Origin of the sequence: Noviherbaspirillum sp. (genome assembly GCF_036563305.1) — a bacterium.
Lineage (GTDB): Bacteria > Pseudomonadota > Gammaproteobacteria > Burkholderiales > Burkholderiaceae_D > Noviherbaspirillum.
Window position 1 is genome coordinate 225,704 of record NZ_DATCMQ010000016.1, and the last position, 55,382, is coordinate 281,085.

Annotated in this window: 55 protein-coding genes and 1 tRNA gene (2 of these 56 running past the window's edge); 26 read left to right on the top strand and 30 right to left on the bottom strand. The window is 66.4% G+C overall.

The features are described from left to right. On the top strand, positions 1-2,349 hold the 3' portion of the coding sequence (gene dnaE / locus VIM12_RS17475) for a DNA polymerase III subunit alpha (protein ID WP_331943042.1). The gene continues 1,104 nt to the left of window position 1, outside the view; 2,349 of the gene's 3,453 nt are visible here — the last part of the coding sequence; its start codon lies beyond the left edge, outside the window; its stop codon occupies positions 2,347-2,349. A gap of 121 nt (positions 2,350-2,470) precedes the next feature. Further along, the gene (locus VIM12_RS17480; RefSeq protein ID WP_331943044.1) at positions 2,471-3,049 is read left to right on the top strand and encodes an NUDIX domain-containing protein; all 579 of its coding nucleotides are present in this window, start codon (positions 2,471-2,473) and stop codon (positions 3,047-3,049) included. A gap of 4 nt (positions 3,050-3,053) precedes the next feature. On the opposite strand, the gene VIM12_RS17485 is transcribed toward VIM12_RS17480, so the two are convergent. Beyond that, positions 3,054-3,677, bottom strand: a complete 624-nt coding sequence (locus VIM12_RS17485; protein ID WP_331943046.1) for a GNAT family N-acetyltransferase — start codon at positions 3,675-3,677, stop codon at positions 3,054-3,056. A 13-nt stretch (positions 3,678-3,690) separates the two neighbouring features. Next, on the bottom strand, positions 3,691-4,035 hold the full coding sequence (locus VIM12_RS17490) for a DUF2917 domain-containing protein (protein WP_331943048.1): 345 nt from the start codon (positions 4,033-4,035) through the stop codon (positions 3,691-3,693). Positions 4,036-4,169: 134 nt separating this feature from the next. Here VIM12_RS17490 and VIM12_RS17495 point away from each other — a divergent pair, with 134 nt between their 5' ends. The 3 genes from VIM12_RS17495 to VIM12_RS17505 all read left to right on the top strand — a co-directional run bounded on the left by VIM12_RS17495 (position 4,170) and on the right by VIM12_RS17505 (position 7,494). Further along, positions 4,170-5,078, top strand: coding sequence for a LysR family transcriptional regulator (locus VIM12_RS17495; protein WP_331943050.1), 909 nt, complete (start codon positions 4,170-4,172; stop codon positions 5,076-5,078). A 98-nt stretch (positions 5,079-5,176) separates the two neighbouring features. Further along, complete coding sequence (msbA, locus tag VIM12_RS17500; protein ID WP_331943052.1) at positions 5,177-6,916, top strand: lipid A export permease/ATP-binding protein MsbA; 1,740 nt, start codon at positions 5,177-5,179, stop codon at positions 6,914-6,916. Continuing rightward, positions 6,913-7,494 carry a peroxidase-related enzyme gene (locus VIM12_RS17505; RefSeq protein ID WP_331943054.1) on the top strand — a complete coding sequence of 194 codons (582 nt, stop codon included), beginning with the start codon at positions 6,913-6,915 and terminating at the stop codon, positions 7,492-7,494. Before msbA ends, VIM12_RS17505 begins: the two co-directional genes overlap by 4 nt. Positions 7,495-7,498: 4 nt before the next feature. Here the strand turns inward: VIM12_RS17505 and hutI are convergent, their stop codons facing one another. From hutI to hutU, 4 genes are read right to left on the bottom strand one after another with little or no spacing between them, the layout of a single operon-like run. After that, complete coding sequence (gene hutI, locus VIM12_RS17510; protein WP_331943056.1) at positions 7,499-8,728, bottom strand: imidazolonepropionase; 1,230 nt, start codon at positions 8,726-8,728, stop codon at positions 7,499-7,501. Continuing rightward, positions 8,721-9,698: a formimidoylglutamase gene (gene hutG / locus VIM12_RS17515; RefSeq protein ID WP_331943058.1), complete on the bottom strand. Its 978-nt coding sequence runs from the start codon at positions 9,696-9,698 to the stop codon at positions 8,721-8,723. The genes hutI and hutG overlap by 8 nt, the downstream gene beginning before the upstream one ends. Positions 9,699-9,706: 8 nt before the next feature. After that, positions 9,707-11,260 (bottom strand): histidine ammonia-lyase, encoded by a 1,554-nt coding sequence (hutH, locus tag VIM12_RS17520; protein ID WP_331943060.1) that lies wholly within the window; start codon positions 11,258-11,260, stop codon positions 9,707-9,709. Continuing rightward, complete coding sequence (gene hutU / locus VIM12_RS17525) at positions 11,257-12,975, bottom strand: urocanate hydratase (RefSeq protein WP_414691803.1); 1,719 nt, start codon at positions 12,973-12,975, stop codon at positions 11,257-11,259. Before hutU ends, hutH begins: the two co-directional genes overlap by 4 nt. Positions 12,976-13,060: 85 nt before the next feature. On the opposite strand from hutU, the gene hutC reads away from it, so the two are divergent. The 5 genes from hutC (at position 13,061) to VIM12_RS17550 (ending at position 17,404) form a co-directional block, all read left to right on the top strand. Next, positions 13,061-13,798: a histidine utilization repressor gene (gene hutC, locus VIM12_RS17530; protein WP_331943062.1), complete on the top strand. Its 738-nt coding sequence runs from the start codon at positions 13,061-13,063 to the stop codon at positions 13,796-13,798. 162 nt (positions 13,799-13,960) lie between these two features. Then, a complete protein-coding gene (modA, locus tag VIM12_RS17535) occupies positions 13,961-14,695 on the top strand; it encodes a molybdate ABC transporter substrate-binding protein (protein WP_331943064.1) in 735 nt (244 codons plus the stop codon). Then, complete coding sequence (gene modB / locus VIM12_RS17540) at positions 14,695-15,369, top strand: molybdate ABC transporter permease subunit (protein ID WP_414691804.1); 675 nt, start codon at positions 14,695-14,697, stop codon at positions 15,367-15,369. Before modA ends, modB begins: the two co-directional genes overlap by 1 nt. Further along, entirely contained in the window at positions 15,366-16,445 is a 1,080-nt protein-coding gene (modC, locus tag VIM12_RS17545) for a molybdenum ABC transporter ATP-binding protein (RefSeq protein WP_331943066.1), read from the top strand. The genes modB and modC overlap by 4 nt, the downstream gene beginning before the upstream one ends. A gap of 65 nt (positions 16,446-16,510) precedes the next feature. Next, positions 16,511-17,404 carry a hypothetical protein gene (locus tag VIM12_RS17550; protein ID WP_331943068.1) on the top strand — a complete coding sequence of 298 codons (894 nt, stop codon included), beginning with the start codon at positions 16,511-16,513 and terminating at the stop codon, positions 17,402-17,404. 30 nt (positions 17,405-17,434) lie between these two features. Here VIM12_RS17550 and rng read toward each other — a convergent pair whose 3' ends face one another. The 8 genes from rng to VIM12_RS17590 all read right to left on the bottom strand — a co-directional run bounded on the left by rng (position 17,435) and on the right by VIM12_RS17590 (position 24,358). Next, on the bottom strand, positions 17,435-18,898 hold the full coding sequence (rng, locus tag VIM12_RS17555) for a ribonuclease G (RefSeq protein WP_331943070.1): 1,464 nt from the start codon (positions 18,896-18,898) through the stop codon (positions 17,435-17,437). Next, complete coding sequence (locus tag VIM12_RS17560) at positions 18,895-19,518, bottom strand: Maf family protein (RefSeq protein ID WP_331943072.1); 624 nt, start codon at positions 19,516-19,518, stop codon at positions 18,895-18,897. The genes rng and VIM12_RS17560 overlap by 4 nt, the downstream gene beginning before the upstream one ends. A 10-nt stretch (positions 19,519-19,528) precedes the next feature. Continuing rightward, positions 19,529-19,999, bottom strand: a complete 471-nt coding sequence (gene rlmH, locus VIM12_RS17565; protein WP_331943074.1) for a 23S rRNA (pseudouridine(1915)-N(3))-methyltransferase RlmH — start codon at positions 19,997-19,999, stop codon at positions 19,529-19,531. A gap of 9 nt (positions 20,000-20,008) precedes the next feature. Then, complete coding sequence (gene rsfS, locus VIM12_RS17570) at positions 20,009-20,632, bottom strand: ribosome silencing factor (RefSeq protein WP_331943075.1); 624 nt, start codon at positions 20,630-20,632, stop codon at positions 20,009-20,011. Then, entirely contained in the window at positions 20,632-21,291 is a 660-nt protein-coding gene (locus VIM12_RS17575) for a nicotinate-nucleotide adenylyltransferase (RefSeq protein ID WP_331943076.1), read from the bottom strand. The genes rsfS and VIM12_RS17575 overlap by 1 nt, the downstream gene beginning before the upstream one ends. After that, entirely contained in the window at positions 21,282-22,238 is a 957-nt protein-coding gene (gene hemF / locus VIM12_RS17580) for an oxygen-dependent coproporphyrinogen oxidase (protein WP_331943077.1), read from the bottom strand. Before hemF ends, VIM12_RS17575 begins: the two co-directional genes overlap by 10 nt. A gap of 52 nt (positions 22,239-22,290) precedes the next feature. Next, positions 22,291-23,565, bottom strand: coding sequence for a phosphoribosylamine--glycine ligase (gene purD / locus VIM12_RS17585; RefSeq protein WP_331943078.1), 1,275 nt, complete (start codon positions 23,563-23,565; stop codon positions 22,291-22,293). A gap of 67 nt (positions 23,566-23,632) precedes the next feature. Continuing rightward, complete coding sequence (locus VIM12_RS17590) at positions 23,633-24,358, bottom strand: YebC/PmpR family DNA-binding transcriptional regulator (RefSeq protein WP_331943079.1); 726 nt, start codon at positions 24,356-24,358, stop codon at positions 23,633-23,635. Between the two features lie 130 nt (positions 24,359-24,488). On the opposite strand from VIM12_RS17590, the gene VIM12_RS17595 reads away from it, so the two are divergent. The 7 genes from VIM12_RS17595 (at position 24,489) to VIM12_RS17625 (ending at position 31,331) form a co-directional block, all read left to right on the top strand. After that, complete coding sequence (locus VIM12_RS17595; RefSeq protein ID WP_331943080.1) at positions 24,489-26,015, top strand: helicase HerA-like domain-containing protein; 1,527 nt, start codon at positions 24,489-24,491, stop codon at positions 26,013-26,015. Positions 26,016-26,085: 70 nt separating this feature from the next. Continuing rightward, positions 26,086-27,021 carry a DMT family transporter gene (locus tag VIM12_RS17600; protein ID WP_331943081.1) on the top strand — a complete coding sequence of 312 codons (936 nt, stop codon included), beginning with the start codon at positions 26,086-26,088 and terminating at the stop codon, positions 27,019-27,021. Between the two features lie 8 nt (positions 27,022-27,029). Continuing rightward, positions 27,030-27,809, top strand: a complete 780-nt coding sequence (locus VIM12_RS17605; protein ID WP_331943082.1) for an SDR family oxidoreductase — start codon at positions 27,030-27,032, stop codon at positions 27,807-27,809. 30 nt (positions 27,810-27,839) lie between these two features. Further along, positions 27,840-28,232, top strand: a complete 393-nt coding sequence (locus VIM12_RS17610) for a methylglyoxal synthase (RefSeq protein WP_331943083.1) — start codon at positions 27,840-27,842, stop codon at positions 28,230-28,232. 15 nt (positions 28,233-28,247) lie between these two features. Then, entirely contained in the window at positions 28,248-29,222 is a 975-nt protein-coding gene (locus VIM12_RS17615) for a quinone oxidoreductase (protein WP_331943084.1), read from the top strand. Between the two features lie 89 nt (positions 29,223-29,311). Continuing rightward, positions 29,312-29,467, top strand: a complete 156-nt coding sequence (locus tag VIM12_RS17620) for a hypothetical protein (protein WP_331943085.1) — start codon at positions 29,312-29,314, stop codon at positions 29,465-29,467. A gap of 7 nt (positions 29,468-29,474) precedes the next feature. Then, entirely contained in the window at positions 29,475-31,331 is a 1,857-nt protein-coding gene (locus tag VIM12_RS17625; RefSeq protein WP_331943086.1) for a DUF1631 family protein, read from the top strand. A 19-nt stretch (positions 31,332-31,350) separates the two neighbouring features. Here VIM12_RS17625 and VIM12_RS17630 read toward each other — a convergent pair whose 3' ends face one another. Together VIM12_RS17630 and VIM12_RS17635 are read right to left on the bottom strand one after the other, a co-directional pair. After that, the gene (locus VIM12_RS17630) at positions 31,351-31,998 is read right to left on the bottom strand and encodes a DUF4136 domain-containing protein (protein ID WP_331943087.1); all 648 of its coding nucleotides are present in this window, start codon (positions 31,996-31,998) and stop codon (positions 31,351-31,353) included. Positions 31,999-32,094: 96 nt separating this feature from the next. Then, positions 32,095-32,445: a hypothetical protein gene (locus tag VIM12_RS17635; RefSeq protein WP_331943088.1), complete on the bottom strand. Its 351-nt coding sequence runs from the start codon at positions 32,443-32,445 to the stop codon at positions 32,095-32,097. Between the two features lie 71 nt (positions 32,446-32,516). Here VIM12_RS17635 and pepN point away from each other — a divergent pair, with 71 nt between their 5' ends. The 3 genes from pepN to VIM12_RS17650 all read left to right on the top strand — a co-directional run bounded on the left by pepN (position 32,517) and on the right by VIM12_RS17650 (position 36,353). Continuing rightward, positions 32,517-35,180 carry an aminopeptidase N gene (gene pepN / locus VIM12_RS17640; protein ID WP_331943090.1) on the top strand — a complete coding sequence of 888 codons (2,664 nt, stop codon included), beginning with the start codon at positions 32,517-32,519 and terminating at the stop codon, positions 35,178-35,180. A gap of 22 nt (positions 35,181-35,202) precedes the next feature. Beyond that, positions 35,203-36,204, top strand: coding sequence for a class 1 fructose-bisphosphatase (locus VIM12_RS17645; protein WP_331943092.1), 1,002 nt, complete (start codon positions 35,203-35,205; stop codon positions 36,202-36,204). Positions 36,205-36,277: 73 nt separating this feature from the next. Then, positions 36,278-36,353, top strand: a tRNA-Thr gene (locus tag VIM12_RS17650). Between the two features lie 96 nt (positions 36,354-36,449). Here the strand turns inward: VIM12_RS17650 and VIM12_RS17655 are convergent. Next, positions 36,450-37,487, bottom strand: a complete 1,038-nt coding sequence (locus VIM12_RS17655; RefSeq protein WP_331943094.1) for a nuclease-related domain-containing protein — start codon at positions 37,485-37,487, stop codon at positions 36,450-36,452. A gap of 259 nt (positions 37,488-37,746) precedes the next feature. After that, complete coding sequence (locus VIM12_RS17660) at positions 37,747-37,947, bottom strand: hypothetical protein (RefSeq protein ID WP_331943096.1); 201 nt, start codon at positions 37,945-37,947, stop codon at positions 37,747-37,749. 300 nt (positions 37,948-38,247) lie between these two features. Between VIM12_RS17660 and VIM12_RS17665 the strand changes: the two genes are divergently transcribed. From VIM12_RS17665 to VIM12_RS17675, 3 genes are all read left to right on the top strand, one after another. Next, a complete protein-coding gene (locus VIM12_RS17665; protein WP_331943098.1) occupies positions 38,248-39,000 on the top strand; it encodes a peptidylprolyl isomerase in 753 nt (250 codons plus the stop codon). Between the two features lie 79 nt (positions 39,001-39,079). Beyond that, positions 39,080-42,139, top strand: coding sequence for a peptidase domain-containing ABC transporter (locus VIM12_RS17670; protein ID WP_331943100.1), 3,060 nt, complete (start codon positions 39,080-39,082; stop codon positions 42,137-42,139). Beyond that, positions 42,136-43,437 carry a sigma-54 interaction domain-containing protein gene (locus VIM12_RS17675; protein WP_331943102.1) on the top strand — a complete coding sequence of 434 codons (1,302 nt, stop codon included), beginning with the start codon at positions 42,136-42,138 and terminating at the stop codon, positions 43,435-43,437. The genes VIM12_RS17670 and VIM12_RS17675 overlap by 4 nt, the downstream gene beginning before the upstream one ends. Before the next feature lie 4 nt (positions 43,438-43,441). Here VIM12_RS17675 and VIM12_RS17680 read toward each other — a convergent pair whose 3' ends face one another. The 9 genes from VIM12_RS17680 to VIM12_RS17720 form a co-directional block, all read right to left on the bottom strand. After that, a complete protein-coding gene (locus VIM12_RS17680; RefSeq protein ID WP_331943104.1) occupies positions 43,442-46,111 on the bottom strand; it encodes a protein kinase domain-containing protein in 2,670 nt (889 codons plus the stop codon). Positions 46,112-46,282: 171 nt separating this feature from the next. Beyond that, the gene (locus tag VIM12_RS17685; protein WP_331943106.1) at positions 46,283-47,074 is read right to left on the bottom strand and encodes a PP2C family protein-serine/threonine phosphatase; all 792 of its coding nucleotides are present in this window, start codon (positions 47,072-47,074) and stop codon (positions 46,283-46,285) included. Positions 47,075-47,171: 97 nt separating this feature from the next. Beyond that, positions 47,172-47,447 (bottom strand): hypothetical protein, encoded by a 276-nt coding sequence (locus VIM12_RS17690; protein WP_331943108.1) that lies wholly within the window; start codon positions 47,445-47,447, stop codon positions 47,172-47,174. A gap of 22 nt (positions 47,448-47,469) precedes the next feature. Beyond that, a complete protein-coding gene (locus VIM12_RS17695) occupies positions 47,470-47,733 on the bottom strand; it encodes a hypothetical protein (RefSeq protein ID WP_331943110.1) in 264 nt (87 codons plus the stop codon). Positions 47,734-48,007: 274 nt separating this feature from the next. After that, on the bottom strand, positions 48,008-48,229 hold the full coding sequence (locus tag VIM12_RS17700; RefSeq protein ID WP_331943112.1) for a hypothetical protein: 222 nt from the start codon (positions 48,227-48,229) through the stop codon (positions 48,008-48,010). Positions 48,230-48,412: 183 nt separating this feature from the next. Then, positions 48,413-48,676: a hypothetical protein gene (locus VIM12_RS17705; RefSeq protein ID WP_331943114.1), complete on the bottom strand. Its 264-nt coding sequence runs from the start codon at positions 48,674-48,676 to the stop codon at positions 48,413-48,415. A 54-nt stretch (positions 48,677-48,730) separates the two neighbouring features. Then, positions 48,731-49,009, bottom strand: a complete 279-nt coding sequence (locus VIM12_RS17710) for a hypothetical protein (RefSeq protein ID WP_331943116.1) — start codon at positions 49,007-49,009, stop codon at positions 48,731-48,733. A 32-nt stretch (positions 49,010-49,041) separates the two neighbouring features. Next, positions 49,042-49,335 (bottom strand): hypothetical protein, encoded by a 294-nt coding sequence (locus tag VIM12_RS17715; RefSeq protein WP_331943118.1) that lies wholly within the window; start codon positions 49,333-49,335, stop codon positions 49,042-49,044. 50 nt (positions 49,336-49,385) lie between these two features. Then, positions 49,386-49,679, bottom strand: a complete 294-nt coding sequence (locus VIM12_RS17720) for a hypothetical protein (RefSeq protein WP_331943120.1) — start codon at positions 49,677-49,679, stop codon at positions 49,386-49,388. A gap of 550 nt (positions 49,680-50,229) precedes the next feature. Here VIM12_RS17720 and VIM12_RS17725 point away from each other — a divergent pair. Both VIM12_RS17725 and VIM12_RS17730 read left to right on the top strand, forming a co-directional pair. Then, a complete protein-coding gene (locus tag VIM12_RS17725; protein ID WP_331943122.1) occupies positions 50,230-50,457 on the top strand; it encodes a hypothetical protein in 228 nt (75 codons plus the stop codon). A 363-nt stretch (positions 50,458-50,820) separates the two neighbouring features. Next, complete coding sequence (locus tag VIM12_RS17730) at positions 50,821-51,108, top strand: DUF4148 domain-containing protein (protein ID WP_331943124.1); 288 nt, start codon at positions 50,821-50,823, stop codon at positions 51,106-51,108. A gap of 425 nt (positions 51,109-51,533) precedes the next feature. On the opposite strand, the gene VIM12_RS17735 is transcribed toward VIM12_RS17730, so the two are convergent. Both VIM12_RS17735 and VIM12_RS17740 read right to left on the bottom strand, forming a co-directional pair. Next, positions 51,534-51,815, bottom strand: a complete 282-nt coding sequence (locus VIM12_RS17735) for a hypothetical protein (RefSeq protein WP_331943126.1) — start codon at positions 51,813-51,815, stop codon at positions 51,534-51,536. 31 nt (positions 51,816-51,846) lie between these two features. Then, positions 51,847-52,137 (bottom strand): hypothetical protein, encoded by a 291-nt coding sequence (locus VIM12_RS17740; RefSeq protein ID WP_331943128.1) that lies wholly within the window; start codon positions 52,135-52,137, stop codon positions 51,847-51,849. Positions 52,138-52,573: 436 nt separating this feature from the next. Between VIM12_RS17740 and VIM12_RS17745 the strand changes: the two genes are divergently transcribed. Next, entirely contained in the window at positions 52,574-54,565 is a 1,992-nt protein-coding gene (locus VIM12_RS17745; RefSeq protein ID WP_331943129.1) for a serine/threonine-protein kinase, read from the top strand. Between the two features lie 8 nt (positions 54,566-54,573). Here VIM12_RS17745 and VIM12_RS17750 read toward each other — a convergent pair whose 3' ends face one another. Continuing rightward, a protein-coding gene (locus VIM12_RS17750) for a formylglycine-generating enzyme family protein (protein WP_331943131.1) crosses the window boundary here: on the bottom strand, positions 54,574-55,382 show its 3' portion. The gene runs 403 nt beyond the window's last position; 809 of the gene's 1,212 nt are visible here — the last part of the coding sequence; its start codon lies beyond the right edge, outside the window — the gene reads right to left on this strand; its stop codon occupies positions 54,574-54,576.

Consider the following 55,382-nt stretch of genomic DNA (forward strand, 5'->3'; position numbering starts at 1 on the left):
GGCTCGCTGGTGGCCTACGCACTGAAGATCACCGACCTCGATCCGCTCGAATACAACCTGCTGTTCGAACGCTTCCTCAATCCGGAACGGGTCTCGATGCCCGACTTCGACATCGACTTCTGCCAGGAGAACCGCGACCGCGTCATCCAGTACGTGAAGGACCGCTACGGGCGCGATGCGGTGTCGCAGATCGCCACCTTCGGCACCATGGCGGCCAAGGGCGCGGTGCGCGACGTCGGCCGGGTGCTGGACATGGGCTACAACTTCTGCGACGGCATTTCCAAGCTGATCCCGTTCAAGCCCGGCAAGCTGGTGACGATCGCCGACGCCATCGAGGAAGAGCCGCTGCTGAAGGAGCGGATGGAGAAGGAGGAAGAGGTCCGGCAGGTGCTGGAGCTGGCGCAGCAGGTCGAAGGCATCACCCGCAGCGTCGGCATGCATGCCGGCGGCGTGCTGATCGCGCCCGGCAAGCTGACCGACTTCTGCCCGTTGTACACCCAGGGCGGCGACGCCGGCGTGGTGTCGCAGTACGACAAGGACGACGTGGAGGCGGTCGGCCTGGTGAAGTTCGACTTCCTTGGCCTGACCACGCTGACCATCCTGGACCGCGCGGTGCGCTACATCAAGCAGCTCGACCCGGCGATGATGGCGTTCGACCTCGCCAAGCTGCCGCTGAACGACAAGGCATCCTACGAGCTGCTGACCAAGGCCAGGACGGTCGCGGTGTTCCAGCTCGAAAGCCGCGGCATGCAGGGCATGCTGAAGGACGCGCGCCCCGACCGCTTCGAGGACATCATCGCACTGGTCGCCCTGTACCGTCCGGGCCCGATGGACCTGATCCCGGATTTCTGCCGCCGCAAGCACGGCGAGAAGTTCGACTACCCCGATCCCCGCACCGAGGGCATCCTGTCCGAGACCTACGGCATCATGGTCTACCAGGAGCAGGTGATGCAGATGGCGCAGGTGATCGGGGGCTATTCGCTCGGCGGCGCCGACCTGCTGCGCCGCGCGATGGGCAAGAAGAAGCCGGAGGAGATGGCCCAGCACCGCCTGCTGTTCCGGGAGGGCGCGGCGAAGAACGGCCTGTCCGAGGAAAAGGCGGACGAGATCTTCGACCTGATGGAGAAGTTTGCCGGCTACGGCTTCAACAAGTCGCACGCCGCCGCCTACGCGCTGCTGTCCTACCACACCGCCTACCTGAAGGCGCACCACCCGGCGGCCTTCATGGCGGCCAACATGTCGCTGGCGATGGACGACACCGACAAGGTGAAGATCCTGGTCGAGGACGCCCTGGATGTCTGCAAGCTGCAGCTGCTGCCGCCGGACATCAACCAGTCGGACTACCGCTTCATGCCGGTCGGCGTGCCGGGCAAGAAGGCCACGCAGATCCGCTATGGCCTCGGGGCCGTCAAGGGGTCGGGGCAGGGCGCGATCGAGGCCATCATTGCCGCGCGCAACAGCGGCGGGCCGTTCCGCGACCTGTTCGATTTCGTTCGGCGGGTCGACAAGAAGCAGATCAACCGGCGCACCATCGAGGCGCTGATCCGCGCCGGCGCCATGGACTGCTTTGGCGTCGACCGCGGCGTCCTGATCGCCTCGGTCAACCTGGCGATGGAGTATGCGGAGCAGGCCGAAGCCTCGGCCAACCAGGTCAGCCTGTTCGGCGGCGACGACGGCGGCATGGAAGCGCCGCAGGAATACGTGAAGGCCGCGCCGTGGAGCGAAAAGCAGCGGCTGACCGAAGAAAAATCGGCCCTCGGCTTCTACCTGTCCGGCCACCTGTTCAATGCCTACGCCGACGAGGTCCGCAAGTTCGTCAAGACCAGGCTGTCCAGCCTGGAGCCGTCGCGCGAGCCGCGGCTGATGGCGGGCGTGATCACCGGGGTGCGGGTGCAGATGACCCAGCGCGGCAAGATGGTGATCGTCGCGCTGGATGACGGCACGGATACGGTCGACGTGACCGTCTACAACGAGCTGTACGATCCCAACCGCCACCTGTTCAAGGAAGATGAATTCCTGGCGGTGCTCGGCAAGGTATCGGAGGACCGCTTTGCCGGCGGACTGCGCGTCACCGCCGAGAAAGTCATGGATATCGCGATGGCGCGGGTGCAGTTCGGCAAGCAGTTCTCGTTCTCGCTGTCGTCGCCGCCGGATGCGGTGCAGATGAAGAAGATTCTTGCGCCCTACCGCTCAGAAGGCGGGCTGCCGCTGACCATGCGTTACGTACGCGACGGCATCGGCAGCTGCGAAATCCGGCTGGCGGACGACTGGCGGGTGGCGCCGGCGGATGGCCTGAAGCAGTCGCTGGCGGATGCGCTCGGGGTGAAGGGGGCAACGGTCGAATACTGATCGTGTCGGGAATCAAGGACAAATCCGGGGCAGGCGTGTAGTCTCGACGGAGATCAACAGCAACAGGGCGACCAGGCCGCTGACCGACCGGATGAACACGGAGGGCAGGCGGCAGCACATCATGCACGACAAGAACTGCATTCCCAATCCGGTATTTCTTTCCGAAGCCGACTTCAGGCAGGCCGTCGCGGCCTTGCCATTGATCTCGATCGACCTGTGCATCACCGATCCGGCGCAGCGGCTGCTGGTCGGCCTGCGCACCAACGCGCCGGCAAAAGACTGGTGGTTCACGCCGGGCGGCCGCATCCGCAAAAACGAGGCGCTGGAACAGGCGATGCTGCGGGTGGCCTGCGGCGAACTCGGGCTGGCGGAGGCGGCGTTCGCCCAGTTGCGCGGGAAGATGCAGCTGATGGGCGCGTGGGACCACTTCTATCCGGACAGCGCATTCAGCCCCGACATCTCCACCCATTACGTCAACATGCCGTACTGGCTCCCGCTGTCGTGGTCGGAGCTCGACCAGCTCGCCCTGCCTGCCGGGGACGGCGATGCGCAGCATGCGCAATGGCAGTGGATGCCGCTCGAGGAGGCCGTGGAACATCCCCGGCTGCACCAGTTCGCCCGGCCGTATGCGCAATGGCTGCGGGACAAGCTGCAGGTGCCGATGCCAGCGCCGAAGGCAAGCCTGGCCGCCGGCATGTAGTGCGTCAGGCGGCAGTTGCCGCGCCGGCTCTACGGTTGGGCATCGACAGCTGCTTCCAGGCCTTGCGCAGGTAGGCGCCGTCGGGATGCCGCTCCAGCCGGAATCCCATCCCCAGCATCAGCCGCCGCATCGGTTCGTTCTCGGCCAGCACGTCGCCTTCCATCCGTTCTATCCCCGCACTGCGCGCCACCCGGATCAGTGCCCGCAGCATGCGCGTCGCCAGCCCGTTGCGCTGGCGCGCATCCGTTACCACGACCGCGAAATCGCAGTACGCGGGGCAGCCCTCGGCCACATACTGCGCCATTGCCACCGCCGTTTCCCGGCCATCCTCGGTGACCGTCGCCAGTAGCGTCATCGCCTGTGCCGGCTCGGCCAGGGTGAAGCGCGCCAGCAGGTCGGGCGGGACTTCATGCAGCGGATAGAAGAAGCGGTGGTAGCGGCTTTCCGCGGATAACCCGCGCACCATGTCCTGGATCAGGGCGGCGTCGGTCGCCCGTGCAGGCCGCAAGGTGACGGTCGCACCGTCGCGCAGGCGCCAGTTGTCGTGCACCAGTCCGGCGTGGCGCGCATCCGGCCAGAACGGCAGGAACTGCTTCCAGGTCCGGCGGCAAGGCAGAAGCTTGACCATGGCGAGCTCCGGTTCAGGCGAAGGCGGGGCGACCCAGCGGCAGCGCGGCAGGACGGGCGCGCGGCGCAGGATCGCGCGGCGTCAGCGACAGGCAGGCGCCGCCGTCCCCCAGCGACCACAGCAGCGCCGGTCCGTCGCGGTCAAGGACATGGCTTTCGCCGGGTTCGAGCACGACGTCGCGGATGTCGCCGTCCTGCGTGATCCACACGCTTCCGCTCAACGCGCGTACCGTCCAGCCGCGCGCGCCGCGTACGCTTGCGCCGCTGGTACGACTCAGCTGTACGGTGGCGCCGTTGGGGGGCAGGACGCCGGCGGCGGATGTGGCGGCATCGTCAGTCTTTCTCAGGGTCGCTTTCATGACAGGCTCCTTGGCTGTGGGCGGCGCATGTTGCACCGCAACCATGGAGTCATTATGGTTTGTCTCTTTGTATTTACAATCCATAAAAACGGAATAAGATTGTTTCCATCCATGGACAATGAGGAGAGGGGCGAATGGAACACCTGGCACAGATGATGACCTTTGCAAAAGTGGTCGAAACACGCAGTTTTTCCGCCGCCGCGCAGGCGCTCGCCACCTCCAAGTCCCTGGTCAGCAAGCAGGTCAGCAGCCTCGAGAGCGCCCTTGGCGTCCGGCTCCTGAACCGCACCACGCGCAGCATGAGCCTGACGGAAATCGGCGCCGCCTATTACGAGCACTGCCTGCGCATCGCCCAGGAGCTCGACGCCGCGGCGCAGACGGTCACCCAGCTGCAGGCCGAGCCCCGCGGCGTGCTGCGGCTGACCTCGCCGGTGATTTTTGCCTCGCTGCACCTGGCGCCGGCGCTCGAAACCTTCTGCCGGCGGCATGAGAAGGTGGAGATCGAACTGATTGCGAGCGACCGCGTGGTGGACCTGGTGGAGGAGGGATACGACCTGGCGATCCGAATCACCGACAGTCCGCCGCCGAACATGGTGGCGCGGCCGCTGGCGCCGGTCAGGTGGGTGACCTGCGCATCTCCGGCCTATCTCGAACGCCACGGCGTGCCGCTGACGCCGCAGGACCTGACACGGCACCAGTGCCTGACCTACCACGGCGCGCCCGTGCAGGGCAGCTGGCGTTACGTGGCGGGCGGCAGGGAGGTCACGCCCCAGATCAACGGCCGTTTCCGCGTCAACAATTCCGAGGTGCTGCTGCAGCTTGCGCTGGACGGGATGGGGATCGTGATGAATCCGACCTACGTGCTCGGTCCGCACCTGAAAAGCGGGCGCTTGCGCCAGCTGCTACCCGAATATGTTGCCAACCCCGGCATGTCGCTGCAGATGCTCTACCTGCCGAACCGCTACATGCAGCCCAAGGTGCGCGCCTTCATCGACCACCTGATCGCGCATTTCGGTCCCGAGCCGCCGTGGGACCGGTTCTGAGCCGGCACGGCACGGACCATCCTCTATAATCCCCAGACCGCCCGCGCGCCCGGCGCCGCGCGGACTCCGTTGCAACGAAACATGGTCCTATCGAATCTATGAAACTGCCGCCGAACTTCCGCCGCACGCTGCGCATGGCGCAGCCTTACAGGGGGCGGCTGGCGCTGGCCTTCCTCGGCATGATCCTGACCGCCGCGACCGAACCGACGCTGGCCTGGATGATGCGCCTGCTGCTCGACCATGGTTTCAAGGGCCCGCTGGATTTCCCGCTGTGGCTGGTGCCGGCGTGCGTGATCGGCATCTTCGCGGTGCGCGGCGCTTCCACCTTCCTGACCACCTACATGATGGCCTGGGTCTCCACCCGCCTGCTCAATACGCTGCGGCAGCAGATGTTCGAGCGGCTGCTCGACGTACCGGTCGGCTTCTATGCGGGCACCTCGGTCGGCCGGGTGATCAACTCGATGATGTTCGAGGCGCAGCAGATCATCGACATGCTCAAGAATGTCTTCACGCCGATGGTGCGCGACTCGCTGACGGTCGTCGGGCTGCTCGGCTACCTGATCTACCTGAACCCGGCGCTCACGCTGATCACCCTGGTGCTGCTGCCGGTCATCGCGCTGGTGGTGCGGGCGACCGGCAAGCGGCTGCGCCGCCTCACCGAGCAGTTCCTGACCATCAATGCCGAGATGACGCAGGTGATCGAGGAGACCACCCGCGCGCAGCAGGTGATCAAGATCTTCGGCGGCCATGCGTACGAGCGCAAGCGCTTCGACCAGCGCGCGAACAAGCTGAGGGCCTACGCGATGCGCATGGCGGCCACCTTTGCGGCCACCGTGCCGGTCACGCAGCTGCTGACCGCCTTCGCGGTCTCGCTGGTGATCGTGATCGCCCTCGTGCAGGCGCATGACGGCCGCACCACGGTCGGCAGCTTTGCCTCGTTCATCACCGCCATGCTGATGCTGCTCACGCCGCTCAAGCACCTTGCCAATGTCAACGGTCCGCTGCAGCGCGGCCTGTCCGCGGCCGACGCGGTGTACAAGCTGATCGACGCGCAACCGGAGCGGACCGACGGCAGGGTGCTCCCGGAGCGGGCCCGCGGCCAGCTCGAATTCATCGACGTCAGCTTCAGCTACCCCGGCCAGACCCAGCCTGCGCTGTCCCGCATCAACCTCGCGATCGAGCCCGGCGAGACGGTCGCCTTCGTCGGCATGTCCGGCGGCGGCAAGACCACGCTGGTCAACCTGGTGCCGGGCTTCTTCCCGGTCGACAGCGGGCAGATCAGGCTCGACGGCCAGCCGATCGAGTCGCTGGCCTTGTCCAGCCTGCGCGCGCAGATGGCGATGGTGAGCCAGAACGTGGTGCTGTTCGACGACACGGTGGCCGCCAATATCGCCTACGGCGACCCGCAACCGGACCGGTCGCGGATCGAGGCGGCGGTGAAGGCGGCGCACCTGACCGAGGTGGTCGCGGCGCTGCCCGAGGGCCTCGATACCCTGGTCGGCGACAACGGCAACCGGCTGTCCGGCGGGCAGCGGCAGCGCCTGGCGATCGCACGCGCGATCTACAAGGATGCGCCGATCCTGATCCTCGACGAAGCGACTTCGGCACTGGATACCGAATCGGAACGCGCGGTGCAGGCGGCGCTCGATGAACTGATGCGCTCCCGCACCACGCTGGTCATCGCGCACAGGTTGTCGACCATCGAGCGTGCCGACCGCATCGTGGTGCTGGTCGGCGGCAGCATCGTCGAAACCGGCACCCATGCCGAGCTGCTGGACAAGAACGGCGTGTACGCCAACCTCTACCACCTGCAGTTCAACAAGGAGACAGAAGCATGAGCGCACCGATTTCCCGCTTTCCGGTACCCGACATCAACGCGGTGCCCGACGATATCCGCCAGATGATGCTGGCGGTACAGGAAAAGGCCGGCTTCATCCCGAACGTGTTCCTCGCGCTCGCGCACCGGCCGGCCGAGTTCCGCGCCTTCTTCGCCTACCACGACGCCCTGATGCTCAAGGAAACCGGCAGCCTGACCAAGGCCGACCGCGAGATGATCGTCACCGCCACCAGTGCGAAGAATGGCTGCCTCTACTGCGTGGTCGCCCACGGCGCGCTGCTGCGCATCTATGCCAAGCAGCCGCTGGTGGCCGACCAGGTCGCGGTCAACCACCTGAAGGCCGACATCACGCCGCGCCAGAAGGCGATGCTGGATTTCGCGGTCAAGGTCTGCCTGCGCTCGCAGGATGTCGGCGACGCCGATTATGCGGCGCTGCGGATGCACGGCTTCGACGACGAGGACATCTGGGACATTGCCGCAATCACCGCCTTCTTCGGGCTGTCGAACCGCATGGCGAACGTGGTCTCGATGCGGCCGAACGACGAGTTCTTCCTGATGGGTCGCGTGCCGCGGAAATAGGCGTTCAGCAGTCGCTGCGGGGCATGCCGTCCTTGACGGACCCGGCGCAGGGATTGGCCCCGATCGCATAGGCCAGCTCAGCCGGGCGCTCGACCCGCCACAGCGCGAAGTCGGCCCGCTTGCCCGGCGCCAGGGTGCCGGCCTCATGACCGACGCCGAGGGCGGCCGCTGCATTGCGGGTGACGCCGGCGAGCGCTTCCAGCGGCGTCATGCGGAACAGCGTGCACCCCATGTTCATCGCCAGCAGCAGCGAAGTCATCGGCGAGGTGCCGGGATTGCAGTCGGTGGCGAGCGCCAGCGGCACGCCCGCATCGCGCAGCGCCTCAAGCGGGGGCAGCCGGGTCTCGCGCAGGAAGTAGTAGGCCCCCGGCAGCAGCACGGCCGCGGTGCCGGCCGCCGCCATCGCCGCCACACCCGACGCCGACAGGTGCTCGAGGTGATCGGCCGACAGGCCGCCATAGCGGGCGGCAAGCGCCGCGCCGTCCTGGTCGGACAACTGCTCCGCATGCAGCTTGACCGGCAGGCCGCGCGCGCGCGCCGCGCGGAACACCCGCTCGGTCTGGGCGGCGGTGAAGCCGACGCGGTCGCAGTAGGCGTCCACCGCGTCCACCAGGCCGGCGGCATGCAGCGCCGGCAGCATCTCCCCGCACAGCATGTCGATGTAGTCGTCGGCGCGTCCCGCGTATTCCGGCGGCAGCGCATGGGCGCCGAGGAAGGTGGTCTTCACGCGCAGCGGCAAGGCCTCGCCGAAGCGTCGCGCCACGCGCAGCATCTTCGCTTCGCTTTCCGGGTCGAGTCCGTAGCCGGACTTGACCTCCAGCGTCGTCACGCCTTCCGCCATCAGCGCCTTCACCCTTGGCAGGCTGGCGTCGAACAGGGCCTGCTCCGACGCCGCACGCGTCGCGCGAACCGTCGACAGGATGCCGCCGCCCCGTTGCGCAATCTCTTCGTAGCTCGCGCCGTTGAGGCGCGCCTCGAATTCCTCGCTGCGGTTGCCGGCGTAGACGATGTGGGTATGGCAGTCGATCAGTCCGGGGGTGAGCAGGCAGCCGCCGCCGTCGTGGACGATGGCGGCGCAGGCGGGCAGGGCAGCCCGCGGCCCGACCCAGGCGATGCGTCCGTTGCGTACCGCGACCGCGCCATCGGGAATCTCGCCGTAGGCGCCCGGCTCGGCCATCGTCGCCAGCCGGACGTTGACCCAGACCGCATCCCAGGCAGGAACCGGATCAGCCATGCGTGCTCCTCGCCGCCACCCAGCGGCTGGCGATGCGCGCGGCGAGCCTGGCCGCCACGCGGCTGGTGCGCTGGTCGATGTCATGGCGCGGGTTCAGCTCGGCGATGTCGGCGACCCGCAGCTTGCCGCTTGCCGCCAGCAGATCCGTCACCTGTTCCACCACGTCCAGTCCGACGCCGCGCGCGGCCGGTGCGCTGACACCGGGCGCCACGGCCGCCGGCAGCACGTCGAGGCAGGTGGTGAAATAGAGATGGTCGACGTCCGACAGGAAGTCGACCAGCAGGGCGCGCACCGTCTCGAACCTGTGTGCCTGCATCTCCTCGTCCAGCATCCAGCGCGCGCCGAGCGACTGCGCGCGACGGAACAGGGCGTCGGTGTTGGCGAATTCGCTCACGCCGAGACAGCAGTAGCGGAATTGCCAGCCGCGGGCAGCGCAATCCTCCGCGATCTGGCGGAACGGCGTCCCGGAACTTGCGGCGTCGGCCAGCCGCAGGTCGAAATGGGCATCGAGGTTGACGATGCCGATGCGCGGCGCGGTTGCCGCGGCGGCCAGATGGCGGGCCAGACCGCCGAAGCTGCCGAACGCCATCTCATGGCCGCCACCCAGCACCAGCGGCGCCAGCCCGCGGCCGAGCAGTCCCGCCAGCGTTTCCGACAGCAGGCGCTGGGCTGCCTCCAGCCCGTCGCCCTGCGCGTCCGGCCGGCACACGATGTCGCCGGCGTCGTGGATGGCAAGGCGGTGATGCACCGGCATGTTGCCGAGCGCCGCGCGCAATGCCGTCGGTCCTTCCGCCGCACCGGTGCGCCCGTGGTTGCGCCCGACCCCGGCATCGCAGGCAAATCCGAGCAGCGCGAGCCCCGCGGCGTCCGCCGCCAGGGGCCGCACGACCTGGTGCCAGCGCAGGCCGGCGCCGCCCTCGGCGCTGTCGATGCGTCCGCTCCAGCGGTGCATGTCGGGTGGCAGCAGCATGGTCTTCCTCAGTTGGCGTACAGGCCGGAGAACAGGTCGGCGCAGCAGGCGGCAAGGTCGCCCCGCAGCGTCATCTGCCTGGCCGTCTCGATGTCCGGTGCAAACAGCCGGTCCTTGTCATAGAACGGCACCCGCTCGCGCAGCCGGCGGAGAACTTGCGCCAGCAGCGGCGAGGTCTCCAGCGGACGATGGAAGTCCACGCCCTGCGCCGCCGCCAGCAGTTCGATGCCGACAATAGTGGCGGTGTTGTACGCCATCTCGTGCAGCCGCCGGCCGGCAAAGGTGGCCATGCTCACATGGTCTTCCTGGTTGGCGGAAGTCGGCAGGCTGTCGACGCTGGCCGGATGGGCCAGCGACTTGTTCTCGGATGCCAGCGCGGCAGCCGTCACATGCGCAATCATGAAACCGGAATTGAGGCCGGAGGAGGCCACCAGGAACGGCGGCAGGCCGGACAGTGTGGAATCGATCAGCAGCGCGATGCGGCGTTCCGACAGCGCGCCGATCTCCGCGATGGCGAGCGCCAGCGTGTCGGCGGCAAACGCAACCGGCTCCGCATGGAAGTTGCCGCCGGAGATGACGTCGCCTTCGTCCGCATAGACCAGTGGATTGTCGGTCACCGCGTTCGCTTCCACCAGCAGGGTGCGCGAGGCATTGCCGATCAGGTCGAGGCAGGCGCCCATCACCTGCGGCTGGCAGCGCAGGCTGTACGGGTCCTGCACCCGGTCGTCGTTCTCCAGGTGGGAGCGGCGGATGCCGCTGCCGGACAGGAGCTGGCGGTAGATGCCTGCCAGCGCGATCTGGCCCGGCTGCCCGCGCACGAGGTGGATGCGATGGTCGAAAGGCGCGTCGCTCCCCTTGGCGGCATCCACCGACAGCGCGCCCGCGACGATGGCGGCTTCCAGCATGCGCTCCGCCAGGAACAGGCCGTGCAGCGTCAGCGCGGTCGAGACCTGGGTGCCGTTGATCAGCGCCAGGCCCTCCTTCGCGGCGAGGTTGACGGGACTGATGCCGGCGGCCGCCAGGGCTTCCCGCGCCGGCATGATCCTGCCGTCCACCCGCACCTCGCCTTCGCCCATCAGCGCCAGCGTCATGTGCGACAGCGGCGCCAGGTCGCCGGAAGCGCCGACCGATCCCTTGCTCGGGATGCAGGGCATGATGCCGGCGTTGTACAGCGCGATCATGGTATCGATCACCGACGCGCGGATGCCGGAATAGCCGCGCGCCAGGCTGCCGATCTTGGTGGCCAGCACCAGCCGCACCGTCTGGTCGGACATCAGCTCGCCGGTGCCGACCGAGTGCGAGAGGATCAAATTGCGCTGCAGTTCTTCCAGCTGTTCGTTCGGTATGTGCGTCTTCGCCAGCTTGCCGAATCCGGTGTTGATGCCGTAGGCCGGCGCGCCGCGCTCGACGATCTTGCTGATCGTCGCGGCCGAGGCATGGATGGCGTCGTAGGCCGACGGCGCCAGCTGCAGCGGCACGGCATCCTGCCAGATGCGACGCAGCTGTGCCAGGGTGAGGCGGCCGGGGACCAGGGTGAGGGTGTCCTTCTTCATCGTCTTCATTTCATCATGGGCAGGTTCAGGCCATTGCGGGCGGCGCAGGCGGCCGCGCTCTCGTAGCCGGCGTCGGCATGGCGCATGACGCCCGAGCCGGCGTCGTTCACCAGCACCCGTGCCAGCCGTTTCGCCGCGGCGTCGCTGCCGTCGGCAACGATCACCATGCCCGCATGCTGCGAGTATCCCATTCCGACGCCGCCGCCATGATGCAGCGAGACCCAGGTCGCGCCGCCGGCGGTATTGAGCAGGGCGTTCAGCAGCGGCCAGTCGGAAACCGCATCGCTGCCGTCTTTCATCGCCTCGGTCTCGCGGTTGGGACTGGCGACCGAGCCGGTGTCGAGGTGGTCGCGGCCGATCACCACCGGCGCCTTCAGTTCGCCATTTTTCACCATCTCGTTGAAGGCGAGGCCGGCACGATGGCGTTCGCCCAGTCCCAGCCAGCAGATCCGCGCGGGCAGCCCCTGGAAGGCGATGCGCTCGCGCGCCATGTCGAGCCAGCGGTGCACATGGCGGTTTTCCGGGAAGAGCGCCTTGATCTTTGCGTCGGTCTTGTAGATGTCCTCGGGATCGCCGGACAGCGCCACCCAGCGGAACGGTCCCTTGCCTTCGCAGAACATCGGCCGGATGTAGGCTGGCACGAAGCCTGGGAAGGCAAACGCGTCGGCCTCGCCGGCATCCTGCGCGACCTGCCGGATATTGTTGCCATAGTCGACGGTCGGAATCCCCATCGCATGGAAATCCAGCATCGCCCGCACATGGGCGGCGCAGGATTGCCGGGCCGCCGCCTGCAGGCGCGGGTGTTGCGATGCATCCTGCTGCGCCGCCTTCCACTCGGCCACGCTCCAACCGGCCGGCAGGTAGCCGTTGACCAGGTCGTGCGCCGAAGTCTGGTCGGTCACCAGGTCGGGACGGATGCCGCCCGCATGGGCGTGCCGCGCCAGCGCAGGCAGGATTTCGGCCGCATTGCCGAGCAGGCCGATCGAGACCGCCTCGCCCCGTTCGCAATGGTGCTTCACCATTGCCAGCGCCTCGTCGAGGCTGGCGGCCTGCTTGTCGAGATAGCGGGTGCGCAGCCGGAAATCGATACTGCTTTGCTGGCATTCGATGGTGAGCGACACTGCGCCTGCCAGCGTTGCCGCCAGCGGCTGCGCGCCGCCCATGCCGCCCAGGCCGGCGGTCAGGATCCAGCGCCCGCGCCAGTCCCCGCCGTAGTGCTGGCGGCCGGCCTCGACGAAGGTCTCGTAGGTGCCCTGCACGATCCCCTGGCTGCCGATGTAGATCCAGCTTCCGGCCGTCATCTGCCCGTACATGAACAAGCCCTTGCGGTCGAGTTCATTGAAGTGCTCCCAGTTCGCCCATTTCGGCACGAGGTTGCTGTTGGCCAGCAGCACCCGCGGCGCGTCGGGATGGGTGCGGAACACGCCGACCGGCTTGCCCGACTGCACCAGCAGCGTTTCGTCGTCGTCCAGGTCGCGCAGCGTTTCCAGGATCCGGTCGTAGCATGCCCAGTCGCGCGCGGCGCGGCCGATGCCGCCGTACACCACCAGGTGCTGCGGATTCTCGGCGACCTCGGGATCGAGATTGTTCTGCATCATCCGGTACGCGGCTTCGGTCAGCCAGCTCTTGCAGTTGAGCGCGCTGCCGCGCGGCGCGCGCACTACGCGGCCGGGGGCGAGGCGCGGGTCTTTTTCGATCTGCATCTGTTCGGTCGGGGCATTCATCGCATTCTCCTTGTCGATGAAGTAAGCTTAAGTTGTCTATACAACTTAAGCAAGTGGATTTTTAGTTGTCCGGACGAGTGCTACCATGCGCGCAAGGAAACAGGAGAAGACATTGCAAGCAGGCGACATCGAGGTGCCGGCGTTCCAGCGGATCAAGGATTACCTGCTGGGCGAAATCCAGGCCGGCCGCTGGAAGGAGGGCGACGCGATCCCGTCGGAGCCGGAACTCGCCAGGCAGTTCGGCGTGTCGCGGATGACCGTCAACCGGGCGGTGCGGGAGCTGAGCGCGGACCAGATCCTGACCCGGGTCCAGGGCTCGGGCACTTATGTCGCGCAGCACAAATACCAGTCTACCCTGGTCGAGATCAAGAGCATCGCCGAGGAAGTGCGCGCGCGCGGTCACACCCACCGAAGCGAGCTGCAACTGCTGGAGCGCGGCAAGGCAAGCGAGGCGATGGCCCTGCCCTTCGGCATGAAGCCGGGGTCCCCGCTGTTCCACTCGGTGATCGTGCATTTCGAGAACGAGGTGCCGATCCAGGTCGAGGACCGCTGGGTCAATCCCGCCATTGCGCCCGGCTACATGGAGCAGGACTTTTCCGCGCTGACCCCGAATGAATACCTGATGGCGGTCGCGCCGCTGCAAGCGGTCCAATACAGCATCGAGGCGCTCAACCCGCCGCGCGAGATCGCCGCGATGCTGCGCATGCAGGCGAAGGACGCCTGCCTGGTGCTCAAGCGTCGCACCCTGTCGCAGGGGCAGGCGGCGACGGTGGTGACGATGTGGCACCCGGGCAGCCGCTACCAGTTCGCCGGCAGTTTCTAGCCGCAGTCCTGCCCCCCGCATGCCCCTGGCTGTCCGCTCCGACGCTGGCGTGGCGAGGGCCTCCGCTCGCTTGTGTCTGTGGCAAGATGAGGGCTTTTACAGGTCTGCCCATCCCGACGCCTGCGCATGTACCGTCAACTTCCCTCCATGGCAATCGCCTGCATGGCCTCCTTTTTCGTGGCCTCCTTCGCGGCCGGCACCGCCGCGGCTGGCGAGGTGCGGGTCGCCGTCGCCGCGAATTTCGCCGGCCCGATGCGACAGATTGCCGGGCAGTTCGAGCGGGAGAGCGGGCACACGGTGCACATTTCGCTCGGCGCAACCGGCGCCTTCTACGCCCAGATACGCCATGGCGCGCCCTATGATGTCCTGCTTGCAGCCGACGACGACGTCCCGGCGCGGCTGGAGCGGGAAGGGGCTGCCGTGGCCGGCAGCCGCTTCACCTACGCGGTCGGCAGGCTGGTGCTGTGGAGCGCGAAGGCCGGCATCGCCGATGCCGGTCCCGAGGCGTTGCGCAAGGCTGCGTTCTCCCATCTCGCCATCGCCAATCCACGGCTGGCGCCGTACGGCCGGGCGGCGGCCGAGGCACTGGCTGCGCTCGGACTCGCCGACGCGATGGCGGCGCGGCTGGTGCAGGCCGAAAACATCGGGCAGGCCTACCAGTTCGTTGCCAGCGGCAATGCACAGCTTGGCTTCGTCGCCATGTCCCAGGTGTATGAAGACGGGCGGCTGCGGTCGGGCTCGGCCTGGATCGTCCCCGAAAACCTGCATGCACCGATCCGGCAGGACGCGGTGCTACTCGAAAAGGGCAGGGAACAGCAGGCGGCCCAGGCACTGATGCGCTACCTGCGGGGCGAATCCTCCCGGCGGACGATGCGCCGCTACGGGTACGCGCACTGATGCTTGCTCCGGAAGACTGGAGCGCGATCCTCCTCACGCTGAAGCTCGCCGCCGTGGTCACCGTCCTGCTGCTGCTGATCGGCACCCCGTTGGCCTGGTGGCTCGCGCATACCCGCTCCCGCCTGCGCGCGCCCGTCGCCGCCGTCGTCGCGCTGCCCCTGGTGCTGCCGCCGACCGTGCTCGGCTTCTACCTGCTGGTCGCCATGGGGCCGCAAGGCCCGGTGGGCAGGCTCACGGAAGCGCTTGGCGTCGGCTTGCTGCCGTTCAGCTTCCCCGGGCTCGTGATCGGCTCGCTGTTCTACTCGCTGCCGTTCGCGGTGCAACCGCTGCAGAATGCCTTCGAGGCGATCGGCAGCCGGCCGATGGAAGTGGCGGCCACACTGCGCGCGCGCCCGCTCGATGCCTTCCTCACGGTGGCGCTGCCGCTGGCAAGGCCGGGCTACCTGACCGCGGCCATCCTCGTCTTCGCGCATACCCTCGGCGAGTTCGGCGTGGTGCTGATGATCGGCGGGAACATCCCCGGCGAGACCAGGGTCGTCTCGATGCAGGTGTACGACCATGTGGAGGCGCTGGAATATGCGCGGGCACACTGGCTGGCGGCCGGCATGCTGGTGTTCAGCTTTTGCGTGCTGCTCGGGCTGTACACGCTCAACCGCGGGAAGCAGGCACGATGAACAGCGGCGTGCATGCGCGCTTCGACCTGCGGCGCGGAAGCTTCTCGCTCGCGGTCGACCTCCGCCTGCCCGGCCGGGGCGTCAGCGCGATCGTCGGCCCCTCGGGCGCCGGCAAGACCACGCTGCTGCGCGCCATCGCCGGCCTCGACCGGCATCCCGGCTATCTCGAGGTCAACGGCGAGGTCTGGCAGGACGACGGGCGCCGCCTCCGCACGCCGGTGCACAAGCGTCCGCTCGGCTACGTTTTCCAGGAAGCCAGCCTGCTGCCGCACCTCGACGTGCGGGGCAACCTGGAGTATGGGTGGAAGCGCGCGTCACGGTCGCATGCCTGTCCGGAACCCGCGGAGGTGCTGCGCCTGCTGGGAATCGCGCAGCTGCTCGGGCGCCGGCCGGATACCCTGTCCGGCGGCGAGCGCCAGCGCGTCGCGATTGCCCGCGCGCTGCTTGCCGGCCCCAAGCTCCTGCTGATGGACGAGCCGCTCGCTTCCCTCGATCGCGCGCGCAAGCAGGAGGTCCTGCCGTGGCTGGAGCGCCTGCATGAGGAGCTGGCGATTCCCATCCTGTACGTGAGCCATGCGCCCGATGAAGTGGCGCGTCTGGCCGACCATGTCGTGCTGCTGGAGCAGGGCGGAGTACGGGCGGCGGGATCGGTCACCGAGATGACGGCGCAATTGGACCTGCCAATGGCAATGGACGAGGACGCCGGTGTCGTCGTTGACGCCGTTGTCGTGAGCTACGATGTGCATTACCGGCTCGCGACCCTGGTCGTCGAGGGCAACTATATGGTGGTGCCACATGCGCCGGTCCTCGCCGGCCAGCACCTACGCATGCGCGTGCGCGCACGCGATGTCGTACTCGCCCTTGATCGCCGGGACGATATGACAGCGCTGAACCAAGTGGCGGCAGTAGTCGTCGCCCAGGTCCCGCTTCCTGACGATACCCACCTTCTCCTGCGATTGGACGCGGGGGGCATGCCCTTGATGGCACGCATTACGTGCCTATCCCGCGACCGCCTCCAACTCGGGCCAGGCATGCGGATCTGGGCTCAGTTCAAAGCGAGTGCGCTGCTTGCATGAGCTCAGCTCGGTTTTGCCGTATTGCAAAGTATATGATGCCTTGTTTCTAAACCTGCCACTGACCCATGCCAAAGCCTTCGCCAACCAAATTCGACCCTAAATTCCTGCCTTTTGATACGACACTGGCCCGTCAGATTGTGCGCCAGCACCTTTCGCACTTGAATAACGTGTTCTGGTTCGGGCAATCTTCCAAAGGGGTTGCCACAGGTGCGTACGCTACCGTACTGGCGACGGTACCTGGGGCGGCCGATCGCTTCAAGGATAATGCCGCATGGGGTACTGCCGCTAACGATTTCGACATCTGGCTGCGCCAGAATGCCGTGATCTCCACTGCTTCGATGTTGGAAGTCTATGTCGTGTCCGCGGGCCTGACCGTCTTTCAGGCAATGCCGGAGCTGATCGACCGCAGCCTTCTTGACAAGGACAGTGTCCATCTTCTCAAGAACCCCGCACTGCTGACAAAGCCCTTCCGCAAGCACATGAAGGACCGCGCCGAATCCTTCACGAAAGGGCGATGGAGTGATCGCCTGCAAAGACTGGAAATGGCTTTCGGGACTGTGCCCGCAAACGTAAAAGCGGAAATCCAGAATCTGCAGCAGCTTCAAGACCTTCGCAACAGGATCGCCCACAAGTACGGACATGACGGCGAGACTTTACGCCGCGCTCCGTGGGAACCGGTCAACGCGATAAAGCCTACGGACGCCGTGATCGTCAAGTATTTGAAACTGGTGGATGACGTCACGTCGGAACTGGATCGGCATGTATTTGGCCCCCTAGTCGGGGGGTACGAGATCGTGTTCGAATACGATGCCTGGAAGGCAAAGGCGGGAATGGGCGCACACCTGGATGGCAAGCCGAACGAATTGGATGAATTCAAGGCGTACATCGGACGCGTGTTTGGACGGTCACCTTCCAAATCCTACATTCGCTCGATGATGGACTACTATCAGAAAGCGTAGCGTAAGCCCATCACAATCCGCGCAAACTTGCTACATCAGGATGATGTCGTACTGTTCCTGGTGATACAGCGACTCCACCTGCAGGGAGATCGGCTTGCCGATGAAGTCGCCGAGCATGGCGAGGTGTTGCGACTCTTCCTCGAGGAACATGTCGACCACGACCTGGGCGGCGAGGATGCGGAATTCGCGCGGGTTGAACTGCTTCGCCTCGCGCAGCAGTTCGCGCAGGATTTCATAGCAGATGGTGCGGGCGGTCTTGACCTGGCCCTTGCCGGAGCATGCCGGGCAGACCTCGCACAGGATGTGTGCCAGCGATTCCCGGGTGCGCTTGCGGGTCATCTCGACCAGGCCGAGCGCCGAGAAACCGGACACCGAGACCTTGGTGCGGTCGCGCGACAGCGCCTTGTTGAGCTCGGCCAGCACCGCCGCGCGGTGTTCCGGACTCTCCATGTCGATGAAGTCGAGGATGATGATGCCGCCGAGGTTGCGCAGCCTCAGCTGCCGCGCAATCGCGTGCGCGGCCTCCAGATTGGTCTTGAAGATGGTGTCGTCGAAATTGCGCCCGTTGACGTAGCTGCCGGTGTTGACGTCGATCGTGGTCATCGCCTCGGTCTGGTCGACGATCAGGTAGCCGCCGGACTTCAGATCGACGCGGCGGCCGAGCGCCCGCTCGATCTCCTCCTCGACGCCGTACAGGTCGAACAGCGGACGTTCGCCGGTGTAATGCACCAGCTTCGACAGCACCGACGGGGTGTAGGTGGCGCCGAACTGCTGCAGCTTCAGGTGGTTCTCGCGCGAGTCGACCTGGATGCTGAGCGTCTCGTCGTTGACGAAATCGCGCAGCACCCGCTGCGCCAGGCTCAGGTCCTGGTAGAGCAGGGTGGGCGCCGGCCGGATGCGCGCGTTCTGCGTGATCGCCGACCAGGTCTTGCGCAGGTAGTCGATGTCCATCTGCAGGTCGGTCTCGCTGGCATCCTCCGCCATCGTGCGGATGATGTAGCCGCCTTTCTCCTCCGGCGGCACCAGCTTCTGCACGCGGGATTTCAGCAGCTCGCGTTCGGCTTCGTTCTCGATGCGCTGGGAAATGCCGATATGGGAATCCTGCGGCAGGTAGACCAGCATGCGTCCGGCAATCGAGATCTGCGTCGACAGCCGCGCGCCCTTGGTGCCGATCGGATCCTTGATGACCTGTACCGTGATCGACTGGCCGTCGTACAGCAGCTTTTCGATCGGCCGCGGCATGCTGTTGGGATTGTCGTGGTCGCGCGCTTCCCATATGTCGGCGACATGCAGGAAGGCCGCACGTTCGAGGCCGATGTCGATGAAGGCGGACTGCATGCCGGGCAGCACCCGCACCACCTTGCCGAGGTAGATGTTGCCCGCCAGGCCGCGCGACAGCGTACGCTCGATGTGGAGCTCCTGTACCGCGCCCTGAAGGATCAATGCAACCCGTGTCTCCTGCGGGGTGATATTGATGAGGATGTCTTCGCTCATAGAACGGATATGCCGGCCTGTTGGAGTAGCTGGGCGGTCTCGTGCAGCGGCAGCCCCATGATGCCGGTGTAGCTGCCCTCGATGCGCGCGACGAAAACCGAAGCAAGGCCCTGGATGCCGTAGCCGCCTGCCTTGTCGTACGGTTCGCTGGTGTTGCAGTAGGCGCGCATCATGTCTTCGCTCAGGGGCGCAAAGCTCACCTCGGACACCTGCGTGAGCTGCCAGAACTCCTCGTCGTGGCGCAGCGCGACGCTGGTGATGACCTGGTGGGTGCGGCCGGACAGCAGCCGCAGCATATCCATTGCCTCCGCCTTGTCGGCAGGCTTGCCCAGGATGCGCTCGTCGACCACGACCGTGGTATCCGCGGTCAGGACCGGCCGCATCGGCAGGCGTCGCATCAGCATTGCCTGGGCCGCGTAGTTTGCCTTGTCGCGGGTCACCCGCACCACGTAGTCGCCCGCCTTTTCGCCAGGATGCACCTCCTCGCTGACGTCCGGACCGCCGCGATGCGACTGGTCGCGCAGCATCAGGAGTTCGAAGTCGACGCCGATCTGGCGCAGCAGCTCCCGCCTGCGCGGGCTCTTGGAGGCGAGGTAGATCCTGTTGTCTGCCGGTTTCATGAAGTCGTTCTTATACTCGGTGATACGGATGATTCTGGGTGATCGACCAGGCCCGGTACAGCTGCTCCGCGAGCAGCACCCTTACCATCCCGTGCGGCAGGGTCAGGCTGGACACCCGCACCAGCATGTCCGCGCCGGACTTGAGGCCGGGATCGAGGCCGTCGGCACCCCCTATCACGAATGTAACATCCCGCCCGTCCTGTTGCCACTGGGTCAGCAGCTGCGCGAGCTGCATCGTGCTGAGGTCCTTGCCGCGCTCGTCCAGCGCGACCACGCGCGCGCCCTTCGGGATTGCCGCTTCGATCCGGGTGCGCTCCTGCGCCATGACCGTCTCGGCGGTCCTGCTGCCGGAACGGTCCACCGGCTTGATCTCCTTGAGCTGGATCCGGCACTCGGGCGGCATGCGCTTTGCATACTCGGCGAAGCCCTCCTCGATCCAGCCGGGCATCTTGTGGCCGACGGCGGCGATCACCAGCTGCATGACGCGGAATTACGCGGCGGTCTTGCGGGCAGGGCGCTTTGCGGCGGCCTTGCGGGGCGCGGCCGTCTTGGCGGCGGCGACCTTCACCGTCTTGCCGGCGGGGACGCGCGGCGCCTTGGCGGCGGGGGACTTGGCGGTGGTCTTGCGCGCCGCCGTCTTGCGTGCCGGCTTCTTCGGTTCGTCGTCGTCGAGCGTCGTCTGCGATGCCGCGATGTGGCTGGACCGCTTGCGCGCCGGCTTGGCTTCCTTGTCTTCGCCGTCCTCCGTCGCGGTGCGCTTCGAAATCCGCTTGGCCGCGCCGAACTTCACTTCCTTGTCGCCCCAGATCTCTTCCAGCCGATAGTAGTCGCGGATCGCCGGCTGCATGATGTGCACCACCATGTCCCCGAGGTCGACCAGCACCCATTCCCCGGTGTCCTCGCCCTCGATGCTGACGATGGTGCCGCCCTTTTCCTTGACCTTGTCGCGCACGGATGCGGCGAGGGCCTTGGTCTGCCGGTTGGAGGTACCCGACGCGATGGCCACGCGGTCGAACATGCTGGTGAGATGGACGGTGTCGAAGATCTTGATGTCCTGTGCTTTGACGTCCTCGAGGGCGTCGATGACGGTGGATTGCAGTTTTTTGATGTCCATTAGATGTTCTGGTAGAGATGGTGTTGTCGGATATAGTCTAGCACTGCGGCCGGAATCAGCGATTCGGCGCTTTGCCCGCTTTGCAGGGCGGCGCGGATTTGCGTCGCCGAAACGTCGAAGGCCAGGTTGGGCGCCAGGCAGGCAAGGCCCGCCGGGGTGGTGCGGATCTGCTCGGCCGTCGCCGCGCGGCGCAGGAATTCCCTGTTAACTTCGGGTGCCACGTGGGCGGCATCCAGCGCGAAGCCGGGGCGCGAGGCGGTGCAGATATGCGCAAGGTCGAACAGCTGCCGCCAGTCTTTCCATGTGTGCAACTTCTGCAGTTGGTCGGCACCGATCAGGAACACCAGCGACAGGTCCTCGCCGAGTTCGGCGCGCAGCGCGCGCAGCGTGTCGACCGTATAGGTCGCGCCCTCGCGCCGGATTTCCTGGTCGTCGATCTGCACCGGCACCGACAGTCCGTCGAACGCCAGCCGCAGCATCGCGATGCGCTGTTCCGGCGTCGCCTTCAGCGCCTGCTTCTGGTAGGGCAGGCCGGCGGGCAGAATGCGCAGCGCGTCCGGAAACAGGAGCTTGACGAAATAGTTGGCGAGTGCGACGTGGCCGTGATGCACCGGGTCGAAGCTACCGCCGAGCAAGGCGATGCAGCGCGTCACACCCATTCGCGCGGGACCAGGAAATCGGTGTACAGCTTCGCTTCGGCGCTGCCCGGCTCGGGATGCCAGTCATACCGCCACTTGACGACCGGCGGCATGGACATCAGGATCGACTCCGTGCGGCCGCCGGACTGCAGCCCGAACAGGGTGCCGCGATCGAGCACCAGGTTGAACTCCACATAGCGCCCGCGCCGATACGCCTGGAAATCGCGCTCGCGTTCGCCGTAGGGCAGGTCCTTGCGGCGCTGCAGCAGCGGCAGGTAGGCGTCGATGAAATGGTCGCCGACGCTGCGGGTCATCGCGAAGCTCGACGCCAGTCCGAGCGCATGGAAATCGTCGAAGAAGATGCCGCCCACGCCGCGCGGCTCCTTGCGGTGCTTCAGGTAGAAATACTCGTCGCACCATTTCTTGAAGCGCGGGTGCAGGTCGTCGCCGAACGGCGCCAGCGCGTCGCGGCACACCCGGTGGAAATGGCGCGCGTCTTCCTCGTAGCCGTAGTACGGCGTCAGGTCCATGCCGCCGCCGAACCACCAGACCGGTTCCTCGCCCTCCCTGGATGCGATGAAGAAGCGGACATTCATGTGCGCGGTCGGCGCATGCGGGTTGCGCGGATGCATGACCAGCGACACGCCCATGGCTTCCCAGCGGCGCCCCGCCAGCTCCGGCCGGTTGGCCGCGGCCGAAGGCGGCAACGCGTCCCCGCTGACGTGGGAAAAGCCGACGCCGCCGCGCTCCAGCACATTGCCGTCTTCGAGGATGCGGGAAATGCCGCCGCCGCTGATCGGGCTGGTGCCGTGCGGGCGCTCCCACTGGTCGACGAGGAAGGATTTGCCGTCGACCTGTTCCAGTGCGCCGACGATGCGGGCCTGGAGGTCGAGCAGGTAGGTCTTGACGAGATGGGGAGTGGTCACGGCTGGATTGTGCAGGTTGTCATTCCAAGTTGTTTCATGCATGCGCCGGTGACCGCAGGGCGGGCCGCCGCACGTGGCGCGGCGGCCGCGCCACTCAAGCCGGGCGTTTCAGCGCGCGCCAGCCGATGTCGCGCCGGAACTGTGCGCCGTCGAGGTGGATGGCGTCCACCGCCTGGTAGGCATTCTTCTGCGCCATCTTCACGCTGTCGCCGAGACCGACCACGCACAGCACCCGTCCGCCGGCGCTCGTGAGGCGGTCGCCATTCAGGGTCGTGCCGGCATGGAAAGTCACGCAGTCCGCGGTGTCTTCGGGAATGCCGGTGATCGGATCGCCCTTGCGCGGCGCATCCGGGTAGCCGGCGGCCGCGACGACCACGCCGAGCGCGGTGCGGCGGTCCCACTCCAGCGCCACCTGGTCGAGCGTGCTGTTGACCGCGTGTTCCATCACGGTCACCAGGTCGGTCTTCAGGCGGGCCATGATGGGCTGGGTCTCCGGGTCGCCCATGCGGCAATTGAATTCCAGGGTCTTCGGATTGCCCTTGGCGTCGATCATCAGCCCGGCATAGAGGAAACCGGTGAAGGGGATGCCGTCCTTCTGCATGCCCAGCACGGTCGGATTGATGATCTCGCGCATGATGCGCGCGTGCAGCGAGGGCGTGACGATCGGCGCCGGCGAATAGGCGCCCATGCCGCCGGTGTTCGGACCTTCGTCGTTGTCCTTCAGGCGCTTGTGGTCCTGGCTGGTGGCCAGCGGCAGCACATGGCGCCCGTCCACCATCACGATGAAGCTGGCTTCCTCGCCGGCGAGGAATTCCTCGATCACCACGCGTGCGCCGGCGTCGCCGAGCTTGTTATCGGACAGCATCATGTCCACGGCGGCGTGCGCCTCGTCCAGCGTCATCGCGACCACCACGCCCTTGCCGGCGGCCAGGCCGTCGGCCTTGATGACGATCGGCGCGCCTTTCTGGTCGATGTACTTGCGGGCAGCCTTCAGGTCGGAAAAGGTCTGGTAGTCGGCGGTCGGGATCCGGTGCCGCTTCATGAAGGCCTTCGCGAAATCCTTGGAGCTTTCCAGCTGGGCGGCTTCCTTCGTCGGGCCGAAGATCTTCAGGCCGAGGTCGCGGAAGATGTTGACGATGCCGGCGGCCAGCGGCACTTCCGGGCCGACCACGGTGAGGGCGATGTTTTCCTTGATGGCGAACTGCGCCAGCCAGGCCGGATCGGTGATATCGACGTTCTCGAGGCGCGGATCGAGCGCGGTGCCGCCGTTGCCCGGGGCAACATAGACCTTTTGGATGCGCTCGGACTGCGCAAGCTTCCAGGCGAGGGCGTGTTCGCGGCCGCCTGAGCCGACTACCAGAATTTTCATGAGAACCTGATTACTGAATGCGATGGCAGGCTGGCCTGCCAACAAAACTTGCTGTGAAGGAAACGGATCAGTCCTCGATCACCGCGTTGGTGTAGACCTCCTGGACGTCGTCCAGGTTTTCGAGCGCGTCGAGCAGCTTTTGCATCTTCAGCGCGTCATCGCCGGTGAACACGGTCTCGGTCGCGGGCTTCATCACGACTTCGGCCATCTCGGCCTTGAAACCGGCCTTCTCCAGGGCGTCCTTGACGGCGGAGAAGTCGTTCGGCGCGGTCAGCACCTCGATGCCGCCCTCGTCGTCGGTGACGACGTCCTCGGCGCCTGCTTCGAGCGCCGCTTCCATCAGCGCATCCTCGCTGGTGCCCGGGGCAAACAGCAACTGGCCGCAATGCTTGAACAGGAAGGCCACCGAGCCTTCGGTGCCCATGTTGCCGCCGAACTTGGAGAACGCGTGCCGCACCTCGGCCACGGTCCGCACCCGGTTGTCGGTCATGCAGTCGACGATGATCGCGGCGCCGTTGATGCCATAGCCTTCGTAGCGGATTTCCTCGTAGTTGGCGCCTTCCAGGCCGCCGGTGCCGCGCTGGATCGCACGGGTCACGTTATCCTTGGGCATGTTGGCGTCGGCCGCCTTGTCGACCGCCAGGCGCAGGCGCGGATTGCTGGCCATGTCCCCGCCGCCGAGCCGGGCCGCCACCGTGATTTCCTTGATCAGGCGCGTCCAGATCTTGCCGCGTTTTGCATCGGTCGCGGCTTTTTTATGCTTAATATTGGCCCATTTACTGTGTCCAGCCATGGCGAGTCTTTCCAGGGAGATATCGAGAAGAGGCCTGGCACCGACAGAAAATGAGCGTACCACCAGGCTGAAACCAATCTAGAATTCTAGCATACCGACCCCTCCCGAAATTGCCCGAAAGCCCTGCCAGATGCCCGCTTCCCTGCTGATCGCCAAGCACCAGGACAAGGAACTTGTCCTTCTGTCCAACCTCGCCAACCGCCACGGCTGCATCACCGGCGCGACCGGCACCGGCAAGACCGTCACCCTCCAGGCCATGGCCCATGCGCTGTCGAACATCGGCGTCCCGGTCTTCATGGCCGACGTCAAGGGCGACCTGTCCGGCATGGCCAGGCCGGGCTCGCCGTCGCCGCGCATCATGGAGCGGCTGCAGCTGCTGCAGCTGGAAGCGCCGGCGTGGGAGGCGGTGCCGGTCACCTTCTGGGACGTGTTCGGCGACAAGGGCCACCCGGTGCGCGCCACCGTGTCCGACCTCGGGCCGCTGCTGCTGGCCCGCATGCTGAACCTGAACGAAGTCCAGGAAGGCGTGCTGCAGCTGGTGTTCAAGGTGGCCGACGACCTCGGGCTGCTGCTGCTGGACATCAAGGACCTGCGCGCCATGCTGCAGAACGTCGCCGAGAACGCCGCCGAACTGCAGACGGAATACGGCAACATTTCCCCGGCCAGCATCGGTGCGATACAGCGCGGCTTGCTGGCGGTCGAGGAGCAGGGCGGCGACCGCTTCTTCGGCGAGCCGATGCTCAACATCGACGATTTCATGCAGACCGATACCCGCGGCAAGGGCGTCGTCAACATCCTCGCCGCCGACAAGCTGATGCAGTCGCCGCGGCTGTACGCGATCTTCCTGCTGTGGATGCTCTCGGAACTGTTCGAGCACCTGCCCGAGGTCGGCGACATCGACAAGCCGAAACTGGTGTTCTTCTTCGATGAGGCCCATCTGCTGTTCGACGAGGCGCCGAAGGCCCTGCTGCAGAAGATCGAGCAGGTGGTGCGCCTGATCCGTTCCAAGGGCGTCGGCGTCTATTTCGTCACGCAGAATCCGCTCGACATCCCCGACACCGTCCTCGGCCAGCTCGGCAACCGGGTACAGCACGCACTGCGCGCCTACACGCCGCGCGACCAGAAGGCGGTGCAGGCGGCCGCGGAAACCTTCCGGCCGAACCCGGCCATCGACACCGCCCAGGCAATCACCGAGCTCGGCGTCGGCGAGGCACTGGTGTCCTTTCTCGACGAGAAGGGCCGTCCGCACATGGTGGAACGGGCCTACGTCGTGCCGCCGGCCTCCCAGCTCGGGCCGGTCACCGACGCCGAGCGCAGGGCGGTGATCGAGGGCTCGATCGTGGCCGGCGTCTACGAGAAGACGGTCGACCGCGAATCCGCCTATGAAAAGCTGAAGGGGCGCGCGGCGAGGGAAATGCCCACGCGGGAAGAGGCGAAAGCCGGCCGCAAGGGCAGCGCGGCCCGGCAGGAGACCAGCGACGGCGACAGCGGTGGCGGCATCGGCGGCATGCTGGGCGGTCTGTTCGGCGGCGGCGGCGTGGGCCGGCGCAAGGACACGATGATGGAAGCCATGGTCAAGTCCGCTGCGCGCAGCATCGGCTCCCAGGTGGGCCGCGAGATCATCCGCGGCGTCCTTGGCAGCATTCTGAAGAAGTAGGAAGCCGGGCGGCCGTGCCGCCGGCGGGACGGCAAATGTAAGAAAACCAACGGCGGCGTAAAATCGCCGGATGTCCGCCAGTCCCGCACCCACACCCTTACCCGCATCGACACCCGCCGCCGCGCGCCAGGCCTTCCTGCTCGGCCTGGCGATCGCCGTGGTCGGCGCGATCCTGTTTTCCGCCAAGGCCATCGTCGCCAAGCTGATCTATCGCTACCAGGTCGATGCCGTCACGCTGATCACCTTCCGCATGCTGTTCTCGCTGCCGTTCTTCGCCGGCATTGCGCTGTGGAAGGCGGCGCAGTCGCCGCCGCTCGCCCGCACCGACCGCATCCGCATCGTCGTGCTCGGCCTGCTCGGCTACTACCTGTCGAGCTTCCTCGATTTCCTCGGCCTGCAATACATCTCCGCCGGCCTGGAACGGCTGATCCTGTTCCTGACGCCCTCGTTCGTGCTGCTGATCTCGGTCGTCTTCCTGAAGAAGAAGATCACCGGGCTGGAATGGGCGGCGCTGGCCACCGCCTACCTTGGCACGGTGCTGGTGTTCTTCCACGACGCCCGCGCCGGCGGCTCGAATGTGCTGCTGGGCGGCGTCTTCGTGCTCGGCAGCGCGGTCGCGTATGCGATCTACCTGGTGCAGTCGGGCGAACTGGTGAGCCGGGTCGGGCCGCTGCGCCTCGTTGCCTACGCAATGTGCGTGTCCAGCGCGGCCTGCATCCTGCAATTTTTCCTGCTCCGGCCGCCGGCGCTGCTGCTGCAGCCGGCTGGCGTCTACTGGCTGTCGCTGGTGAACGCCGTGTTTTGCACCGTGCTCCCGGTGATGATGACGATGGTCGCGGTCGCCCGCATCGGGCCGGGCACCACCTCGCAGGCAGGCATGGTCGGACCGGTGTCGACGCTGTTCCTCGGCGCCGCCATCCTGGGCGAACCGATCACCGGAATACAGCTTGGCGGGACCGCGCTGGTCCTGGCCGGCATCTATCTTTTATCGAGAAAACGCGCTTAGGGGGAATCATGGATTTTGGAATCGCCGGAAAGAATGCGCTGGTGTGCGGCGCCAGCAAGGGGCTGGGGCGCGGTTGCGCCGACGCGCTCGCGGCAGAGGGTGTCAACGTGACGCTGGTGGCGCGCGGCGCCGAGGCGCTGGAGACGGCCGCGGAAGAGATCCGGCAGAAGACCGGGGTCAAGGTGACGGCGGTCGCCTGCGACATCACCACGGCGGACGGTCGCGCGCAGGCGCTGGCAGCATGTCCGCAGCCCGACATCCTCATCAACAATGCCGGCGGCCCGCCGCCCGGCGACTTCCGCAACTGGAACCGGGACGACTGGATTGCCGCCATCGACGCCAACATGCTGACGCCGATCGAGCTGATCAAGGCCACGGTGGACGGCATGATGGCGCGCCGCTTCGGCCGCATCGTCAACATCACCTCCAGCGCGGTGAAGGCGCCCATCGATGCGCTCGGATTGTCCAACGGCGCGCGCGCCGGCCTTACCGGCTTCGTCGCCGGCGTCGCCCGCAAGACCGTGGCGAGCAACGTGACCATCAACAACCTGCTGCCGGGCGCATTCGAAACCGACAGGCTGATGAAGAACATCGCCAACACCGCGGCGTCCGCCGGCAAGCGTCCGGAAGAAGCCGCGGACGCGCGCCGCCGCGGCATACCCGCGCAGCGCTTCGGCAATGCCGCCGAGTTTGGCGCGGTTTGTGCATTCCTGTGCAGCGTCCACGCCGGCTACATGACCGGCCAGAATGTGCTGCTCGACGGCGGCAACTACCCGGGAACGTTCTGAAAAATACTGAAGCATGCACACGGAGGACGTGTGAAAAAGCGGATTGCACTGATCGCCCACGACGGCAAGAAGGATGACATGGTGGAACTGGCGTCGCGTCATGCGGACCGGTTGCGCCAGTGCATACTCGTCGCCACCGGCACGACCGGCAAGCGGCTGCATGACGAGGTCGGCCTGACCGTGGAGCGCAAACTCTCCGGCCCGGCCGGCGGCGACCTGCAGATCGGCGCCGAGCTGGCCGAGGGCAAGATCGACCTCGTGATCTTTCTGCGCGACCCGATGACGCCACAGCCGCACGAGCCGGACATCAACGCGCTGGTGCGCGCCTGCGACGTGCACAACATCCCCTGTGCCACCAATCCCGCCTCGGCCGAGCTGATGCTCGGCCAGCTCGTACCGCATCATCATCACAACAACAGATAGGACAGGAGCCACAATATGGTCAAGGCAATTCGGATCAACCAGGTCGGCGGACCGGAAGTCATGGAGTATGTCGACGTCGAGGTCGGCGATCCCGGCCCCGGCGAGGCGCGCGTACGCCAGGCGGCCTGCGGCCTGAACTACATCGACGTGTATTTTCGCACCGGTGCCTATCCGCAGCCCCTGCCCGCCGGGATCGGGATGGAAGGGGCGGGCACGGTGGAGGCGGTCGGCCCCGGCGTCACGCACGTCAAGCCCGGCGACCGCGTCGCCTATGCCTGCCGCCCGACCGGCGCCTATGCCGAGGCGCGCGTGATGCCGGCCGCCGGCCTGGTCAAGCTGCCGGACGAAATCGACTTCGAGACGGGTGCGGCGATGATGCTGCAGGGGATGACCGTGCAGTACCTGTTCCGCCGCACGTATCCGTTGCGGGGCGGCGAGACCATCCTGTTCCATGCGGCCGCCGGCGGCGTCGGCCTGATCGCCTGCCAGTGGGCGCGCGCGATCGGCGTCACCATGATCGGCACCGTCGGTTCCGACGAAAAGGCCGCGCTGGCCAAGGCCCACGGCTGCACCCACACCATCAACTACAACACCGAGAACTTCGTCGAGCGGGTCAGGGAGATCACCGGCGGCCAGGGCGTGCCGGTCGTCTACGACTCGATCGGCAAGGATACCTTCACCGGCTCCCTGGACTGCCTGGCGCCGCTCGGCATGCTCGCCAGCTTCGGCGCCGCATCCGGACCGGTGCCGTCGTTCAGCCTGAACGAGCTGGCCTCGCGCGGCTCCCTGTTCGTGACCCGGCCGTCGCTGTTCACCTATACTGCGAAACGGGAAGACCTGGAGAATTCGGCGGCGGACCTGTTCGCGATGGTCGTCGGCAAGAAGATCAGGATCGACATCAACCAGCGTTATGCGCTGAAGGACGCGGCCCAGGCGCACCGCGACCTGGAGGCGCGCAAGACCACCGGCTCCACCATCCTGGTGCCGTAACCCGGCCGTCCACCATCGCCGGCATCCGGTCGCCCGCCCCGCCTCTTCCCGGGCGGCGGCCGGTTCGTGCAACAGACATACTCATCACGATGACAGATCCCGACAAGAACCCGATGGAGCATCCCGACGAGCAGCCTGCCGGCGCGGACGGCACGCCGCGCTTTGGCCGCCTGCTGATCGTGCTGCTGCTGGCGGTGCTGGCGATGGTCGGGCTCACCGTCTTTTCCGAATGGCTGTACTCGTAGCCGTCCGATGAGCGCAGACCGCACCGTCCTGCTCAACACGCTGGCATTCACGGCGGTGCGTCTGGCTTCCGCCGGCTTCGATGCCTTCACCACGCGCCTTTTGCAGTCGCTGGCCGCGCCGGTGCAGGATGGCGCCCCCGACGACGGCGGCCTGCGCGAGCGGACCGCGGAGCGGCTGCGCCGGCACGCGCCGGTGTTTCACAGCCTGCTGCGCGACGCGCTGCAACAGTCGCTGCTTGCAGCGATCGACGCGGCGGCGGTGCAAGGGAGGGCAGCGCTGCGCAGCGGCGCGCTCGACCTGTCGCTGCAGGACTTCGACGCGATGCAGCGCCGCGTGCAGATCGAGAACCTGGCGCAGGCGCTGGATCTCGCCAACGCCGACCAGCTTGCCATACTCGGCATGCGCATCACCCACTGGCTATGGCCGGACGAGCTGCGTACCGTGCCAAACCCTTTTCGGGCGGAAGTCTTTCTGGCGGCCGCCGCCGATGCCTGGGACAAGTTCGAGCGTGAGCCGGGCAGTCTGGCGCTGTTCCTGGCGCAGCTGCGTCCGGCGGTCTTCCTGCCGCTGGATGCACTCTACGAAGCCCTGAGCGGCGAGTTGCAATCCCGCGGCGTGCTGCCGGATGCGGAACGGCGCTACTGGAGCGAGATTCCCGAGCTGACCGTCGCGGTCACGCCGACCCTGCGCGACATGCTGCAGGCCTGGCTGGCGCCGGAAGGAACACTGAAACTGATCCCCGCGCGCGCCGCGGCCCTGCTGGACGGCATGTTCGAGCAACTCGCGAACGACAGCCGCCTGCCATTCCGCGCCCGCAAGACCGTCGCCCTGATCGGGCAGGCGCTGGCGCCGTCACTGCAGGCGGACAGCGAATTCTTCTTCAGCGATGCCCACGCGGCGCGGCGGCTGCTTTGCCTCGCGTTCGATGCGGCGCTTGCCTCGGGCGACGGCAGCGATGCCGTGTCGCAGGCGCTTGCCGCCCTGCCGGATCACCTGGCGGAGGCGCAACCGGCGCAAGGCGCATCGCTCGACCGGTTGTCCGATGCACTGCGGGCGGCGCTGGACGCTTACGACCGCGGCAATACCGAAGCGCTGGCGGCGCACAAGACGGAAGCATTGCGGCAGGAGGCGGGCGCCGCCGCCGCGGGCCAGGCCAGGGCCGACATTGCGGCGCGGCTCGAGACCGGCGAGGTGGATGCCATCGTCGAGCATTTCCTGCAGGAGCAATGGGCAGAGGTGCTTGCCTTTGCCTATCGGGTGCAGGACAGCAAGCCCGAGCTGCTGCCGGCGGTCACGCGCGCCATGGACGACCTGGTCTGGACCCTCAAGCCGAAGGCCGGCGCGGACGAGCGCCGGCGCATGGTCGAGCGCCTGCCCTCGCTGGTGGCGACGCTGAATGCCTGGATGAACGTGATCAAGTGGCAGGGCGAGGCGCGCGAGGCTTTCTTTGCCGCACTCGCCGAACGCCATGCGGCGGCGCTGCGGCCGGCCGGCGACGCCCGGCAGGAGCTGGAGCAGCGGATGGAGACGGTGCGCAAGGCCAGCGAACACCAGCTGGACCGACGGGCCACCGAACAGCAGCAGGCAGCGGATGCCGCCTTCATGCCGACGGTCGAGGGACTCGCCCCCGGCAGTTGGGTGGAGCTGGTGCGCAAAGACGGCAACCGGGTCAACTGCAGGCTGTGCTGGGTCAGTCCCGGCCGCAGCCGGCTGGTGTTCATCCAGCCGCAGACCCGGAGGGTCTTCATGCTCAGGGCGGAAGAACTGGCGCGCGCGCTGCGGGCGGAGCGCGCGGCGCTGATTCCCGTCGCGGCGCGTGTCGAGCAGGCGATCGCCGATGCCCTGGCGCTGCTGCGGGGCTGACCGCCCCGGCCCATGGCCGTCAGCGCTCCATCTTCAGCTCGATGCGCCGCGGCACGCCGTTCGGTCCCGGGAATTCGGCGAAGGCGCTGCGCACCATGTACGGCATGACCGCCGCCAGCGAGGGATTGGTGCCTTCGCTGACGACCGTGGTCTCATGCAACTTCTTTCCGTCCGACATCCGCGACAGCGTCACCTTCAACTCCCGGTGGAACAACTGGTATTGCGAGACGCGGTGCTCGACCACGGCGGGCCCGTACCAGAACGGGTCGTAGAACGGTCCGTACGGCCCGTAGGGGCCGTAGAACGGATGCGGGCCGTAGTAGCCGCGGAATCCGCCCCAGTAAGGATAGGGCCGCACCACCACCGGGTACACCTCGCGCACGTCGCGGCCATTGACCGAATAGGACAGGGCCGCCTTCAGCGCCGGCCTGGTCGCCGCCGGCGCTTCGGTGAAGCCGAGGCGCTGCAGTTCGGCGCGCACCAGGTTTTCGTAGTTCAGGTATTTGAGGTTGTTGTTCTGGTCCTTGGTGCGCTCGAACACATAGGACTTGTCGGGCAGGGTGGACGGCCATTCGTGGAAGGCGGTCACGTCGCTGCGGATGGTGGTTGCACAGCCGGCCAGCAGCACGCACGATGCGGCCAGCAGCCTGATCAGCCAGGACTTCATGCTTCTCTCCGGTGGTGAGCTGCGACAACGCAGCGGTGATGAAAAATCAGAATGCGGCATCGACGAAAAATTCCGCAAAAGCCGCATTCTTCACGATCAGCGCGGATTCTCGAAGAAGATGTAGCTCGAGGCGTAGTCGCTGATCTCGAAATAGACCTTCTTCTCGTTCTGGTCGGCGACCATGTTCAGGTTCTCGTCGAGCACCCCGTAGCCGAAGCGGTAGGAACGGGCCTGGCCGTTGCCGCCGCCGCCAGTCGCGGTCGCCGTCGTGATCTTGTCGATGGCCAGGAAGCGTCGCACCAGCTTTTCGCCGGCGTAGAACTCGAGCACGCCGTCGGTGCCGGTCCAGTTCTGGACCGAGCGGCTGATCTGGTTCTGCTGCTCCTGTGTGCAGGCGGAAAGCAGCGCGGCCGAGGCCATCACGAAAAGCGCAAAGGATGATTTCATAGGAAGAGGCTCCGGTAGCGTTGGTTGTAAAATGCCGGTTTGCGAGCATTATCCCCCGATTCAAATTCCCTATGCGCACCGATACCCCCCAGACGATTTACCGCAAGGACTACGCGCCGCCCGCGTATCACGTCGAGACCGTGGAGATGGGCTTCGACCTGGATCCGGAACTGACCCGCGTCGCCACCCGAATGACCCTGTCCCGCAACCCGGCTAGCCGCGGCACCAGCCTGGTGCTGTACGGCGAGGGACTGGAGCTGGTGCAGCTGCGGATGAACGGGAAGGTGGTGGGCAAGCGCGGCTACACGCTGGGCGGCGGCGTGCTGGAGATCTTCAGTCCGCCGGAACAGGTGACGCTGGAGATCGAGACTGCCACCAACCCGGCGCAGAACACCTCGCTGATGGGCCTGTACGTTTCCAACGGTAATTTCTTCACCCAGTGCGAGGCCGAAGGCTTCCGCAAGATCACCTTCTTCCCCGATCGCCCGGACGTGATGGCGAAGTACACGGTCATGCTGCGCGCCGACAAGGAAAAGTACCCGGTGCTGCTTTCCAACGGCAATCTGATCGAGGAGGGCGACCTCGGCGACGGCCGCCACTACGCATTGTGGGAGGATCCGTTCAAGAAACCCTCCTACCTGTTCGCGCTGGTCGCGGGCAAGCTGGTGTGCCAGGAAGAGAAATTCACGCTCGGCTCGGGGCGCGAAGTGCTGCTGCAGGTGTGGGTCGAGGACGGCAACCTGGACAAGACCCAGCACGCGATGGGCTCGCTCAAGCACAGCATCCGCTGGGATGAGGAGCGTTATGGCCTGGAGCTCGATCTCGACCGCTTCATGATCGTCGCCGTCGGCGATTTCAACATGGGCGCGATGGAGAACAAGGGCCTCAACATCTTCAACACCAAGTACGTGCTGGCCAACCCGCGCGTGGCGACCGACGCCGACTATGCCGGCATCGAATCCGTGGTGGCGCACGAGTACTTCCACAACTGGACCGGCAATCGCGTAACCTGCCGCGACTGGTTCCAGCTGTCGCTGAAGGAAGGCCTGACGGTGTTTCGCGACCAGGAATTCTCCGCTGACATGATCGGCACCGACAGCGGACGCGCGGTCAAGCGCATCGAGGACGTGCGCGTGCTGCGGCAGGCGCAGTTCCCGGAGGACGCCGGCCCGATGGCCCACCCGGTGCGCCCCGACTCCTACGTCGAGATCAACAATTTCTACACCGTCACCGTCTATGAAAAAGGCGCGGAAGTGGTTCGCATGTACCAGACCCTGCTCGGCCGCGACGGCTTCCGCAAGGGCATGGACACGTACTTCGCGCGGCATGACGGCCAGGCGGTGACCTGCGACGACTTCCGTCTCGCGATGGCCGACGCCAACAGCCGCGACCTCACGCAGTTCGAACTCTGGTACAGCCAGGCAGGCACGCCGCGGGTCAAGGTCGAGACCGCGTACGACGCCGATGAACAGGTATTCGACATCACGCTGAGCCAGTCCTGCGCGCCGACCCCGGGGCAGGCCGAGAAGCAGCCTTTCCACATCCCGGTCGCCGTCGGCCTGCTCGACGGGGACGGCCGCGACATGCCGCTGTTCCTCGAGGGCAGCGGCAGCGCCGAGGCCTTCACCACCATCGTGCTGGAACTGACCGAGGCCAGCCAGACCTTCCGCTTCAAGCACGTGAAGGAAAGGCCGGTGCCGTCGGTGCTGCGCAATTTCTCGGCGCCGGTACACCTGGACATCGACTACAGCGACCAGGAACTCGCCTTCCTGATGGCCAACGACAGCGACGCCTTCAACCGCTGGGAAGCAGGACAGCGGCTGGCGATGCGGCGCATGCTGGCGCTGGTGCAGGCGACGCGCGAGGGCGGGGCGCCTGAGGACGGCGACGGGCAGGGCAACCCGCTGGTCGACGCTTTCCGTGCTACGCTGACCGACCGCCAGCTCGACGCCGCATTCCAGGAGTTCGCGCTGACCCTGCCGTCGGAAACCGTGCTCGCCGAGCAGATGGACGTGATCGACCCGCTCGCGATCCACGCCGTGCGGCAGTCGACCCGCCGCGCGCTGGCGCAGGCCCTTCGCGGCGAGTGGGAAATCGCCTACCAGTCGAACCGCACGCCCGGCGCCTACAGCCCAGACGCCGAATCGGCCGGCAAGCGCGGGATGAAGAACCTGGCGCTGTCCTACCTGATCGACCTCGACGATGCCGCCGCGCACCGTCTCGCCCAGAACCAGTACGACAGCGCGAACAACATGACCGACCGCATCGGCGCGCTCGCCGCGCTGGTCAACAGCAGCGCGCCGGGCAGGGAAGAGGCGCTGGCGCGCTTCTACCAGGACTTCGAACGGGAGGCCCTGGTCGTCGACAAGTGGTTCTCGCTGCAGGCCATGTCCCGCAAGACCGACGTCGCCGCGGTACGGGAGCTGATGCGCCACCCGGCCTTCACGCTGAAGAACCCGAACCGCGCCCGCAGCCTGGTCTTCAGCTTCTGCAACGGCAATCCGTCGCAGTTCCACGCAACGGACGGCAGCGGCTACGAATTCTGGGCCGAACAGGTGATCGCGCTGAATGCGATCAACCCGCAGGTCGCCGCGCGCCTCGCGCGCACCCTCGACCGCTGGCGCAAGTACGCGCCGGCGCTGCAGCAGAAGATGCAGGCCGCACTGAAGAAGGTGGCCGCCACCCGCTCGCTGTCGAAGGATGTGCTCGAGGTCGTCACCAAATCATTAGCCTAAATTGACAAACAGGGAGTCCAACATGAAACGGGTCAGCCTGACACAATACCTGGTCGAAGAGCAGCGCCTGCACAACAAGATTCCGGCCGAGCTTCGCCTGCTGATCGAAGTCGTCGCCCGCGCCTGCAAGACCATCAGTCATGCGGTCGGCAAGGGCGCGCTCGGCGAGGTCCTCGGCACCGCCGGCAGCGAGAACGTGCAGGGCGAAGTGCAGAAGAAGCTCGACGTGCTGTCCAACGAGATACTGCTGCAGGCCAACGAATGGGGCGGCCACCTGGCGGCCATGGCCTCGGAGGAAATGGAAAGCATTTTCCCGATCCCCAACCGCTATCCGAAGGGCGAATATCTGCTGCTGTTCGATCCGCTCGACGGCTCCAGCAACATCGACGTCAACGTGTCGATCGGCACTATCTTCTCCGTCCTGAAGGCGCCGGAAGGCATGACCGAGCCGACCGAGGAAGCATTCCTGCAGCCCGGCAGCCGCCAGGTCGCCGCCGGCTACGCCGTCTACGGCCCGCAGACGGTGCTGGTGCTCACCACCGGCGACGGCGTCAACTGCTTCACGCTCGACCGCGAGATGGGTTCCTGGGTGCTGACCGAGCGCGACATGAAGATTCCGGCCGAGACCAAGGAATACGCGATCAACGCCTCCAATGCCCGCCACTGGTATCCGCCGGTCAAGCGCTACATCGACGAGCTGCAGGCGGGCGACACCGGTCCGCGTGGCAAGAATTTCAACATGCGCTGGATCGCGTCCATGGTCGCCGACGTGCACCGCATCCTCAACCGCGGCGGCATTTTCATGTACCCGGCCGACGCGCGCGAGCCGGAGAAGCCCGGCAAGCTGCGCCTGATGTACGAGGCCAACCCGATGTCCTTCCTGATCGAGCAGGCCGGCGGCGCCGCGACCAACGGCAAGCAGCGCATCCTCGACATCCAGCCGGGCAAGCTGCACGAGCGGGTCGCGGTCTTTCTGGGGTCGAAGAGCGAAGTGGAGCGCGTGACCAGCTACCACCAGCAATAGTGCGTCGCCCCCGGTTCCAAGCCCGCAACAATTCTGCTAGAATCCCGGGCTTACTGCTGATTTGATCAGTAGTGCCGCTGTAGCTCAGTCGGTAGAGCAGCGCATTCGTAATGCGAAGGTCACCAGTTCGATTCCGGTCAGCGGCACCATTCCTCATCTGTCTCAGCAACTGAAAAAGCCGCGTATGCGGCTTTTTTGCTTTCCGGCCCCTGCGGCGAGCTTAGCGCGCAAGAGTGCCTGCCTGATTATCTGCTTGCCGCCGCGTTGGTGAAGTACAGGGAGCTGGTTCCACATTCCGCACACTCGCGAAAAAATTGCACTCCGTCTTTGCGGACACGTTCCCGGTGCCCCGGCTGGCCGCAATCTACCTTCAGGGGCGTATTTCCGTCGCAGGCGCCGCATTTGAAGTAGTACCCGAACTTGCCGTACTGCACAGAGAGGTTAGTGCTGCCACACGAGCGGCATGCGTGGGCAACCGGCATTGCGGGAGAGGGTGTTGCTGCTGGCCGCTCGGGCCGTTTTGGGGGCGGCATCTCAGGTTCTGCAGCCACCGCTGGCGCGGCTGGTGTAACGGGTGCCGTTACCGTCTCCGCTATTCCGAATCTGGCACGGTAGTCGATTTCGACCGGCCGATGCAGAGCGATGAGCTTTTTCGCAATCTCCGCAATAGAGTCCAGTCGGGCGACCTTCAGCAGGCCGCCGATGACGGTCATGAACGAGCCGCCTTCCAGGGTCTTCTCCAGCGCCGTGATGAACTGATCGGCCTTGACCACCTTGGACGTATCGAAGCGCTTCGGCCTGTCTATACGCGCGCTGGGCGCAACAAGGATCAACGATTCGATGTTTGGCTCCGGCAAGCCGGCGGACAGAAGCGCCTTACGCAGTACCGCGGCGTGGCGCACATTTTGTTCAAGGGGAGAGGGCATACCCTCAAAGGTTTTTTTCCAGTCGTTCCAGCGCAGGAATTCGCCTTGCTCGGTGATCTTCACGCCATGGGAGAAGTGCTTGGTCTCGAGGATGAAGAAGCGATAGGTCCGGTGAATGAGCAGATGATCGATCTGGGCTACGCGCCCATCCGCAAGTTCCAGCCGCAAATCATGAATCACGGCGGTATTTTTGGAGTCCCGGAGGTGGAAGTCGATCAGATAGGCGGACTCCTGTTCCCCTTTAATTCCGGCACGCGTCGTGCGGATCTCGCGCTCGATAAGGGGAGCCTTGTCGGGCGGCGCTTTGGAAAAGAAGGTCCTGGAGACGTGCGAGCGCGTCTTCCTTGCTGTCAGCATCCTTGCAAATCATCTACCGGTACCTTCCTGTTCAGGACTCAAGACCCGGGTAGTGTAACGGTTTCAGCCTGCTTGCTGCAGGTACAGTCATTTATCGACGACAAGATCGTAACTCCGAAGCCCGGCTTGCAAGGTGACGTGGGCGGGATTGGGAGCCACCGGCGACGAAAGTGCGGCGTGCCGTGCAGCGGAAGACCGACAGATGTGAGCAGGAAAGGATAGGGCAGCCTTCAGGCTGCCCTGGTTTTCACACCCGACTTTATGGGTTCGCCGGGTCATCCGGATCCGGCGTCTCCGGCATCAGCTTCTGCATGTCCTGCCGGCTGACGCGATGCGGGCGGTGCGGGTCTTCATGGGGTTCGTCCGCCGGCACGATGTGCTGGTCGCCGGACTGCTTCTGCTGGATCTCGAAACGGTCGGCGGCTTGCTGCCGGTCGCGGTTGGGGTGGGTCATTCTCATTGCGTGCTCCTTTGTCTCGTTGCACCCGTGATGCGCGCGGGTCGGGTTAGATGAAGCACGGCTTTGCAAGTTCGCCTGTTCCGTACGCCATCGCTGTTGCCGGCGCTCCAGCCGGGGTCATGGTCTATCCACGTCGAGTTTGATTGGCCTCAGTCCGACGCCGGGTTCGATGCAGGTGATCCTCACTATACTGAGCTTCAGCCTGTCACCGGGCCAGCCCGGGGCTGCGCACCAAGTGCGCCCCGCTCGCCGGCCGGCGGCTCTTTCTCTCGCACGGAAATTCCCTGACAGGGAGCGGAAATGAGCACCATCGTCCGGATTGACGACGAGGCTATCGATACCGACGGCTTCATCAAGAATCTCAAGCTCACCGGCCAGTTCGAAGGGCTGGTCGAACAACTGGTGCGCGACCGGCTGGCAGTACATGCGGCCAGGAAGTCCGGCATCAGGATCAGCCCCGACGACGTACAGGAGCGCGCCGACCAGTTCCGCCGCGTCAAGGGATTGCATCGCGCCGCCGACACCAACCGCTACCTCGATGCGCTCGGCGTGACCCTGGACGAGTTCGAGCAGTTCATCACCGACAGCCTGTACGAGGAAAAGATGATGCAGCAGGTCTGCAGCGACAAGGCGGTGGAGGAATATTTCCAGCTGAACTCGCCGCGCTTCGACTGCATCGAGGTCAGCCACATCGTGGTCGACAGCGAAGGCAAGGCCAAGGAGATGATGTCGGTGCTGTCTGACGACCCGGAGAGTTTCGAGGAGATGGCGCGGGAACATTCGGTGGCCGATACGCGCGAACAGGGCGGACGGATCGGCCGGGTGCTGCGCGGTGCGCTGCGCAGCGACATCGAAGCCAAGGTCTTCAACGCCACGTCGCAGGACCTGCTCGGTCCGTTTGCCTCGGCCGACCGCACGCTGTTCGAGATCTTCCGCGTTGATGCGAAGCACCCGGCGCAGCTCGACGACGATACGGCGGTGGAGGTGCGCCGGCTGCTGCGGGAGGACTGGCTGGCGGGACGCGCGCAGGAGCACATGATCAGGGCGGGCTGAGGCGTCCGCCGCGGGGCCGCCGCCGGGGCTGCCCGGCCACGCTTCCCCGGAAGGGAAACAACGCACCGGGGAACCCCGCATGGAGACACCGTCCCGATCCTCATCGCTCGCCGACTTCCTGTCATCGGTCGAGATCCTGTCGTCCTTCACGCCCGAGGAGCTGGAGCAGCTGGCCGAGCATGCGGAGTCCCGCTTCCACGCCTTCGGCGATGCCATCTGCAATGCCGGCGACCGTGCCGGCGGCCTCTACATCGTCAAGACCGGCTCGGTGCGCCTGTTCACCGAGGAAAACGGCAAGGAAATCAGCATGGGGGTGCGCAAGGCGCAGGAGGTGTTCGCCGAGGTCGCGATGCTGCGCGACTACCAGCACGAATCCTCCGTGCGCGCCTCCGGCAAGGTCGAGTTGCTGTTCATCCCGCGCAGCGCGATCGAGTCCGTCCTGCCGCGGAATCCGGCCGCGCAGGGCTTCATCAGCAGCTATGTGGCGATCAGCTCGGCCGGCGGTTTCGTCGCCAGGCTGTTCGACTTGCGCGGAAAGGTCGCCAAGGGCGAGATGGAGGAACTGATCCGCAGCGTCGGCGCCAAGCGCGTGGCAGCGGGAAAGGAGATCCTGAAGCAGGACGCGCGCGACGACCGGCGGCTGTACGTGGTCAGACGCGGCGAGGTGCGGCTGGTCCGCAGCGAGGAAGGGGAGGAGTATGCGGTCGCCACGCTGCGCGAGGGCGAGATATTCGGGGAGAAGTCGTGCGTGATGCGCCAGGAGCAGATGGTCTCCGCCATTGCCGTCACCGAATGCGCGCTGCTGGTCATTCCCGAGCGCACCGTGCAGATGCTGTTGGAGCGCAATCCGAGGCTGCGCGACGTCCTGGAGGACCGCATCCGGGGTCTCGAGCGCGAGCTGCAGCGCCAGAAGAAGCTGGCCGAGCGGCGCAAGCGGCCGGTGCTGCTCGACCTGCAGTCGAAGGCGGCCATGGGGGAGCGGGTGCTGCCGCGCTTCCCGCTGGTGGAACAGGCGGAGGAGATGGACTGCGGCGCCGCGTGCCTGGCGATGCTGTGCCGCCACTACGGCATCGCGATGACCCTGGGCAAACTGCGCGAGCTGGCGAACGTGACGACCCAGGGCGCGACCATGGAAAGCCTGGCGCGCGCCGGCGAATCGCTGGGCTTCACCACGCGCGGCGTACAGTGCACCTATGAGGCGCTGCTCGGCTTCGAACTGCCGTTCATCGTGCATTGGGAGGGCTATCACTACGTGGTGGTGTACGGCGTGTCGAAGGAGCAGGTGTGGGTGGCGGACCCGGCGCTCGGCTTCCGCAAGATGGGCATCGACGAGTTCGAGCGCGGATGGCATGGCACCTGCCTGCTGTTCTCGCCCGGCGAGCACATCGTGCAGATTTCGGCGGCGCGCTCGCCATGGGTACGCTTTGTCGCCTACCTGCGGCCGCACCGCAAGATCCTGCTGCACCTGTTCATGGCCACCTTCGTCATCCAGGTGCTCGGCCTGGTGCCGCCGCTGATCATCCAGAACATCCTCGATGGCGTGATCGTGCATCAGAACGTCGGCCTGCTGCACCTGCTGATCGTCGGGCTGATCATCGCCAACCTGTTCACCCAGATCATGAGCACGGTGCGCGCCTTCCTCGCCAACTTCATGGTGCGCAACATGGACTTCGCGATGATGTCGCATTTCTTCAAGCACACCATGTCGCTGCCGTTCTCGTTCTTCGCCAAGCGCAAGGCAGGTGACGTGCTGGCCCGCTTCGAGGAGAACCTGACAATACGTTCCTTCCTCACCGAGTCCACGGTGACCACGGTGCTCAACCTGATGATGGTGTTCATCTACTTCACCATCATGTTCCTCTACAACGTGAAGATGACCCTGGTGCTGATCGCCTTCGTGATCCCGATCGGCGCGCTGACGGTGCTGGCGACCCCGAGGATCAAGACCTATGCGCGCGACGCCTTCACCACCGCCACCGACGCCAAGTCGCACCTGATGGAGACGCTGGGCGGGGTGGAGACGATCAAAGGCATGGGCATCGAGCGCGCGATCCGGCTCAAGTGGGAGCGCAAGTACGCGAAGTCGCTGGACGTGCAGTACCGGGCGCAGCGCTTCAATATCCTGGTCTCGCTCGCCAGCCAGGTGCTGCACGCGGCCACCACCATTGCCATTCTCTGGGTTGGCGCCAACCTGGTGCTGTCGCGCGAGCTGACGATCGGCCAGCTGATGGCGTTCAACGCGCTGATGGGCAGCGTGCTCGGACCGCTGATGGGGCTGGTCGGGCTGTGGAGCCGGGTCAATGATGCGGCGGTCGCGATGGAGCGGCTGGGCGACGTGCTGGAGATGGAGCCGGAACAGCGCCCCGCCGACCTGCAGTCACGGGTGCTGCTGCCGGACCTGCAGGGCGACATCAAGCTGGACGGCGTCTACTTCCGCTATGGCGGCAACGAGACGCCCTATGTGCTGGAGAACATCAGCCTCGACATCAAGCCGGGCGAGCTGGTCGCCATCGTCGGGCGCAGCGGCTCCGGCAAGACCACGCTGGCCAAGCTGCTGGTGGCCTTCTATCCGCCGAGCGAGGGCCGCATCATCGTGGACGGCTACGACCTGGCGGTGATCGACAAGGAATACTACCGGGCGCAGGTCGGCTACGTCATGCAGAGCAACCTGGTGTTCTCGGGGACCATCGCGGAAAACATTGCCAGCGGCGAGGAAAGCCCCGACCGCCGGCGCATCGAGGAAGTGGCGCGCATGGCGGACGCGCACGGCTTCATCAGCAAGATGCCGCTCGGTTACGAGCAGGTGGTCGGCGAGCGCGGCGTCGGCCTGTCGGGCGGGCAGATACAGCGCCTGTGCATCGCCCGCGCGCTGTACCACGACCCGCGGCTGCTGGTGTTCGACGAAGCCACCTCGGCGCTCGACACCCAGTCCGAGAGCAACATCATCGGCAACATGCACGAGATCCTCAAGGGAAGGACCGCGGTGGTGATCGCGCACCGGCTCAGCACCATCATGCAGGCCGACAAGATCCTGGTGCTGTACGAAGGTGCCATCGTGGAGCAGGGGCGGCACGAAGAACTGGTGGGCAGGCGCGGCATGTACTACCAGCTGGTGCAGAAGCAGTTGAGCGCGGCATGAAGATCCTCGACCAGGATGCGGACAGCGGCGGTGCGGTGTCGTATGCGCGGCTGCTGGAGAAGATAGAGATCCTGCGCTCCACGCTGCGCTGGTCCAACCGGCTGGAGCGCCGCGAGATCGAGAAGTTGCTGCTGCAGGCCGGCGCGCTACGCGACGAGGTGATGCAGTTGTCGCACAAGGAGCGCTTCGTGCGTGCGGCCGGCAGCGAGACGCCGCAGGTGCCGGCTGCGCCGGGCGAGCGGCGCCAGCAGCTGCTGGCGCGCAGCTTCGTGTTCGAAGGCGTGTTCGGCGACAACCCCAGGCTGCTCGATGCGCTGGAAGTGGCGGAGAAGGCGGCGCCCACCGATCTGCCGGTGCTGATCGACGGGGAAAGCGGCACCGGCAAGGAGCTGATGGCGAAGGTGATCCACGCCAACGGCGCGCGCGCGGACCGACCGTACATTTCCGTCAACTGCGGCGCGATCCCGGACAGCCTGCTGGAGTCCGAGCTGTTCGGCCACCGCAAGGGGGCGTTCACCGGCGCGGTCAACGACCGCAAGGGCAAGTTCGAGAGCGCGCACAAGGGCACCATCTTCCTCGACGAGATCGGCGAGCTGCCGTTGCCGGGACAGGTCAAGCTGCTGCGGGTGCTGCAGGCGCACGAGATCCAGCGCGTCGGTTCCGACGAACCTATCTCGGTGGACGCTCGGATCGTCGCCGCAACCAACAAGAACCTGCGCAAGCTGATCGCCGACGGCAGCTTCCGCGAAGACCTGTTCTATCGCCTGAGCGTGATCCACCTGACGCTGCCGCCGCTGCGCGAGCGCCGTGACGAGATACCGCTGCTGCTGGCTTATTACGGCGACGAGGCTGCGGAGGCCTTGCGGCGACGTCCCGTCACGTACACGCCGCGCCTGCGCAGTTTCCTGCTCAACTATGCCTATCCCGGCAACGTCCGCGAGTTGCGCAACATCCTCTACCGCCTGTCGTGCCTGGCGCCGGAGGTGGCCGACATCGGCCACCTGCCGGAGGACATCCGGCCGCAGCCGTTCGCGATGCCGGTCGCGAAGACGGATGGACAGGCGGCGCCCGCCGGCATCGCGCTGCCGTCCTCGCTGGGCGAGGCCAAGCGCCATGCGAGCGATGAGGCGGAGCGCGCCTTCCTCGAACGCGGGCTGACGGAAGTGGGGGGATCGGTGTCGGAGCTGGCGCGCCGTTGCGAGATGAACCGCTCCCACCTGCAGATGCTGCTGAAGAAGCACGGCATCCACTCGAAGGATTTCCGGAGCATGCGGCCGGCGCCGGGGGCAGCGGCGTAGGCCGTCAGCGAGGCGCCGTTCCGGCCGACTGCAGCTCCCGCGCCGCGCGCAACGCCGCCTCGGAAAACACCATGGTGCCGTTTGCGGTGCGCGCGTCGTCGCGGAACTCGCCTTCCCAGTAGCTGCCGTTCTTCCAGGTATAGCGGCCCTGGCCATGGCTTTTGCCGCGCTGCCAGCCGCCCCGGTAGGTGTCGCCGCCGGCATAGGTGATGGTGCCGGTCCCGTCCGGGAGACCATTCTTCACATCACCCTGGTAGCGGTTGCCGTTCGGGTAGGTGATGGTGCCTTTGCCGTTCGGTACGTCGTTCACCCAGTCGCCGTTGTAGCGCTGGCCGTTGGTCCAGGTGAACTGCCCGCGGCCCTCCTTCATGCCGCGCACCAGGGTGCCCTCGAAGCGGTTGCCGTCCTTCCAGATGATCCTGCCGCTGCCGGAGACGATGCCGGTTGCCGGATCGGGCCGGAAGCTGCCTATCATGGTCTGGCCGGGAAGCTGCAGCGTCGTGCGCTGCGCGCCGGTGTCATCCGCGCCCGGCGCTGCTTCCGCTGCGGACCTGGACGCCGGTGGCGGTCCGGACTCCGCAGGTGGCTTCGCTTCCGGCGACGGTCCGGGTTCCGCTCTCGCCTCGCCATGCGGACCGCCACCGGAGGAAGGGCGGGCGAGGGCGATCGGCGGCGTGTCGCGTGCGGCGGCCTGCGCGGGCGGCACGATGGGTGGCGCTGCAGCTGGCGCCGTGGATGGCGGCAAGGCATCGGCCTGCTTCGCCGCGGCGGGAGGCTGCTGCTGCATCTCCGGGCGCAGGACTGCCAGCCGGTCGCGGGCAAGCGCGGCGAAGCGGCCATGCGGGTACCTGCCGAGATAGCTCTCGTAAGCCGCCGGCTGGTTGATCGAGACGGCGAGGTCCCACAGCGCGTCTTCAGGCGGCGTTGGCTTCTTCGCGGTGACCGGCGGTGCGACGCTGCGGGCATCGGCGGTCCTGGTCCTGGTCTCTTGCGGCACGGCGGGGACCGGCCCGGCTGCCGCCTCCTTCTGCTCACGCAGGGCATCCAGCCGGCGCCGGGCCTCGGCGCTGTGCCGCCCGTGCGGAAACGCTCGCAGGTGGCGTTCGAGCGCTTCGGCGCTGCCGCCGGCGGTCGCGGCGTTCCATGATTCCTCGTCGCGGGATGCGCGGCGCGGTGCCGGAACCGGCGGCGCTTGGGTCTGCGGGTTCTCCTGGCCGCCTTGTGCCTGGGGCGGCGGCGGGGCTGCCTGGGCCGGCTGCTGCGCCTGCTGATGGGGCAAAAGTGAGCGCTGCGCGTCTTGCGGCTCCCGCTCCTGCTGCTGCTGGCGCTGCGCCTGCACCGCGGGGGCGGCTGACGCGGGTGCCGGCGCGCGTTCCGCCTGCTGCGCCGGCGCGTCGCTGTCGCCGGAGGACAGCGCGATGCTGCCGTCCGGCGTGCCGGCAGGTTCGGCCATGCGCGCACGGTCCGCCAGATAGTTGCCGAGATAGAGGCCGGAGCCGATGCCGGCGCACAGCACCAGTCCGATCAGCGCCGATTTCATTCGGCCCGGCACGGATGCCGCGCGTGCCGGCGGCGGCATGCGCCAGGTAGCCTCGCTGCCGCCGCGCGCCGGCAGCGGTGCGGTGGCCGTCGGCGGCCCCTTTCGCGCGCGGTCGGCGGCAGTGGCGTCGAAGCCCGGTTCCAGCCGGGGGGCGGACGCTGCCTGGCGCGGGGCCGGCACGACGGGACGGGACGCGTCCAGCGCGCGTCTCAACTCGGCAATCGACTGGTAGCGCTGCTCCGGTTTCACTGCCAGCGCGTTGTCGATCATGGCGAGGAAGGCCGCGCTGTAGCGGCCCTTGCCAGCCTGGCCGGCCGGCACCAGCTCATCGTGCACCACCCGCGCGACCGCAGGCGGCGGCGCGTTCCCGGTGATCAGGTAGTACACGACGGCGGCAAGTGCGTAGATGTCGGTCCACGGTCCCTGGCGCAGGCCGGCGATGTCGGCATACTGCTCGATCGGCGCGAAACCCGGCTTCAGTATCACGGTCAGGCACTGGGTGAGATCGCCGATCACCCGCCGTGCCGCGCCGAAGTCGAGCAGCAACGGGCGTCCGTCCTTGAGCAGCAGGATGTTGTCGGGGGCGATGTCGCGATGGAAGCAGTTGGCCTTGTGAATGGTCTCGATCGCGTCCAGCAGGTCGACCAGGAGCTGCCGGATCCAGCGTTCGTCCGGATTGATCTTGCGCTCCTTCAGCGCCTGCTTCAGCGTCATGCCGTCGTAGTACGGCATCACCATGTAGGCGGTGCCGTTGGCCTCCCAGAAGCGGTGCACCTTCACCAGCGAAGGCGAGTCGAACTGCGCCAGCATCTTCGCTTCGTTGATGAAGCTCCTGAGGCCCGCGGTGAAGGTGCCGGCGTTGGCGTGCGAACGGACCGTGACGCACAGGTTGACGTTGCGGGTCGCCAGGCCGGTCGGCATGTACTCCTTGAGCGCGACGTGGCGGTCGAGCGAGTGGTCATAGGCCAGGTAGACGGCGCCGAAGCCGCCTTCGCCGATCAGGTCGACGACTTCGAATTCCCCGAGACGCGTCCCCTTCGGCAGCACGTGCACGCCCTGCGTGCCGTCGCCGGCGTTGCCGCGCCCCGGCGGGCTCTCCCCGAGCATCATGGTCTTGTCGCTGTCGTCATTCATGATAGAAGTCCGTCCTGTCCTCGATCCGGCCATCCGGCGCGGTCAGCGGGGATATTCAAGAAGCTTGCCAACCCCCTGCCGGCTTGCGAGCTGCCGTTGCCGCGGGCGGCTGACGGGTGGCGCGCGACATGTGCCGGCGGCTGTCGGGGCCGGCACGACAGAGGGAGGGAATCAGTCGGAGCGGACCTGCTCTGCGAGCCCGGGATTGAGCACCGTCTTTTCGCTTCCATACAGGTCCTTTGCGCGTGTCGCGACAACCGAGATGTTGTCGTGCCCGCCACGCTGCAGGGCGAGGTCCACCAGCAGCCGGGTGGCCTGCTCGCAGTTGCCGTCCTCCAGCACCTCGCTTAATTCCTGCTCGCTGACTTCGTTGCTGAGGCCGTCGCTGCACAACAGGAAGACGTCGCCGTCGTTCAGTTCCATCACGCGCTCGTCCAGCTCGAGGACATCCGCGACGCCGACCGCGCGCGTGATCAGGTTGCGTGCGACATGGGCGAGCACATCGTCATCGCCGAGATTGCCGCGCGCCTTCATCTCCTCGATCTGGCTGTGATCGCGGGTCAGCCTTTGCAGGCGCTGGTCCCGGTAGAGATAGATGCGGCTGTCGCCGGCCCACAGGCAGCCGAACCGGCTGCCGTGGGCGAGCAGCGCCGCCACCGTGCTGCCGATGATGCGCACGCCGCGCGCGGCGGCTTCACCGCGCAGCTGGCGGTTCACCGTCTGCAGGCGGTCGCGCGCATCGAGCATGAACTTTTCCAGGTTCGCCGCCGGGGGGAGCTGGTTCAGGCTTTCCACCACCAGACGGCTGGCGAGGTCGCCGAGCGTATGCCCGCCCATGCCGTCCGCCACCGCCCACAGGCCGCGATCCGCTTGCTCCAGGCAGGCGTCCTCGTTGACCTGGCGGACCAGGCCGACATGCGAACAGGAACACGATGTCCACCGGAATTGCATCGCATCAGTCATGGCAACCTCTCCTGGTTGAAGCGCCTGTGCATGCCGCACCTGCGGCGCCTGCGCGCCGCTTGACCCCGATAACCAACATAGTCCAACCGCGCGCCGTTTATTTGATATTCGTGCTGGTCTCTGCGAGATCGATGTTGATGGCGGCGTTGGCCCCGGCGTTGTTCACATCGACCACCTGGATCTGGTTGATCATCTGGTCCGCGTAGTTGTTGACCTGGTAGAAGTTGATCACGGGCGAGGTGGCGGGTGTACTGGAGACATACGGCCTGATCCAGCCGAACACCCAAGGCGCGCCGCCGCCCCTGATCGTCGCCATCGCCTGCCGGTCCAGTTTCTGGCTCAGGCGAAGGTCCCTGATCGCAATCGATGCCATGTCGTCTCTCCTGTGGCTGGCGTTACAGTGTGGCGGACGTGTTCGCCCACTGCGACGGGCTGACGTCTAACGCCGGTGCGGTGAAACCTGCGCCGATGACGCCGACGTTGTTGAGCGCATTCACCTCCACGTTCTGCAATTGCGCGATGTTCTGGCTGATGCCGACGTTGACATTGGCGATCGGACCGAGTCCGGCCAGCCATGCATTGCCGCCGTGGACGCGTGCCATTGCCTTGCGATCCAGCAGCGTGCTTTCGGGGAGGTCGCGGATGGAGAGGGTTGCCATGATGATGCTCCTTGAGGTGGGTGGATTCGGATTGCGTGTGCCACCGTATCAGCACGGAGCGTGCCAGTGCGAGGATTCCCGTGCAGTCCTTCCGCGGCGCGGGTTTGCACGTTTCGACTGGCATCGGGAAGGGGCTGGATGATGGCGCGGCGCAGACAGGTGCGCCGGCAGTGTCGGGCGGCCGCGTACAGGCGCGTGGACCAGGGAGGATCGGTGGGCGGCAGGGGGCCGCGCCGGCGGCCCGCGCGCGGTGGCGCGCGCGGACGGCGGCCTTTCAGCGGGAAGGCTTTTTGCCGGACGGACTGGCGGCCGGCTTCAGGCCTTGTGCGTTCCAGGGGAAATCGACAAGGCGGGAGGCGCCTGCGCCTGCGCCTGCGCAGGCGGGAGCGGGAATCGCGGGCTGGCGGCGATAGCGGGAGCCGCCGGCTACCGCGGTCATTGCCTCGTGGTCGAGGTCGATGCTTTCGGTCAGGTCCCTGATCGCGATGTTGGCCATGATGCATGTTCCTTTCATTGGAAGTGGCGCGCGCGGAAGCGGCCGGATACCTCGTTCACTTTAGGCGATTTCCGGCGCGCGGTCGACGCGATTTCGGCGGCCGCAAGGGTGGGTGCCGGGCCGCCGCGCATGGAAAAACCCCCCGTTCCCGCAGGAACGAGGGGTGGAGGCCGGGCAGGCCCCTCAGACGGCGACTGCCGTGTTTGCCCATTGCGACGGGCTGACGTCCAGCCTGAGCGGTCCGAAGCCCGCGCCGATGACGCCGACGTTGTTGAGCGCATTGACCTCGACGTTCTGGAACTGGGTGATGTTCTGGTCGATGCCGATGTTGACGTTGGCGACCGGGCCGAGACCGGCCAGCCACGCATTGCCGCCGTGGATGGAGGACATTGCCTTGTGGTCGAGCTGGCTGCTTTTCTGCAGGTCCTGGATTGCGATGTTTGCCATGGTGCTTGCTCCTGTGGTGGGGGGGCGGAGGCACGCCTCCGCCGGATGTATCGATCAGCCGAAGCGGATGTTGTTGCTGCCGTGCTGCGTCGGGTTCACGTTGGACGTGATGCCGCAGACGAAGGCCGCGTTGTTGCCGTTGTTGACCGTGGTGTTCTGGCTCTGGCCGAGCACCTGGGAGGCGTCGAAGCTGAGCGCGTTTCCCGGCATGTAGGGCATGCTGCCGGCGTGCTGGGACAGCATGGCCTTGCCGCTGCCGCCCTGGATGACGGCCATGGAAGCGTGGTCGAGGTCGGCCGCGACGGCCAGGTCGGTGATGTGCAGTGATTTCATCTCGGTTCTCCTGAGGTATGTAGCCGGTGCGATTAACGGAAGCTGATGTTGTTGCTGCCGTTCTGGGTCGGGTTCACGCTGGACGTGATGCCGGAAGCGAACGCGACGTTGTTGCCGTTGTTGACCGTGGTGTCCTGGCTCTGGCCAAGCACCTGCGAGGCGTTGAAGTCGATGTCGCCCGGACCCTTGCCGTAGTCGAAATTCGGCAGGGAAGGCAGGCAGCCCTTGGGCATGGCGTAGCCGTAGGTGCCGCCCTGGACTTCAGCCATGGCTTTGCCATCCAGTTCCCTGGTGGCGGACAGGTCGTTGACGAGTAGCTTGTTCATGATGTTTCTCCTTGAATCGGGTTGCGTGTGATGGACGGGGTGGACGACGATCAGCGGAAGCTGATGTTGTTGCTGCCGTTCTGGGTCGGGTTCACGTTGGACGTGATGCCGGAAGCGAACGCGACGTTGTTGCCGTTGTTGACCGTGGTGTTCTGGCTTTGGCCGAGCATCTGCGACGCGTTGAAGGCGACGTCGCCGCCCTTGTCGTAGTCGAACTTCGGGAAGGCAGGCAGGCAGCCGGCAGGCAGGCTGTAGCCCTGGTAGGTGCCGCCTTGAACGGCAGCCATGGCGGCGTGGTCGAGGTCGGCGGTAACGGACAGGTCTTTGATGAGCAGCGATTTCATTGGTGATTCTCCTGAAGAGTGGATTGAGAAAGCATTGCGTGGTTGGGTGGTGAGTACGTTTGTTTCGCACTCGAAGGACATACAGCAGGGACTGTGCCAGTCCGTGCCACACATCAGGGAAAACGCCGCAAAGCCTTGTAAACAAAGGGTGATTCGGATTTCGGCATGGGATCTCTGGCGACGGATGCGACTTGCGACGGGACATGCATGACGGCCGCCGCCCAACAGGTATCGCAAGGATTGTCGGCCCATGTACGACAGTCACGGGGACGATCGGGAGTACGCGTGACGGCGGGCTGATATTCGCGCAAAGCCGCCGCGCGTCGACACGCCCGCAGGCCCTTGTACCCGTGGGCGTCGTCTTCGGGCGCGCAAGCGGTGAATGGACTGCCGCAGGCGTGAACTGCCTCGCCGTCGCTTGTTACGGCTCAAGCGATGGCGCAGTGGGCTGCGCGGACCGCGCACACGACGCCTAGAGTGTATGGACATCTCCTGCCCGTCGCCGCAGGCGCCGGGATGTCATCACCAGTAACGAGGAAACGAGGAAACCATGAACGAACTTGTGCAACGCCTGATCGAGCGGACCGGCCTGCCGGAAGACAAAGCCATGCGCGCAGTGGAAACGATGAGCGGCTTCCTGAAGGAGAGGCTGCCGGAGCCCGTTGCCGCGCAGGTGGACGGCGTGCTTGGCGGTGGAGAAGGCGGCCAGGGCGGCGGCATGCTCGGCAATGCCGGCGGCATGGCGTCCGGGCTTGGCGGAATGCTTGGCAAGCACTAGCCGTCCGCTTGCTCGTCAGGGCAAGCCCCCTGCGGTCGGAGGCGACGCACCCGCAATGCAGGGGGATGAAGCGCTGCGAGACAGGCACCGCCTCGGCGTAGTCCACGGCGCATCGCCATCGCTCTCCTTGGCGCCCTGTTGTCTGCCGCTGTCCGACAGACCCCTGCCAGGATAGCGGTCGGGTCCCGACACCCGGCGCAGACGATTCGCCGGCCCCGCCAGGCTGCTACTAAAAATTCTCCTGATAGATCAGTGACTTGGCTACGCTCCGCGCGCTTCGCGCGAACCGGCACGCTCCGTGCGATAGGACTGGCGAGCACGACAGCGTGCTCGCCAACCAAACAGCCTATCAGGAGAATTGAAATGACCATCACCAACACCATCGCGGCCGCTGTCCTGCTCGCCGCAAGCGCCGCCGCCTTCGCCGGCGGCCCGGAATATGTCGACCCCGCCGCCGGCTTCGTCTCGAGCAAGTCGCGCGCGCAGGTCATGGAGGAGCTGCGTGCGGCACGGGCGGAAGGCCTGCGGGTCGGCGCCGAGTCCTACCCCGGCGAGGATGCCGAGCGCCAGGCACGCAGCGTTGACCTCGGCGACCGCGCGCAGGAACTGGCCAGGGATACCAAGCCGGAAGTCTGGACCAGCGGCAGCTAGCACGCATGTCATGCAGCGACGGGCTGCCCCTGGGGGCGGCCCGTCCGCATGTGCCGACCATGGGTTGCCTGCGGTCGCAGGTTTCGCTTGTGCCAGCGGTCAGGCGCACGTTGTGCGCGCTGCCAGGTGCTGCGCGAACGGTGATGCAGGCGGGAGCGGATTCTGCCGTACGTCCAGTGGAAGCAGATACCGATTGCGGAAAACCGGTATGGCGCAGCCGGTTGACGGTGGGAAGAAGAGCACCATCATGGGCACCGGGCAGGCGATCCCGCCACGCCCTGCTGCGCGTGGGCGCCGTATGGACGAGAGCGGAGCGCGGGGAAGGGAGAGGACACCGCTGCCCTCACGTTGCATGCGACCCGGACGGACCATCGACAATGGACGACAGGGAAAGCGGGCGGAGGACGATGCCTCCGCCCCTTGCATCATCCGCCGAGGCGGATGATGTTGCTGCCGTCCTGCGACGGGTTGACGCTGGCGCAGATGCCGGAGACGAAGGCCGTGTTGTTGCCGTTGTTTACCGCGGTGTTCTGGCCCTGGTTCAGCATTTGTGCCGCGTCAAACCGGACGTCGGTTTTGCTGCCGCCGGCGAGGCCGCCCCAATATTGTGGATGGATGGCCGGACCGAAACCGCCGTGCGCGGCGGCCATCGACGCGCGACCGAGTGTGGTGGCGACGGACAGGTCGCTGATGCGCAGTGATTTCATGCGGCGTCTCCGTGGATGTGCAGGCGATGGATCAGCGGAAGCTGATGTTGTTGCTGCCGTTCTGGGTCGGGTGCACATTCGCGGTGATGTCCGAGGCGAATGCGACGTTGTTGCCGTTGTTGACCACGGTGTTCTGGCTCTGGCCCAGCGACTGCGAGGCGTTGAAGGCGATGTCGCCGCCCTTGCCGTAGTCGTACCCGGGGAAGGAAGGCAGGCAGCCGGCGGGCATGGTGTAGCCATAGCTGCCGCCATGGATGGCGGACATGCCAGCGCGGTCGAGATCGGCAGTGACGGACAGGTCCTTGATGAGCAGTGCTTTCATTTGATACTCCTGGTGATGGTAGGTTGGTTGAGATGGGTGAGCGTTCGATTCGCACACGAACCACATTCAGCAGGGACCGTGCCAGCGCATGCATCCGATTGCACACAATCGCGCAAGTCCTTGCCGGACAAGGGCTCCCGGCGACTGCCGCGATTTGTCCGATGGAGACGACGGCGAATTCACGATCGCGGGGAGCGCGGGACTGACGGGACCGCGCCAACAGCGCGTGCCGGAAATGTCGGGTGACGGACGACATTCATCCCCGCTGCGAGAAGGCAGCCTGAAGGCAGCGCGGCATTGCCGGCACGGCATTGACAGGCATGAATGATGCGTGGCGTCCTGCCCGGCAGCGCGCGTGACGCCATTCGTCATGCATGCTCCGGCTGAATGCGGAGAACCGCGCCGCCTGGCGGCGCGCAACCGGGAACGGAGAACCATGGCACCCCTCGCACATACCCTTCATCGCTTCCACAGTGGCGGACTGACGCAGGAGCAGCTGCTGGCGCAGGTGGACGCGATGCTCGCGAGCGACAGGACCGGCATTGCGCAGCTGACCGAGGTGCTTAACGAGGAGCACACCCGGACCCTGCTGCCGCCGGAGGTGGTCGACGCGCTGAAGGCGCGGGCGACGCCCGACATGGCGGGTGCGGCAGGGGTCGCGGGACAAGCGCAGCCCGCGCCGACCACGCCTTCGGTCACCGGGTCGACGCCGCCCTTGCCGCTGCCCGAAGCCGCGCAGACGATGAAGGGGGTGGGGGACACGCTCAACGGCCGCTTCGTGCTGGAGGAGTGCGTCGGCTTCGGCGGCATGGGCATGGTCTACAAGGCGCTTGACCTGCGCAAGCTGGAGGCGTCGGACCGCAAGCCGTACATCGCCATCAAGGTCCTCAACGTCCAGTTCCGCGGCCATCCGAAGTCGCTGATCGCCCTGCAGCGCGAGGCGAAGAAGGCACAGACACTTGCCCATCCGAACATTGTCGCCGTCTACGATTTCGACCGCGACGGCTCGACCGTCTACCTGACGATGGAGTACCTGGCAGGCAAATCGCTCAGCCAGGTGCTGCGCAATCCGGAGTTTCACGGCATGCCCTACGCGGAAGCGATGCATATCGTGGCCGGGATGGGACGCGCGCTCGCCTACGCACATGAACGCGGTTTCGTGCATTGCGACTTCAAGCCGGCAAACGTGATCATCACCGACCGTGGCGAAGTGAAGGTGATCGACTTCGGCATTGCGCGGGCAATCCACAAGCCGACCGAGGAGGCGGAAGCGACGGTGTTCGACGCCGGCAGCCTGGGCGGGCTGACGCCTGCCTACGCCAGTGCGGAGATGCTCGAGCATCGGGAACCCGACCCGCGCGATGACGTGTACGCGCTGGCCTGCATCACCTACGAGCTGCTCACCGGTCGCCATCCGTTCGACAGGATGACGGCGGCGGAGGCGCGCAATGCCGGGCGCAAGCCGCAGCGGCCGAAGGACATCGGCCACGGGCAATGGCGTGCGCTGAGGAATGCGCTTGCTTTCCGTCGCGAAGCGCGGACGCCAGGGGTGCAGCGCTTCCTGCACGAGATGGGCATGGAGCGCTCCGGCGCGCGCCCGGTAGTGATCGTGGGCGCCACCACCCTGGCCGCGGCGCTCGCGTCTGCCGGCATCGCGTACTGGTGGGCCTCCTCGCAGTTGCAGGACCGCGCCCTGCCGGCGCAGGCGGGCGCCGGTGCTCCCGCAGTGGTGTCGCCGGCAGCGCCGAAAGCGGCCCCCGCGCTTGACCTGGCCGGCGCGGAACGCCTGCTGGCGCGGGTGCCATGTGCGGCGCTGATGCCGCGCATGGAAGGCACGGCGCTGCGGGTGGAGGGCTTCCTGCCCGCCAGCTACGGCAGCGGCCGGCTGCGGCAGGCGCTGGCCGGCGCGCGCGAGCTGCGACTGGATGTGCAGGAGGTCGGCGACGACAAGTGCCGGGTCATCAACCTGCTCGCGCCCTACTGGAAGCAGAACCGCCAGGACGGCGGCAAGACCGCCATTCACACGCGTCCGCGCGATGCGCGGCTGCAGGAAGGCGATGCCCTGGTGCTGGACCTGACCACGCCGGCATACGATTCCTTCGCGTATGTCGACTACCACTCCTTCGACGGCGGAACCCTGCATCTGCTGCCCGGCCCGCGCACGCGCGCCCACCAGGCGCCGCCCAACCATGCGGCGACGCTCGGCAGCTTCGGCAACTGGGTCATCTCCAAACCGTTCGGCACCGACCTGATCGTACTGATGGTGACGCCGGCGCCGCTGTTCGACGGCCTGCGGCCGGAGTCCGAGAAGAGTGCGGATTATCTGGCCGCGCTCGAACGGCAGTTGCAGCGTCTGGGCGAGAAGCACGGCCGCGAGCGCATCATGGTGGATTTCCTGCAGGTGACCACCAGCGCCCGCAAGCAGTAGCCGCGCCGCTAGTCCACCCAACGCGCGACCCGGAAGCCGTTCTGCGACTGCCGCACGCCGCTGTCGTATTTGAAGCGGGTGGCCGACGTCATGTAGCTCTCGCCGTCGCGCCAGGAGCCGCCGCGGATCACCCGGGTGCGGCAGTTGGGCGCTTCCCGCGCGCGCGCGTCTGCGGGCGCCCCCGCGTGCGACGGGTGCCAGCAGTCCGCCACCCATTCCCAGACGCTGCCGCTGGTGTCGTGCAGCCCGAACGCGTTGGGCGCGAAGGAGCCCGCAGCCGCCGGTCCTTCCTTGCGCCACGGCTCGCCGCAGTCCTTGCAGTTGGCCATCTTCGGCCGCATCTGGTCGCCCCACCAGAAACGGGAGCCGCTGCCGGCGCGCGCGGCGTATTCCCATTCCGCCTCGGTCGGCAGGCGGTAGGACTTGCCGGTCTTCTGCGAGAGCCACTTCAGGTATTGCTGCGCATCGTCCCAGCTGACGTCGCGCACCGGCTCGCCCGGCTCGCCGTTCTCCCCGGCGCGCTGGCAGGCGCCGGCGCTGACGCATTCCGCCCATTGGCCGCGGGTCACCTCGTATTTGCCGATGGCAAACGGCCGCGCCAGGGACACGCGATGAACCGGACGTTCGCTCGGGTCGCCGGTGCTGCTGCCCATGTTGAAGGCGCCGGCGGGGAGGCTGACCAGGGGAGGGCAGGTGGGACAGTCGCGCAGCTCCTGCGCAGCGGCGGCGGCCGGCGGCACTGCGGGCGGCGGCGCATCCGCACCTGCACTGGCGGGGGCCTGCTCGACGGCCTTCAGCCGCGGCTTCTCCTGCTTTT

Excerpts from the sequence above, each read along its gene's own strand:
- VIM12_RS17630 (WP_331943087.1), bottom strand. The coding sequence starts at position 31,998 with ATGAAGTCCTGGCTGATCAGGCTGCTGGCCGCATCGTGCGTGCTGCTG.
- rsfS (WP_331943075.1), bottom strand. The coding sequence starts at position 20,632 with ATGGACATCAAAAAACTGCAATCCACCGTCATCGACGCCCTCGAGGAC.
- VIM12_RS17725 (WP_331943122.1), top strand. The coding sequence starts at position 50,230 with ATGAACGAACTTGTGCAACGCCTGATCGAGCGGACCGGCCTGCCGGAA.
- VIM12_RS17685 (WP_331943106.1), bottom strand. The coding sequence starts at position 47,074 with ATGACTGATGCGATGCAATTCCGGTGGACATCGTGTTCCTGTTCGCAT.
- rng (WP_331943070.1), bottom strand. The coding sequence starts at position 18,898 with ATGAGCGAAGACATCCTCATCAATATCACCCCGCAGGAGACACGGGTT.
- VIM12_RS17485 (WP_331943046.1), bottom strand. The coding sequence starts at position 3,677 with ATGGTCAAGCTTCTGCCTTGCCGCCGGACCTGGAAGCAGTTCCTGCCG.
- VIM12_RS17720 (WP_331943120.1), bottom strand. The coding sequence starts at position 49,679 with ATGAAATCGCTGCTCATCAAAGACCTGTCCGTTACCGCCGACCTCGAC.
- VIM12_RS17705 (WP_331943114.1), bottom strand. The coding sequence starts at position 48,676 with ATGGCAAACATCGCAATCCAGGACCTGCAGAAAAGCAGCCAGCTCGAC.
- VIM12_RS17665 (WP_331943098.1), top strand. The coding sequence starts at position 38,248 with ATGAGCACCATCGTCCGGATTGACGACGAGGCTATCGATACCGACGGC.
- hutG (WP_331943058.1), bottom strand. The coding sequence starts at position 9,698 with ATGCTGCTGCCACCCGACATGCACCGCTGGAGCGGACGCATCGACAGC.
- VIM12_RS17620 (WP_331943085.1), top strand. The coding sequence starts at position 29,312 with ATGACAGATCCCGACAAGAACCCGATGGAGCATCCCGACGAGCAGCCT.
- VIM12_RS17550 (WP_331943068.1), top strand. The coding sequence starts at position 16,511 with ATGCCAAAGCCTTCGCCAACCAAATTCGACCCTAAATTCCTGCCTTTT.
- VIM12_RS17670 (WP_331943100.1), top strand. The coding sequence starts at position 39,080 with ATGGAGACACCGTCCCGATCCTCATCGCTCGCCGACTTCCTGTCATCG.
- VIM12_RS17625 (WP_331943086.1), top strand. The coding sequence starts at position 29,475 with ATGAGCGCAGACCGCACCGTCCTGCTCAACACGCTGGCATTCACGGCG.
- VIM12_RS17505 (WP_331943054.1), top strand. The coding sequence starts at position 6,913 with ATGAGCGCACCGATTTCCCGCTTTCCGGTACCCGACATCAACGCGGTG.
- VIM12_RS17735 (WP_331943126.1), bottom strand. The coding sequence starts at position 51,815 with ATGAAATCACTGCGCATCAGCGACCTGTCCGTCGCCACCACACTCGGT.
- VIM12_RS17590 (WP_331943079.1), bottom strand. The coding sequence starts at position 24,358 with ATGGCTGGACACAGTAAATGGGCCAATATTAAGCATAAAAAAGCCGCG.
- modC (WP_331943066.1), top strand. The coding sequence starts at position 15,366 with ATGAACAGCGGCGTGCATGCGCGCTTCGACCTGCGGCGCGGAAGCTTC.
- VIM12_RS17730 (WP_331943124.1), top strand. The coding sequence starts at position 50,821 with ATGACCATCACCAACACCATCGCGGCCGCTGTCCTGCTCGCCGCAAGC.
- VIM12_RS17595 (WP_331943080.1), top strand. The coding sequence starts at position 24,489 with ATGCCCGCTTCCCTGCTGATCGCCAAGCACCAGGACAAGGAACTTGTC.
- VIM12_RS17480 (WP_331943044.1), top strand. The coding sequence starts at position 2,471 with ATGCACGACAAGAACTGCATTCCCAATCCGGTATTTCTTTCCGAAGCC.
- modB (WP_414691804.1), top strand. The coding sequence starts at position 14,695 with ATGCTTGCTCCGGAAGACTGGAGCGCGATCCTCCTCACGCTGAAGCTC.
- VIM12_RS17675 (WP_331943102.1), top strand. The coding sequence starts at position 42,136 with ATGAAGATCCTCGACCAGGATGCGGACAGCGGCGGTGCGGTGTCGTAT.
- VIM12_RS17700 (WP_331943112.1), bottom strand. The coding sequence starts at position 48,229 with ATGGCCAACATCGCGATCAGGGACCTGACCGAAAGCATCGACCTCGAC.
- modA (WP_331943064.1), top strand. The coding sequence starts at position 13,961 with ATGGCCTCCTTTTTCGTGGCCTCCTTCGCGGCCGGCACCGCCGCGGCT.
- hutI (WP_331943056.1), bottom strand. The coding sequence starts at position 8,728 with ATGGCTGATCCGGTTCCTGCCTGGGATGCGGTCTGGGTCAACGTCCGG.
- VIM12_RS17695 (WP_331943110.1), bottom strand. The coding sequence starts at position 47,733 with ATGGCAACCCTCTCCATCCGCGACCTCCCCGAAAGCACGCTGCTGGAT.
- hutC (WP_331943062.1), top strand. The coding sequence starts at position 13,061 with ATGCGCGCAAGGAAACAGGAGAAGACATTGCAAGCAGGCGACATCGAG.
- VIM12_RS17560 (WP_331943072.1), bottom strand. The coding sequence starts at position 19,518 with ATGAAACCGGCAGACAACAGGATCTACCTCGCCTCCAAGAGCCCGCGC.
- VIM12_RS17605 (WP_331943082.1), top strand. The coding sequence starts at position 27,030 with ATGGATTTTGGAATCGCCGGAAAGAATGCGCTGGTGTGCGGCGCCAGC.
- VIM12_RS17645 (WP_331943092.1), top strand. The coding sequence starts at position 35,203 with ATGAAACGGGTCAGCCTGACACAATACCTGGTCGAAGAGCAGCGCCTG.
- VIM12_RS17490 (WP_331943048.1), bottom strand. The coding sequence starts at position 4,035 with ATGAAAGCGACCCTGAGAAAGACTGACGATGCCGCCACATCCGCCGCC.
- purD (WP_331943078.1), bottom strand. The coding sequence starts at position 23,565 with ATGAAAATTCTGGTAGTCGGCTCAGGCGGCCGCGAACACGCCCTCGCC.
- VIM12_RS17680 (WP_331943104.1), bottom strand. The coding sequence starts at position 46,111 with ATGAATGACGACAGCGACAAGACCATGATGCTCGGGGAGAGCCCGCCG.
- rlmH (WP_331943074.1), bottom strand. The coding sequence starts at position 19,999 with ATGCAGCTGGTGATCGCCGCCGTCGGCCACAAGATGCCCGGCTGGATC.
- VIM12_RS17740 (WP_331943128.1), bottom strand. The coding sequence starts at position 52,137 with ATGAAAGCACTGCTCATCAAGGACCTGTCCGTCACTGCCGATCTCGAC.
- VIM12_RS17575 (WP_331943076.1), bottom strand. The coding sequence starts at position 21,291 with ATGGGTGTGACGCGCTGCATCGCCTTGCTCGGCGGTAGCTTCGACCCG.
- VIM12_RS17655 (WP_331943094.1), bottom strand. The coding sequence starts at position 37,487 with ATGCTGACAGCAAGGAAGACGCGCTCGCACGTCTCCAGGACCTTCTTT.
- VIM12_RS17745 (WP_331943129.1), top strand. The coding sequence starts at position 52,574 with ATGGCACCCCTCGCACATACCCTTCATCGCTTCCACAGTGGCGGACTG.
- VIM12_RS17715 (WP_331943118.1), bottom strand. The coding sequence starts at position 49,335 with ATGAACAAGCTACTCGTCAACGACCTGTCCGCCACCAGGGAACTGGAT.
- pepN (WP_331943090.1), top strand. The coding sequence starts at position 32,517 with ATGCGCACCGATACCCCCCAGACGATTTACCGCAAGGACTACGCGCCG.
- VIM12_RS17495 (WP_331943050.1), top strand. The coding sequence starts at position 4,170 with ATGGAACACCTGGCACAGATGATGACCTTTGCAAAAGTGGTCGAAACA.
- hutU (WP_414691803.1), bottom strand. The coding sequence starts at position 12,975 with ATGAATGCCCCGACCGAACAGATGCAGATCGAAAAAGACCCGCGCCTC.
- hemF (WP_331943077.1), bottom strand. The coding sequence starts at position 22,238 with ATGCATGAAACAACTTGGAATGACAACCTGCACAATCCAGCCGTGACC.
- VIM12_RS17690 (WP_331943108.1), bottom strand. The coding sequence starts at position 47,447 with ATGGCATCGATTGCGATCAGGGACCTTCGCCTGAGCCAGAAACTGGAC.
- VIM12_RS17660 (WP_331943096.1), bottom strand. The coding sequence starts at position 37,947 with ATGAGAATGACCCACCCCAACCGCGACCGGCAGCAAGCCGCCGACCGT.
- VIM12_RS17615 (WP_331943084.1), top strand. The coding sequence starts at position 28,248 with ATGGTCAAGGCAATTCGGATCAACCAGGTCGGCGGACCGGAAGTCATG.
- VIM12_RS17635 (WP_331943088.1), bottom strand. The coding sequence starts at position 32,445 with ATGAAATCATCCTTTGCGCTTTTCGTGATGGCCTCGGCCGCGCTGCTT.
- hutH (WP_331943060.1), bottom strand. The coding sequence starts at position 11,260 with ATGAAGACGATGAAGAAGGACACCCTCACCCTGGTCCCCGGCCGCCTC.
- VIM12_RS17710 (WP_331943116.1), bottom strand. The coding sequence starts at position 49,009 with ATGAAATCACTGCACATCACCGACCTGGCCGTCGCGGCCGACCTCGAC.
- msbA (WP_331943052.1), top strand. The coding sequence starts at position 5,177 with ATGAAACTGCCGCCGAACTTCCGCCGCACGCTGCGCATGGCGCAGCCT.
- VIM12_RS17600 (WP_331943081.1), top strand. The coding sequence starts at position 26,086 with ATGTCCGCCAGTCCCGCACCCACACCCTTACCCGCATCGACACCCGCC.